General features: G+C 64.1%; 49 protein-coding genes and 1 pseudogene (2 of these 50 cut by a window edge). 32 read left to right on the top strand and 18 right to left on the bottom strand.

Going from position 1 to position 57405, the window contains the following annotated elements; all coding sequences use genetic code 11:
• Positions 1-1111: the 3' portion of an MFS transporter gene (locus BcanWU425_RS37170; protein ID WP_204513085.1), read on the top strand. It extends 302 nt beyond the left edge of the window; only the last 1111 of its 1413 coding nucleotides appear in the window; its start codon lies beyond the left edge, outside the window; the stop codon is at positions 1109-1111.
• 141 nt (positions 1112-1252) lie between these two features.
• The gene (locus BcanWU425_RS37165; RefSeq protein ID WP_204513086.1) at positions 1253-2419 is read left to right on the top strand and encodes an extracellular catalytic domain type 1 short-chain-length polyhydroxyalkanoate depolymerase; all 1167 of its coding nucleotides are present in this window, start codon (positions 1253-1255) and stop codon (positions 2417-2419) included.
• 118 nt (positions 2420-2537) lie between these two features.
• Here BcanWU425_RS37165 and BcanWU425_RS37160 read toward each other — a convergent pair whose 3' ends face one another.
• Complete coding sequence (locus tag BcanWU425_RS37160; protein ID WP_085361953.1) at positions 2538-3218, bottom strand: MBL fold metallo-hydrolase; 681 nt, start codon at positions 3216-3218, stop codon at positions 2538-2540.
• A 171-nt stretch (positions 3219-3389) separates the two neighbouring features.
• On the opposite strand from BcanWU425_RS37160, the gene BcanWU425_RS37155 reads away from it, so the two are divergent.
• Entirely contained in the window at positions 3390-4991 is a 1602-nt protein-coding gene (locus BcanWU425_RS37155) for an alpha-amylase family glycosyl hydrolase (protein ID WP_204513087.1), read from the top strand.
• Between the two features lie 157 nt (positions 4992-5148).
• Here BcanWU425_RS37155 and BcanWU425_RS37150 read toward each other — a convergent pair whose 3' ends face one another.
• Positions 5149-6846, bottom strand: coding sequence for an alpha-amylase family protein (locus tag BcanWU425_RS37150; protein ID WP_204513088.1), 1698 nt, complete (start codon positions 6844-6846; stop codon positions 5149-5151).
• Positions 6847-7103: 257 nt separating this feature from the next.
• Between BcanWU425_RS37150 and BcanWU425_RS37145 the strand changes: the two genes are divergently transcribed.
• Entirely contained in the window at positions 7104-7592 is a 489-nt protein-coding gene (locus BcanWU425_RS37145; protein ID WP_085361950.1) for an MmcB family DNA repair protein, read from the top strand.
• A 120-nt stretch (positions 7593-7712) separates the two neighbouring features.
• Here the strand turns inward: BcanWU425_RS37145 and BcanWU425_RS37140 are convergent, their stop codons facing one another.
• Positions 7713-8267, bottom strand: coding sequence for an ActR/PrrA/RegA family redox response regulator transcription factor (locus BcanWU425_RS37140; RefSeq protein ID WP_007598178.1), 555 nt, complete (start codon positions 8265-8267; stop codon positions 7713-7715).
• Between the two features lie 103 nt (positions 8268-8370).
• On the bottom strand, positions 8371-9681 hold the full coding sequence (locus BcanWU425_RS37135) for an ActS/PrrB/RegB family redox-sensitive histidine kinase (protein ID WP_204513089.1): 1311 nt from the start codon (positions 9679-9681) through the stop codon (positions 8371-8373).
• A gap of 105 nt (positions 9682-9786) precedes the next feature.
• On the opposite strand from BcanWU425_RS37135, the gene BcanWU425_RS37130 reads away from it, so the two are divergent.
• From BcanWU425_RS37130 to BcanWU425_RS37115, 4 genes are all read left to right on the top strand, one after another.
• Entirely contained in the window at positions 9787-10590 is an 804-nt protein-coding gene (locus BcanWU425_RS37130; protein WP_085349757.1) for an ABC transporter ATP-binding protein, read from the top strand.
• A 109-nt stretch (positions 10591-10699) separates the two neighbouring features.
• Complete coding sequence (locus BcanWU425_RS37125) at positions 10700-11518, top strand: ABC transporter permease (protein ID WP_204513090.1); 819 nt, start codon at positions 10700-10702, stop codon at positions 11516-11518.
• 121 nt (positions 11519-11639) lie between these two features.
• Positions 11640-12968 carry a polyhydroxyalkanoate depolymerase gene (locus tag BcanWU425_RS37120; RefSeq protein WP_018455880.1) on the top strand — a complete coding sequence of 443 codons (1329 nt, stop codon included), beginning with the start codon at positions 11640-11642 and terminating at the stop codon, positions 12966-12968.
• Between the two features lie 217 nt (positions 12969-13185).
• Positions 13186-14025, top strand: coding sequence for a M48 family metallopeptidase (locus tag BcanWU425_RS37115; RefSeq protein ID WP_026233044.1), 840 nt, complete (start codon positions 13186-13188; stop codon positions 14023-14025).
• Between the two features lie 175 nt (positions 14026-14200).
• Here the strand turns inward: BcanWU425_RS37115 and BcanWU425_RS37110 are convergent, their stop codons facing one another.
• Complete coding sequence (locus BcanWU425_RS37110; protein WP_204513091.1) at positions 14201-14860, bottom strand: hypothetical protein; 660 nt, start codon at positions 14858-14860, stop codon at positions 14201-14203.
• 355 nt (positions 14861-15215) lie between these two features.
• Positions 15216-17429 (bottom strand): transglycosylase domain-containing protein, encoded by a 2214-nt coding sequence (locus BcanWU425_RS37105; RefSeq protein WP_204513092.1) that lies wholly within the window; start codon positions 17427-17429, stop codon positions 15216-15218.
• Between the two features lie 167 nt (positions 17430-17596).
• Here BcanWU425_RS37105 and BcanWU425_RS37100 point away from each other — a divergent pair, with 167 nt between their 5' ends.
• Complete coding sequence (locus tag BcanWU425_RS37100; protein ID WP_018455884.1) at positions 17597-18022, top strand: DUF1330 domain-containing protein; 426 nt, start codon at positions 17597-17599, stop codon at positions 18020-18022.
• 84 nt (positions 18023-18106) lie between these two features.
• On the opposite strand, the gene BcanWU425_RS37095 is transcribed toward BcanWU425_RS37100, so the two are convergent.
• The 3 genes from BcanWU425_RS37095 to BcanWU425_RS37085 form a co-directional block, all read right to left on the bottom strand.
• The gene (locus BcanWU425_RS37095) at positions 18107-19333 is read right to left on the bottom strand and encodes an ABC transporter substrate-binding protein (protein WP_085385519.1); all 1227 of its coding nucleotides are present in this window, start codon (positions 19331-19333) and stop codon (positions 18107-18109) included.
• A gap of 232 nt (positions 19334-19565) precedes the next feature.
• Positions 19566-20792, bottom strand: a complete 1227-nt coding sequence (locus BcanWU425_RS37090; protein WP_026233046.1) for an ABC transporter substrate-binding protein — start codon at positions 20790-20792, stop codon at positions 19566-19568.
• A gap of 135 nt (positions 20793-20927) precedes the next feature.
• Positions 20928-21290, bottom strand: a complete 363-nt coding sequence (locus tag BcanWU425_RS37085) for a DUF1304 domain-containing protein (RefSeq protein WP_231189569.1) — start codon at positions 21288-21290, stop codon at positions 20928-20930.
• Positions 21291-21380: 90 nt separating this feature from the next.
• On the opposite strand from BcanWU425_RS37085, the gene BcanWU425_RS37080 reads away from it, so the two are divergent.
• Positions 21381-21911: a methylated-DNA--[protein]-cysteine S-methyltransferase gene (locus BcanWU425_RS37080; protein ID WP_018455889.1), complete on the top strand. Its 531-nt coding sequence runs from the start codon at positions 21381-21383 to the stop codon at positions 21909-21911.
• A gap of 94 nt (positions 21912-22005) precedes the next feature.
• Here the strand turns inward: BcanWU425_RS37080 and BcanWU425_RS37075 are convergent, their stop codons facing one another.
• Positions 22006-22374, bottom strand: a complete 369-nt coding sequence (locus tag BcanWU425_RS37075; RefSeq protein WP_085349795.1) for a nuclear transport factor 2 family protein — start codon at positions 22372-22374, stop codon at positions 22006-22008.
• 190 nt (positions 22375-22564) lie between these two features.
• On the opposite strand from BcanWU425_RS37075, the pseudogene BcanWU425_RS37640 reads away from it, so the two are divergent.
• Positions 22565-22693: pseudogene (locus BcanWU425_RS37640) on the top strand (LysR family transcriptional regulator); the annotation flags it as partial.
• A 186-nt stretch (positions 22694-22879) separates the two neighbouring features.
• On the top strand, positions 22880-23464 hold the full coding sequence (locus BcanWU425_RS37070; protein ID WP_317246493.1) for a LysR substrate-binding domain-containing protein: 585 nt from the start codon (positions 22880-22882) through the stop codon (positions 23462-23464).
• 24 nt (positions 23465-23488) lie between these two features.
• Here BcanWU425_RS37070 and BcanWU425_RS37065 read toward each other — a convergent pair whose 3' ends face one another.
• Positions 23489-26278 (bottom strand): [protein-PII] uridylyltransferase, encoded by a 2790-nt coding sequence (locus BcanWU425_RS37065; RefSeq protein ID WP_085361945.1) that lies wholly within the window; start codon positions 26276-26278, stop codon positions 23489-23491.
• 187 nt (positions 26279-26465) lie between these two features.
• On the opposite strand from BcanWU425_RS37065, the gene BcanWU425_RS37060 reads away from it, so the two are divergent.
• The 6 genes from BcanWU425_RS37060 to BcanWU425_RS37035 all read left to right on the top strand — a co-directional run bounded on the left by BcanWU425_RS37060 (position 26466) and on the right by BcanWU425_RS37035 (position 32786).
• A complete protein-coding gene (locus BcanWU425_RS37060; RefSeq protein WP_204513094.1) occupies positions 26466-27437 on the top strand; it encodes an aliphatic sulfonate ABC transporter substrate-binding protein in 972 nt (323 codons plus the stop codon).
• A gap of 231 nt (positions 27438-27668) precedes the next feature.
• Positions 27669-28511: an ABC transporter permease gene (locus BcanWU425_RS37055; RefSeq protein ID WP_204514043.1), complete on the top strand. Its 843-nt coding sequence runs from the start codon at positions 27669-27671 to the stop codon at positions 28509-28511.
• Between the two features lie 4 nt (positions 28512-28515).
• Positions 28516-29301, top strand: coding sequence for an ABC transporter ATP-binding protein (locus BcanWU425_RS37050; RefSeq protein WP_007615986.1), 786 nt, complete (start codon positions 28516-28518; stop codon positions 29299-29301).
• A 69-nt stretch (positions 29302-29370) separates the two neighbouring features.
• Positions 29371-29880 carry an OsmC family protein gene (locus BcanWU425_RS37045; protein ID WP_018455897.1) on the top strand — a complete coding sequence of 170 codons (510 nt, stop codon included), beginning with the start codon at positions 29371-29373 and terminating at the stop codon, positions 29878-29880.
• 67 nt (positions 29881-29947) lie between these two features.
• Positions 29948-30751, top strand: a complete 804-nt coding sequence (locus tag BcanWU425_RS37040; protein WP_204513095.1) for a hypothetical protein — start codon at positions 29948-29950, stop codon at positions 30749-30751.
• A 358-nt stretch (positions 30752-31109) separates the two neighbouring features.
• Positions 31110-32786: a methyl-accepting chemotaxis protein gene (locus BcanWU425_RS37035; protein WP_204514044.1), complete on the top strand. Its 1677-nt coding sequence runs from the start codon at positions 31110-31112 to the stop codon at positions 32784-32786.
• A gap of 103 nt (positions 32787-32889) precedes the next feature.
• On the opposite strand, the gene mutS is transcribed toward BcanWU425_RS37035, so the two are convergent.
• On the bottom strand, positions 32890-35628 hold the full coding sequence (gene mutS / locus BcanWU425_RS37030) for a DNA mismatch repair protein MutS (protein WP_026233049.1): 2739 nt from the start codon (positions 35626-35628) through the stop codon (positions 32890-32892).
• A gap of 216 nt (positions 35629-35844) precedes the next feature.
• On the opposite strand from mutS, the gene pcaF reads away from it, so the two are divergent.
• From pcaF to BcanWU425_RS37000, 6 genes are all read left to right on the top strand, one after another.
• Positions 35845-37053: a 3-oxoadipyl-CoA thiolase gene (gene pcaF / locus BcanWU425_RS37025; protein WP_204513096.1), complete on the top strand. Its 1209-nt coding sequence runs from the start codon at positions 35845-35847 to the stop codon at positions 37051-37053.
• 193 nt (positions 37054-37246) lie between these two features.
• Positions 37247-38140, top strand: a complete 894-nt coding sequence (locus BcanWU425_RS37020; RefSeq protein WP_085349769.1) for a dioxygenase family protein — start codon at positions 37247-37249, stop codon at positions 38138-38140.
• A gap of 91 nt (positions 38141-38231) precedes the next feature.
• On the top strand, positions 38232-38933 hold the full coding sequence (pcaH, locus tag BcanWU425_RS37015) for a protocatechuate 3,4-dioxygenase subunit beta (protein WP_085361940.1): 702 nt from the start codon (positions 38232-38234) through the stop codon (positions 38931-38933).
• On the top strand, positions 38934-39524 hold the full coding sequence (gene pcaG / locus BcanWU425_RS37010; protein WP_085349771.1) for a protocatechuate 3,4-dioxygenase subunit alpha: 591 nt from the start codon (positions 38934-38936) through the stop codon (positions 39522-39524). It begins immediately after the preceding gene.
• Between the two features lie 208 nt (positions 39525-39732).
• Positions 39733-41424, top strand: a complete 1692-nt coding sequence (locus tag BcanWU425_RS37005) for a methyl-accepting chemotaxis protein (RefSeq protein WP_204513097.1) — start codon at positions 39733-39735, stop codon at positions 41422-41424.
• A 76-nt stretch (positions 41425-41500) separates the two neighbouring features.
• Complete coding sequence (locus BcanWU425_RS37000) at positions 41501-42565, top strand: ecdysteroid 22-kinase family protein (RefSeq protein ID WP_231190987.1); 1065 nt, start codon at positions 41501-41503, stop codon at positions 42563-42565.
• 38 nt (positions 42566-42603) lie between these two features.
• Here the strand turns inward: BcanWU425_RS37000 and BcanWU425_RS36995 are convergent, their stop codons facing one another.
• From BcanWU425_RS36995 to BcanWU425_RS36985, 3 genes are read right to left on the bottom strand one after another with little or no spacing between them, the layout of a single operon-like run.
• Positions 42604-44160: an MDR family MFS transporter gene (locus BcanWU425_RS36995; protein ID WP_204513098.1), complete on the bottom strand. Its 1557-nt coding sequence runs from the start codon at positions 44158-44160 to the stop codon at positions 42604-42606.
• 4 nt (positions 44161-44164) lie between these two features.
• Positions 44165-45340: an HlyD family secretion protein gene (locus tag BcanWU425_RS36990; protein ID WP_204513099.1), complete on the bottom strand. Its 1176-nt coding sequence runs from the start codon at positions 45338-45340 to the stop codon at positions 44165-44167.
• Positions 45333-45815, bottom strand: coding sequence for a MarR family winged helix-turn-helix transcriptional regulator (locus BcanWU425_RS36985; protein ID WP_026233050.1), 483 nt, complete (start codon positions 45813-45815; stop codon positions 45333-45335). The genes BcanWU425_RS36990 and BcanWU425_RS36985 overlap by 8 nt, the downstream gene beginning before the upstream one ends.
• Positions 45816-45972: 157 nt before the next feature.
• Here BcanWU425_RS36985 and BcanWU425_RS36980 point away from each other — a divergent pair, with 157 nt between their 5' ends.
• The 6 genes from BcanWU425_RS36980 to BcanWU425_RS36955 all read left to right on the top strand — a co-directional run bounded on the left by BcanWU425_RS36980 (position 45973) and on the right by BcanWU425_RS36955 (position 52045).
• Positions 45973-46467 (top strand): Fur family transcriptional regulator, encoded by a 495-nt coding sequence (locus tag BcanWU425_RS36980; RefSeq protein ID WP_018455910.1) that lies wholly within the window; start codon positions 45973-45975, stop codon positions 46465-46467.
• A gap of 35 nt (positions 46468-46502) precedes the next feature.
• On the top strand, positions 46503-47456 hold the full coding sequence (locus BcanWU425_RS36975; protein WP_007615962.1) for a DMT family transporter: 954 nt from the start codon (positions 46503-46505) through the stop codon (positions 47454-47456).
• A 12-nt stretch (positions 47457-47468) separates the two neighbouring features.
• Positions 47469-48752: a flavodoxin-dependent (E)-4-hydroxy-3-methylbut-2-enyl-diphosphate synthase gene (gene ispG / locus BcanWU425_RS36970; RefSeq protein WP_231189567.1), complete on the top strand. Its 1284-nt coding sequence runs from the start codon at positions 47469-47471 to the stop codon at positions 48750-48752.
• Between the two features lie 147 nt (positions 48753-48899).
• Entirely contained in the window at positions 48900-49796 is an 897-nt protein-coding gene (locus tag BcanWU425_RS36965) for a TauD/TfdA dioxygenase family protein (RefSeq protein WP_204513101.1), read from the top strand.
• A gap of 86 nt (positions 49797-49882) precedes the next feature.
• A complete protein-coding gene (locus BcanWU425_RS36960; RefSeq protein ID WP_204513102.1) occupies positions 49883-51220 on the top strand; it encodes a Rieske 2Fe-2S domain-containing protein in 1338 nt (445 codons plus the stop codon).
• 3 nt (positions 51221-51223) lie between these two features.
• Positions 51224-52045 (top strand): N-acetylmuramoyl-L-alanine amidase, encoded by an 822-nt coding sequence (locus tag BcanWU425_RS36955; protein WP_204513103.1) that lies wholly within the window; start codon positions 51224-51226, stop codon positions 52043-52045.
• 26 nt (positions 52046-52071) lie between these two features.
• On the opposite strand, the gene BcanWU425_RS36950 is transcribed toward BcanWU425_RS36955, so the two are convergent.
• The 3 genes from BcanWU425_RS36950 to BcanWU425_RS36940 form a co-directional block, all read right to left on the bottom strand.
• The gene (locus BcanWU425_RS36950) at positions 52072-53679 is read right to left on the bottom strand and encodes a Na+/H+ antiporter (RefSeq protein ID WP_204513104.1); all 1608 of its coding nucleotides are present in this window, start codon (positions 53677-53679) and stop codon (positions 52072-52074) included.
• Positions 53680-53728: 49 nt separating this feature from the next.
• Positions 53729-54598: a class A beta-lactamase gene (gene bla / locus BcanWU425_RS36945; protein ID WP_026233052.1), complete on the bottom strand. Its 870-nt coding sequence runs from the start codon at positions 54596-54598 to the stop codon at positions 53729-53731.
• A gap of 182 nt (positions 54599-54780) precedes the next feature.
• The gene (locus tag BcanWU425_RS36940; RefSeq protein WP_007598116.1) at positions 54781-55155 is read right to left on the bottom strand and encodes a nuclear transport factor 2 family protein; all 375 of its coding nucleotides are present in this window, start codon (positions 55153-55155) and stop codon (positions 54781-54783) included.
• A 91-nt stretch (positions 55156-55246) separates the two neighbouring features.
• Here BcanWU425_RS36940 and BcanWU425_RS36935 point away from each other — a divergent pair, with 91 nt between their 5' ends.
• Both BcanWU425_RS36935 and BcanWU425_RS36930 read left to right on the top strand, forming a co-directional pair.
• Positions 55247-55675, top strand: coding sequence for a GFA family protein (locus tag BcanWU425_RS36935; protein ID WP_018455918.1), 429 nt, complete (start codon positions 55247-55249; stop codon positions 55673-55675).
• A 179-nt stretch (positions 55676-55854) separates the two neighbouring features.
• Positions 55855-57405: the 5' portion of a caspase family protein gene (locus tag BcanWU425_RS36930; RefSeq protein ID WP_204513105.1), read on the top strand. 282 nt of this gene lie beyond the right edge of the window; the window shows 1551 of its 1833 coding nt (coding positions 1-1551); the start codon lies at positions 55855-55857; its stop codon lies beyond the right edge, outside the window.

Below are 57405 nucleotides of genomic sequence, written 5' to 3'. Positions count from 1 at the left end.
GCGATCCGGTTCGGAGTTGATCGTCGCGCGGTTGACGCAGGGTGCCTCCGCCGCGCTGATGGTGCCGCAGGTGCTGGCGACGCTGCATCTCCTGTTCACCGACGAACAGCGCAACCGCGCCTTCGCCATCTACGGCATTGTGCTGGGGCTCGCGGGTGCCGCGGGCTTTCTGCTCGGCGGTCTCCTGGTCACGATCGATCTCGCCGGCACCGGCTGGCGCTCGGTGTTCTTCGTCAATGTGCCGTGCGGTCTCGTGATCGCGGTGGCGGCCTGGCGCATCATGCCCTCGGCACCGCATCGCGCCGACACGCGGCTTGACATCACGGGCAGCATCGTCCTGTTCGCCGGATTGCTGTGCATGATCGGTCCGCTGCTGCTGGGTCACGATGTCGGCTGGGCACCGTGGCTGTGGCTGGTGATGGCGGTCGGCGCCGCGATCCTCCTGGCGTTCCCGAAGCTGGAGCATGCGGTGGCACGCGCCGGCGGCATGCCGCTGATTGATCTCTCGCTGCTGGCGGACGCCGCTTTCCTGCGCGGCCTTGGCGCGGCGTTCTTTTTCTTCTCCGCCAATCTCTCGTTCTATCTGGTCATGACGCTGTTCATGCAGCGAGGGCTGAAAATCCCGCCGCTCGCGGCCGGCATGGCCTTCATTCCGCTCGCGCTCGCTTTCGTCGTGGCCTCGCGCCATAGTGGCGCACGGGCGCGCCATCGCGGCACCAGGGTCTTGATCGAAGGCTGCGCGCTTCAGATCGCGGGCCTCGCGGCCCTTGCGCTGGTCGCGTTCTCTGTCGACGCGCCGTCCGCGCTCCTGCTCGCGCTCACCATGATCGTGTTCGGCTACGGTCAGGGGCTGGTGATGGCGCCGCTCTCCGGCGCGGTGCTCTCGACGGTGAAGCCTGTGGCCGCCGGTTCTGCCTCCGGCATGTACGGCACCACGGCGCAAGTCGGAAATGCGGCCGGAGTGGCCGCAATCGGCGCCATGTTTTTCGCCGTCGAAGCGGTGCAATCAGCGCGCGCAGGATTTCTCGTCTCGCTCGCACTGTTCGCAACATTAATCATGATCTGCGCCGCATTCCTGGCGTGGATGCGCCGGGTATCTGCACGAAGTTGAGGCATTGCGGTTAATGCGTGCTGATTTCTGCAGGCTTTCCTGAGATTTAGCACCTCATCGACAGCACACGGTCTTTTTATTTTGCGCTGCAGCAACTATTTGGTTTGGGTGGACGTTGAACGTCGCCTGCTAGGAGCTGCCGTGTCGTTAACCAGAAATGTCGATCTCTTGAGACGTCTGCCAAAGCTGGACGGATTGCGCTTCGCCGAGTTTGGCCGGAGCGCCGATGCGTCCAGTCCGTTGCAAGAGGTCACGGGCTTCGGCGACAATCCCGGCAATCTGCGCCTGTTCGCGTTCGTGCCGCCGCAACTGCAGAAGCCGCGCGCGCTCGTCGTCGTGCTGCACGGCTGCGGCCAGACGGCGGCAAGCTACGACCTCGGTGCCGGATGGTCGACGCTCGCCGAGCACTACGGCTTCGCGCTGTTGATGCCCGAGCAGCAGCGCATCAACAACAGCAACACCTGCTTTAACTGGTTCAATCCGGAAGACACGGCGCGGGACAGTGGCGAGGCCTGTTCGATTCGCGAGATGATCGCGCATATGACGGAAACGCATCGCGTCGATCCCAAGCGCATCTTCATCACGGGCCTGTCGGCCGGCGGCGGCATGACGTCGGTGATGCTCGCGACCTACCCTGAAGTCTTCGCGGCCGGTGCGGTGATCGCGGGACTTCCCTACGGCATCGCGACCAATCTGCGCGAGGCGCTCGACGGGATGTTTCATTCCCCGGTGCGGCCGGCGCGTGAACTTGGCGATCTGGTGCGGCGGGCCTCGAATCATCGCGGGCCCTGGCCGAGGATCTCGGTGTGGCACGGCAGCGCCGATCGCACCGTCAATCCCGGCAATGCCAATGAGATCGTCAAGCAATGGCTCGACCTGCACGATCTGCCCGAGGCGCCGATGGCGGAAACTGACATCGACGGCTATCCGCGCCAGGCCTGGTGGAACAAGGACGGCGAGACGCTCGTCGAGTCCTACGCCATCACCGACATGGCCCACGGCACGCCGCTCGGCCTTGCCGACAACGACCAGCGCTATGGCGTGGAAGGCGCGTTCCTGATCGAGGCCGGCATCTCCTCGTCCTATCACATCGCCAAATTCTTCGGCCTCACCGGCTGGATTCCCGACGCTGCGAAGAAGGCGGAGGCAAAGCCGACGCCGGCCCGCTCGCCCGCGCCGCATCTGGCGCGCTCGATCCGCGCCGCGATCGCCGAAGAGCCGGCCGAACCGAAGCGCGAGGAGGCCCGCGGCTTCGATCTCGGCCAGATCATTACGCGCGCGCTCACGGCCGCGGGATTGATGAAGTAACTCAGGCCGTCGCGCCGATAAGGCAGGAGTTTTGTGCCCGTCGTCGCTGCGATCCGCGAATGGGGTGACCGCAACCTGAGCCAGCCCGCGGCGTTCGCAGACGCCGCGGAATAGGCGCTCACATCTCGCCGGTGATGAACGGATTTGTCATCCGCTCCTGGCCGATGCTCGAGCCGGCGCCATGGCCGCAGATGAAGCCGACATCGTCGCCGAGCGGCAGCAGCTTGGTCTTGATCGAGTCGATCAGCGTCGCGTGACTGCCGCCGGGCAGATCGGTGCGACCGACCGAGCCCGCGAACAGGACGTCGCCGACATGGGCGAAGCGCAAGTCCTTGTTGAAGAACACCACGCTGCCGGGCGAGTGGCCGGGGCAATGATAGATCTCGAACTGGAGATCGCCGATGGCCACGCTGTCGCCTTCGTCGAGCCAGCGGTCCGGCTCGAAATTGCGCACCCCCGTCATGCCGAAGCGCGCGCCGCTCTCGACCACGTTGTCGAGCAGGAATTTGTCCGCGACGTGCGGGCCCTCGATCGGCACCTTCAGCGCGTCGCGCAGTTCGGCCGCGCCGCCGACATGGTCGATATGGCCGTGGGTGAGCCAGATCTTCTCCACGGTGACGCCGGTCTGCTTGATGGCGTCCAGGATCTTCGGCACGTCGCCGCCGGGATCGATCACCACGGCCTTCTTGGAAGGCTCGTCCCAGATGATGGTGCAATTCTGCTCGAACAGCGTCACGGGGACGATGATCGCGCCTGCCTTCGCGCTGGCCTCAGCTTGTGTCTCGTTTTGCTCGGTCATGGCGCCACAATGCCGATTTTTGCCATGCCGCCAAGCAAAAGATTTCTCCCCGGGGCCTGGGAACAACCGCAGACATCGTCACACGGCCGTCCCAATTCGCCTGCTGGTTTGAACCGGAGCGCTCCTTCCGCGTTCTCCCGCGCAACAAGCAGTTTTGGATGGATTTCCCGCATGGCTCAGGGCGGCAGCGATTGGTGGCGCGACGGCATCTTCTATCAGGTCTATCCGCGCTCCTTTCAGGATTCAAACGGCGACGGTGTCGGCGATCTCGCCGGCATTTTGCAGCGGCTACCTTATGTGAAATCGCTCGGCGTCGACGCGATCTGGCTGTCGCCGATCTTCCCCTCGCCGATGGCCGATTTCGGCTACGACATCTCCGACTACACGGGCATCGAGCCGCTGTTCGGCACGATGGCGGATTTCGATGCGCTTCTCGCCGCCGCGCACGACAACGGCCTTAAGCTGATCCTCGACCTCGTGCCGAACCACACCTCGGACCAGCATCCCTGGTTCGTCGAGAGCCGTTCCTCGCGCGACAATCCCAAACGCGACTGGTACATCTGGCGCGACCCGGACGAGGAGGGTGGCGGCGTGCCGAATAATTGGCTGTCCGAGTTCGGCGGCAGCGCGTGGCAGTTCGACGAGACCACCGGCCAATACTACTATCACGCCTTCCTCGCCCAGCAGCCGGATCTCAACTGGCGCAATCCCGATGTCCGCGCGGCAATCTACGACGTGATGCGGTTCTGGCTGGAGAAAGGCGTCGACGGCTTTCGCGTCGACGTGATCTGGCATCTGATCAAGGACGCCGAGTTCCGCGACAACCCGCCCAATCCGCATTATGCCGAGGGCCGGCCGCCGAACGAAAAGATAATGACGCAATATTCCACCGACCAGCCGGAGGTGCACGACGTCATCGCCGAGATGCGCCGCGTCACGGATGCCTATGATGCCCGCGTCCTGATCGGCGAGATCTATCTGCCGCTGCATCGCCTCATGGCCTATTACGGCAACGATCTCACCGGCGCGCAGATGCCGTTCAACTTCGCGCTGCTCTCGACCTTCTGGAGCGCGCGCTCGATCGAGAAAATCGTCGAGGATTACGAGAAGGCGCTGCCGAAGGGCGCCTGGCCGAACTGGGTGCTCGGCAATCATGACCGTCCACGCGTCGCAAGCCGCGTCGGGCCGGAGCAGGCCCGCGTCGCCGCCATGCTGCTGCTGACGCTGCGCGGCACGCCGACGCTCTACTATGGCGACGAGATCGGCATGCATCAGCTCGCGATCGCGCCCGAGGACGTGCGCGACCCCTTCGAGAAGAACGTGCCCGGCATCGGTGTCGGCCGCGACGGCTGCCGCACACCGATGCAGTGGGATTCTTCCAACTTCGCCGGCTTCTCGGACGTCAGGCCATGGCTGCCGCTGCCGGAGGATCACATCCGCAACAACGTCGTCGATCTCGAGGCCGATTCACGTTCGATCCTGACGCTCTATAAGCGTCTGATCGCGTTGCGGCAGGGCTGTCCGCCGCTGGTCGCGGGCGACTATCATCCGCTTGCCGCGCAAGGCGATCTCCTGATCTATCGCCGCGAGGCCGAGGGCAGGGCGGTGACCGTGGTGCTCAATCTCGGCCCTGAGCCGATCGCGGTCACCACCAGCGCGATCAGGTTCGGCAGCGAGATTCTGCTGTCGACATTCCTGGATCGCGAGCGAGAGCGGATCGAAGGCGTGCTGGATCTGCGCGGCAACGAGGGCGTGATCATCACGCCACCCTGACCGTCGTCCTGGACAAGCGAAGCGCAGATCCAGGACCCATTGCCCCAGGGAGTGGTTTGACGAAGATTCGTGGTGATAGCTTCGTACAACAATCACCTATTGGGGTAATGGGTCCTGGCTTTCGCCAGGACGACAACGGAGTGCGTGGTCGCACTGACTACCCCGGATGCTTGTTCCCTCGCACCGTCCCGTCGATATCGCTCCGCTTCAACAGATAGTCCAATCCGCCGACGCGGTACCAGCGATAGCCATAGGGCTCCAGCACGACGCGGTGCTGGCCGCGCTTGTCGGCGTGGCTGTGGTCCTCCGCGAGCAGATTGATCAGGTGCGCGCCGGCCTCGCCTGGCAGCCCCGCCGAGAACGCGATCTCGCGCGGCTTCTCGTCGAGATTGTGCACGAACAGCACGGAATTGTTGCGCCAGTCATAGCGCATGATGAACACGGCGGGATCGCGCGTCGCGATGATCGAAAAATCGCCCCAGCCGATCTCCGGCACCTCCTTGCGCATGCGGACGATGCGCTCGGTCCAGTTCAGCATCGAGTTCGGATCGCGCCGCTGCTTGGCGACGTTGACGTGTGGATAGCCGTACGGTCCTTCGTCGATGACGGGCAAGGCCGGCTTGTCGCTGGTGGTGAAGCCGCCATGCGGCTCCGTCGACCATTGCATCGGCGTGCGCGCGCAATTGCGCTCGGGGAGCGAAAGATCATCGCCCATCGCGATCTCGTCGCCGTAGCGGATCACGGGCGTTCCCGGCAGCGTGCACATCAGGCTGTAGGCGAGCTCAAGCCGCCGGCGGTCGCCACCCAGCATCGGTGCCAGGCGGCGGCGAATGCCGCGGTCGTAGAGCTGCATGTCCTTGTCGGGACCTAAGCGCTTGAAAACAAGGTCGCGCTGCGCCTTGGTCAATCGCCCGAGATCGAGCTCGTCGTGATTGCGCAGGAACAGGCCCCATTGCGCCGAGGCGGGTCGCGGCTTGGTCGCCTTCAGCGCTTTCCCCAGCGGGCGGGAATCGGACGAGGCCAGCGCATAGAACAGATGCTGGTTGACCTGGAAATTGAACATCATATGCATGCGGTCGGCATCACGGCCGAAATATTCCATGTCCGTCTTCGGCAGCACGTTGGCCTCGGCGAGGATGATGGCATCGCCCTGCCGCCATTGCAGGAATTCACGGAACGTCCGCAGCATGTCGTATTGTTCGGCCGGCTTTTTCACTTTGGCGCCTTTGGTCGCGATGACGAAAGGCACGGCATCCATCCGAAAGCCTGAGACGCCGAGTTGGATCCAGAAGCCCATGATCTTCAAAATCTCGGCCTGCACGCGCGGGTTCGAGGTGTTGAGGTCGGGCTGGAAATCGTAGAAGCGGTGGAAGTACCAGGCGCCGGCTTCCTTGTCGCGCGTCCATGTCGATTTCTGAACGCCGGGAAAGACCATGCCCTGATTGGCGTTGGCCGGCTTCTTGTCGGACCAGACATACCAATCGCGGTAGGGCGAATTCCTGTCGCTCCGCGCCGCCTTGAACCAGGGATGCTGGTCGGAGGTGTGGTTGACGACGAGATCGATGATGACGCGAATGCCGCGTTGCTTGCAGCCATGAGTGAACTCGACGAAATCGCCGAGCGTGCCGTAGCGGGCATCGACGCTGTAATAATCCGCGACATCGTAGCCGTCGTCGCGGCCGGGCGAGGTCTGGAACGGCATCAGCCAGATCGTGGTGATGCCGAGGCCGTGCAGATAATCGAGCCGGCGCAACAGGCCCTTGAAATCGCCGATGCCATCGCCGTTGGCGTCCATATAGGTGCCGACGGACAGGCAATAGATGATGGCGTTCTTGTACCAGAGATCGTCGATCATGCGCGCGCAGCCTCGGTGGTTCCGCCGAGGTGCGGCGGCTGCGTGATAAGTGTTAAGAGCGAGAGCGGTTCCGTACCCCGCCGTCGTCCGGACAAGCGAAGCGCAGATCCAGGACCAATACCACAGGCCGAAATTTGACGAGGACTGGTGGTGATCCCCTCGTGCACCAACGATCCCTTGGAGTCATGGTCCTGGCTCCCGTGCGCAATTGCGCACTAGGCCAGGACGACGACGGAGGAATCGGCTATCCTCCCCCGATGGACAACACCGCCCGCATTGCCCTCGTGCCGCCGCCGGACCGCCGTCAATCCGAGACGGCGCTGGCGATCGCGCGCGGCACGGCGCGATTGTTGCGCTCGCTCGGCTTCACCTGCATCAGCGAATTACCGCTGCCCTCGGGGCGACGCGCCGATCTCGTCGCGCTGAACGAGCGGGGCGAGATCTGGATCGTCGAGATCAAATCGTCGGTGGAGGATTTGCGCGCCGATCAGAAATGGCACGAATACCGGGCGCATTGCGACCGGCTGTTCTTCGCCTTCACGCAGGACCTGCCTTGCGAGATCTTTCCGCAAGATACCGGCTTGATCATCGCGGATGCCTATGGTGCGCACCTGCAATGCGAGGCGCCCGAGCACAAGCTCGCTGCGGCCACGCGCAAGCAGATGACGGTGCGGTTCGCCATGGCGGCGGCGTTGCGGATCAACCGGCTGGTCGATCCGCAGGGGCATGCGGAGTTTTGGGAATAGCGGCGCCGCGAGCGCGATGCCGTAGGGTGGGCAAAGCGGAGCGTGCCCACCATCCAGGTCAAAGATTGAAGCAGACATGGTGGGCACGGCGCTTTGCGCCTTGCCCACCCTACGGCACCGTTATCGCGGCGCGCGCTTGGCCAAAATCCGCTGCAACGTGCGCCGATGCATGTTGAGCCTGCGTGCCGTCTCCGAGACGTTGCGGTTGCACATCTCGTAAATGCGCTGGATGTGTTCCCAGCGCACGCGGTCGGCCGACATCGGGTTCGCCGGCAACTCGGACTTGTCCGAGCCGGTCGACAGCAGCGCCGCGACGACGTCGTCGGCGTCCGCGGGTTTCGAGAGATAATCGACCGCGCCCATCTTCACCGCGGTGACGGCGGTGGCGATGTTGCCATAGCCGGTCAGCACGATCGCGCGGGCGTCGGGGCGCTTCTTCTTCAGCGCCGAGACCACGTCGAGACCGTTGCCATCACCGAGCCGCAGATCGACCACGGCGAATGCCGGCGCCGCCTTGCCGATCTGCGCCAGACCGTCCGAGACGGTGTCGCATGACGTCACCGCAAAGCCGCGCGTTTCCATGGCGCGCGACAGCCGCTCCAGAAACGGCTTGTCGTCCTCCACGATCAGCAGCGAGCGGTCGGTCTGTTCGTTCAGTTCGGCGATGGCGTTCAAGGTTTCGTCCTCTCTCCAGCGCGTCTACATATGGCGGCGCAATCGGGCGGTGCCAAGGGCGCCAATGGTCGATCGGCCCCGTTGTGCGACGCAAGGTCGCGGCCTATCCTATTGTTTCTTCGAAGGTCTCGATAGCCTCAAAACGGTCTCGCGACCACGTGATCTGGACCACTGCGCCATGGTCCGGAAAGGTCCGGTTGGTAAACGAGACCTTGGCGCCGGTGCGCTCCAGCAAGGTGCGCGCGATGAACACGCCGAGCCCGAGGCCGCCGCCTTCGTCCTTGCTGCGCCGCCGCGACAAATAGGGCTCGCCGATCCGGTTCAGGATGTCAGGCGGAATGCCGGGACCATCGTCGGAGATCACGAGCTCGATTGTGTCCTTGTTCCACCACGCATTCACCTCGACGGTGGTGCGGGCGAAATCGACCGCGTTCTCGACGATGTTGCCGACGCCGTAGAGGATCGCCGGATTGCGCGAGCCGACCGGTTCGGCCACGATGGCGACGGCGATGCGCACCTTGATATCGACGCCGAAATCGCGGTGCGGCGCCACCACCTCCTCGATCAGCTCCGACAGCTTCATGCGGTCGAACGGCGCGCCGGTGGAGGAGAGCTGGGTGATCTTGCTCAATATGTCGCGGCAACGCTGCGTCTGCTCGCGCAGGGTCTTCAGGTCGGCGGCAAAGTTCGGCTCCTTCACCGTCTTCTCCAGCTCGCGCGAGATCAGGAAGATCGTCGCGAGGGGCGTGCCGAGCTCGTGCGCTGCGGCTGCGGCCAGGCCGTCGAGCTGGGTCAGATGCTGCTCGCGCGTCAGCACCAGCTCGGTCGCGGCCAGCGCGTCGGCGAGCTTGCGCGCCTCCTCGGTGACCTGGAACGAGTAGAGGCTGGTGACGCCGATCGCGAGCGCGATCGAGAGCCAGACGCCGACGAGATAGATCGGCGGCAGCACCAGCGGATCATCAGAATCCCAGGGCAGCGGCAGATGGAAGAAGAACAGGACCGAGGCGCAGGCGACAGCCAGCACGCCGAGGCCGAAGGTGAAGCGGGCCGGCAGCGCCGTCGCGGAGATCAGCACGGGCGCGAGGAACAGGAACGAGAACGGGTTCTGGAGTCCGCCGGTGAAGAACAGGAGACCCGCCAGCTCCACGATGTTGAGCGCGAGCAGTCCGGCCGCCTGCATCGGCTCCAGCCGCTGCAGCGGATTGGACACGGTCTGGAGCGCCAGATTGAGCGCCGCCGACAGGGCGATGATGCTGACGCAGGGAACGATCTCGACATTGAATTCCAGCCCCTGCGCCACGATGAAGATCGCGGCGAGCTGGCCGAGCACCGCGAGCCAGCGCAGTCGCAGGATCGTATCCAGGCGGATATGCCGCTGCGCGGGGCGAAAGTCGGAAGCGGCAAGTTCGGTCATTTCGGCCAATGGGGCGGTGCCTTCTCGATCACAAGCGCGCGGCTCACGGAACCGCCGGATTACAAGCCTTGCGCTCTCCGCTGCAATAGCAGAAGAACGCCCAGCATGACGGAGAATGACAAGGCTTCAAGCTGGCCGACTGTCGCGGATCGCAGCCTCTCCGCGGCAATCGCGGTCGATCACCTGGTCAAGGTCTACAAGCAGACCCGCGCCGTCGACGACATCTCCTTTTCGCTTCCGCGCGGCAGCATCACGGGGCTGCTGGGCGGCAACGGCGCCGGCAAGACCACGACCATCGCGACGATCATGGGCCTCGTGCTGCCGACCTCCGGCCGCGTGCAGGTGCTCGGGCATCGGATGCCGGAGGACAGCGCGTCCGTGCTGGGTCGGATGAACTTCGAGAGCCCCTATGTCGACATGCCGATGCGGCTCACGGTGCGTCAGAACCTCACGGTGTTCGGCAAGCTCTATGCGGTGAAGAACCTCTCCGATCGCATCGCTGAGCTCGCCGACGATCTCGATCTCACCGAGTTCATCGACCGCGCCAACGGCAAGCTCTCCGCAGGACAAAAGACGCGCGTTGCGCTTGCCAAGGCGCTGATCAACCAGCCCGAGCTGCTGTTGCTGGACGAGCCGACCGCCTCGCTCGATCCCGACACCGCCGACTGGGTCCGGGGGCATCTGGAGCGTTATCGCATGGCGAACAACGCCACCATCCTCTTGGCGTCGCACAACATGCTCGAGGTCGAGCGGCTCTGCGATCGCGTCATCATCATGAAGCGCGGCCGTATCGAGGACGACGATACGCCCGAAGCCATCATGGCCCGCTACAACCGCACCACGCTGGAAGAGGTGTTTCTGGACGTCGCGCGCGGAAGGGTGAACGGCGCGCAGGAGGTGGCACGATGAGCCAGGCCGTATGTTGCGACCGTAGCCCGGGTGAGCGAAGCGATACCCGGGAACGCCGCCAGCAAGGTCCCGGATATCGCTTCGCTCATTCGGGCTACGCGGTGCCGCAATGACCGAACTCTCCCTCCACCGCGGCATCTCCGTCCACCGCATTGGCGCGATGATCCTGCGCTATTGGTACCTGTTGCTGTCGTCCTGGCCGCGGCTGCTCGAGCTGCTCTACTGGCCGGCGCTGCAGGTCATCACCTGGGGCTTTCTGCAGCTTTACATCGCGCAGAATGCCAACTTCTTCGCGCGTGCCGGCGGCACCCTGATCGGCGCCGTCATTCTCTGGGACATCCTGTTTCGCGGGCAGCTCGGCTTTTCGATCTCGTTCCTGGAAGAGATGTGGGCGCGCAACCTCGGCAATCTCATGATGAGCCCGTTGAAGCCGCTCGAATTTCTGCTGTCCCTGATGATCATGAGCCTGATCCGGCTCGCGATCGGCGTCATCCCCATGACGCTGCTCGCGTTATTCCTGTTTCACTTCAATGTTTATGCGCTCGGCGTGCCGCTGATCGCGTTCTTCTGCAATCTGATCTTCACGAGCTGGTCGGTCGGCATTTTCGTCTCCGGACTGGTGCTGCGAAACGGCCTCGGCGCCGAGAGCATCGTCTGGACCTTGATGTTCGGCATCATGCCGCTCGCCTGCGTCTACTATCCCGTCAGCGTGCTGCCGGTCTGGTTGCAATACATCGCCTGGACGCTGCCGCCGACCTACGTGTTCGAAGGGATGCGCGCGCTGCTGATCGAAAACACCTTCAGGACCGATCTGATGCTGAGCGCGTTGGCCATCAACGCGGTGCTGTTGCTTGCATCTTTTGGGGCATTCCTTGCCCTTTTGCGCAGCGCCAGGATGCAGGGCTCGCTGCTGTCAGGCGGCGAATAACGTCACTTTCTCGTGGATTCTGCCCGGTTTGGGCACCTCGGCCACGTAGATGTACGGAACCATGCATTGACGCAATATTACGCATTCGGCAGTATGCTGCGATGCGAAGAGGAATATAGCGATGCCGATTGGTGAGTTTGGCGGCGCGCCGCCCCTGGTGGCCGAAGGCAGTCCTGTCCTGACGACGCCGATGTACTGGATGTACGAGATGGGCCAAGCCTCTCTCAATCCGGCGCGTGCGATCACGGACGCGACCAAGCTCCTGTTTCAGAATCCGCTGAACCCCTGGGCACGCACCGAGGTTGGCAAGTCCGTTGCCGCGGCCTGCGAATTGTTCGAACGCACCACCCGCCGCTACGGCAAGCCGGAATGGGGCCTCAACGACACCGAGGTCAACGGCATCCGCGTTCCCGTCGAGGTCCGCTCGGTCTGGGAAAAGCCGTTCTGCCGCCTGCTCTACTTCGATCGCAAGTTCGCCCGTCCACTGCGCAGTCCGCATCCACGCGTGCTGATCGTCGCTCCGATGTCCGGCCATTACGCGACGCTCCTCCGCGGTACCGTCGAGGCTTTCCTGCCGGCGCATGAGGTCTACATCACCGATTGGGCCGATGCCCGCATGGTGCCGCTCAGCGACGGCCGCTTCGATCTTGACGACTACATCGACTACGTCATCGAGATGCTGCATGTCCTCGGCGGCAACACGCATGTGCTGGCGGTGTGCCAGCCCTCGGTTCCCGTCGTCGCTGCCGTTTCGATTATGGAAGCGCTACGCGATCCCTTTGTGCCGACCTCGATGACGCTGATGGGCGGCCCGATCGACACCCGGCGCAATCCGACTGCGGTGAACAACCTGGCCCAGGAGCGCGGCATCGACTGGTTCCGCAACCACGTCATCACCAAGGTGCCGTTCCCGCATCCGGGTATGATGCGCGACGTCTATCCGGGCTTCTTGCAGCTCAACGGCTTCATCAGCATGAATCTCGACCGGCATATGGATGCCCACAAGCAGCTATTCGCCAACCTGGTGAAGGGCGACGGCGACCTCGTCGACAAGCATCGTGACTTCTACGACGAATATCTCGCGGTGATGGATCTCTCCGCCGAGTATTACCTGCAGACCGTCGACACCGTGTTCGTGAAGCATTCGCTGCCGAAGGGCGAGATGACCCATCGTGGAACACGCGTCGATCCCTCCAAGGTCACGCGCGTCGCGTTGATGACCGTCGAAGGCGAGAACGACGACATCTCCGGCATCGGTCAGACCGAAGCAACGCACACATTGTGCAGCTCGATTCCCGATCACCGCCGCGTTCATTATGTCCAGAAGGGCGTCGGACATTACGGCGTGTTCAATGGCTCGCGCTTCAAATCGGAAATCGTGCCGCGCATCCACGACTTCATGGTCTCGGCGGCGAATCCGAGCTCATTGCAGGCTCTCGCGGCCGAATAATCGCGTTTTTCGGCTTTCCCGCTGAAAATCGACGCCCTGTCGGAGGCTCCGACAGGGGCGAGTTCCCGCTAGATTCGCGGTATTTAGGTAGCTTTCTAGGAGTGAGTCCAACCTCACCCCTTGGGGGTGCCACATGCGCCGAACGGGGGCGAAAAAAGCCGGTTCCAACCCCAGTCTGTAGGGTCTCCCGGACGCCAGACCCCTGTATATTGGGCAAATGATTTGTTTTTGCGCCGAGCGCTTTCCCTGGCGGCGGTTATGGCAGAATCCGGGCGCTCTCCTGCCCCCCGGACTGACAGACATGGCCACTCGCGCACTCCTCTATCGGCGGCCCCACGAGCCGAAGACCCTCCTGATCACCCATGGATCGCAATATTTTGCGATTCGACTGCGCCGGCATCGCCGCGCGCGCCGTTACACGCTCAGAATTCATCCGAGCGATCGCGAAGCCATCCTCACCATGCCGCCGCGCGGCACGCTCGCCGAAGCAAAAGACTTCGCGCAGCGCCACGGCGCGTGGATCGCGGCACGTCTCGGCCGTTTGCCGAAGGCCGCGCCGTTCCAGCCTGGCACAGTGATACCACTTCGCGGCACGGCCCATCGCATCGTTCATCGCGCCGGCACGCGCGGTACGGTGTGGACGGAAGTGCGCGACAGCGGGGAGCGCATTCTCTGCGTCGCCGGCGGCGTCGAGCATGCGGACCGTCGCATCAGCGACTTCCTCAAGCGCGAGGCTCGCCGCGACCTTCAGCGTGCGGCGGAATCCTATGCCGCCGAGCTCGGCGTCAAGGTCAAGCGGCTCTCGATCCGCGATCAATCCAGTCGTTGGGGCTCCTGCACCTCGGCCGGCTCGCTGTCGTTCTCCTGGCGCCTGATCCTCGCGCCGCCGTACGTGCTCGACTATCTCGCCGCCCACGAGGTCGCCCATCTCGTTGAGATGAACCACTCGGCGCGGTTCTGGCGCGTCTGCGGCAAGGTCTGCCCGTCGATGGAGCGCGCCAAGAAGTGGCTCGATACGTACGGCAACGACCTGCACCGCTACGGGGTCGAGGATTAGGCCCTCGCTGCCAACCTCCATCTGACGCTGTCATCGCCCGGCTCGACCGGGCGATCCAGTGTTCCGAGGCGGTTGTTATTGAACCGAGAGGCCGCGGCGTACTGGATTCCCGCGTTCGCGGGAATGACAGTTGAGAATGCAGCGACGTCCGCGCGTACTCAATTCATCCCTCTGCTCAGGCGCCGACATCCGCGCTTGTCCCCGGCTGCGTGCGCGAGGCGAGATAGGATGACTGCAATTGCACGCCGGCCTTCTGGCCCTCGGCCAGCATCGCCTGGAAGGCTGCGTCGAGTTGATCGCGGCTATAGGTTGCGGAGCTGCTTTCACGCGGGGTCCATTGCGATTGCGTGATCGCGGTGGAAGCTTTTTCAACGGTGCCACCGAGCCGCTCGGCGTATCTGTCGGCCCGCCACTGCGCCAGATCTGGTCCACTCAGATCGGGTGGATCCTCCAGCTTGCCGATCTTTCCAGCCGCCTCGTTGGTCATCGTTGAGGACCCGCCATTGTACAGGGTGGCGACCACCTTGCCGTCGACCTTCACCTGAGCATAGGTGTTCTCAGTGGCATCGTCCGAGACGACCGACTGAGTTGCGCTCGTGTCATGGGTCATCAGCCAGTTCGTTGCCATGAGGTCGCGCAGGTGAGGATTGTCCGCCGCCGATATCGACTTGGCGCCTGTCAGGGGCTTGACCTGCGAGACGTCAATCCGAAAGCCGTCGGTCGCAGCATCAGTCGCATCCGGTCCCGCCGGCTGAAGACTCGATGTCCTATTCGAAGCGGACGTTGATGCGGGTCGCAGATGAGGCAACGCCGCGCTGGATACACCCGACATCATGGAACGCTCTCCGATACTTGCTCAACCTGTGAGAGCAAATCCCGGGCCGCCGACCGGAGCTTGAAGAGACTGGTGTTTTTGCGTTCCGGGAGCTGCGGGGATCGGCCGATTTTGCCATGGTAGGCAGGACTTGCCGAAGACGACACCGGTGGCGAACCGGGAGAGCCGAGATAGCGGCCGCGTTCGGGATGATGGCCGAACGGTTCTGTTTTGCCCGAGGTGTCAAATGGCTTTGCTGTCAGAATCAGCCGTCTTGCGACTCACGCAAGCCGTTGATTTCGTTATCCTCGGCTACTGTGCATGGGGTTGTTTTCGCTTGTTTTTGTTTTGAGGTCACCCGGACCTCAGGTCGGCGCTAGCGATTCCCGCCGAACAGCCGGTCCATCAGCCAGCCATCGAGTCCTGCGGCTGCCTCCGGTCGCGCATTGGCGCGCGTGGGGGGTGGGCGATAGCCGCCGTTGCTGGCCGGTGCGGGTCCGGGCGCTGCCGCTGTTGGCGGCGACACCTGCGACGTCGCCTGCGCCAGGTTCGACAGGCCCCAGCCACCTGGAGAGCTCGGCAAGGCTGCTACCGGCACGCCCTCGTGCGCTGTGCGCATGAAGCGCGACCAGACTTCGACCGGCAAGCCGCCGCCGGTGGCCTTCTTGGTCGGCGAGTTGTCGTCATTGCCGAGCCACACGCCGGTGACGAGGTTGGCGGTGTAGCCGATGAACCAGGCGTCGCGGTAGTCCTGGCTGGTGCCGGTCTTGCCGGCCGCTGGCCAGCCCGGGATCTCCGCCTTCTTGGCGGTGCCGCTGATCAGCGTTTCCCGCATCATCGCGTTCATCATGCCGACATAGCGCGGGTCGACCACCTGGTTGTGCTCGTCCGCCTGGCGCATGTAGAGCAGCTTGCCACTGAGCGTCCTGATCCGCGTGACGACATGCGGCGTCGCCGTGAAGCCGCCATTGGCGAAGGGTGCATAGGCGCCGACCAGCTCGACCATCGAGACTTCGGAGGTGCCGAGCGCGATCGAGGCGTTGGGCTCGAGTTTCGAGGAGATGCCGAGCCGGTGCGCGGTGCGCACCACGTTCTTCGGCCCGACCTCGAGGCCGAGGCGAATGGCGACCGTGTTGAGCGACATCGCGAGCGCCTGGGTCAGCGTCACCGCGCCGAAATATTCGTGGGTGTAGTTCTCAGGCCTCCAGCCCTTGACCTCGATCGGCGCGTCCTGGCGGACCGTGTCGGGCGTCAGCCCCTGCTCGAGCGCGGTCAGGTACACGAACGGCTTGAACGAGGAGCCCGGCTGGCGCCTGGCGGTGACCGCGCGGTTGTACTGGCTCTCGGAATAGTTCCGCCCGCCCACCATGGCGCGAACCGCGCCGTCGGGCGTCATCGCCACCAGTGCGCCCTGGCTGACATTGAATTTCACGCTCTTGGCCGCGAGCTCGTCGATGATGGCGGCTTCCGCCACGCTCTGGAGCTTCGGATCGATCGTGGTCTCGACCTTGATGCTCTCGTCGATCTGGCCGACCAGATCGTCCAGCACCTCGCCGATCCAGTCGGCGACGTAATTGACCGTGCCGGCGCCGACCGGCTTCACATTGTAGGAGGGTTGGCCGATCGAGGCCTGCGCCTGCGCTTCGGTGATGAATTTGGCATCCGCCATCGCCGTGAGCACGATTTTCGCGCGCGCTTCTGCGCCCTCGGGGTTGCGGTTAGGCGCGAGCCGCGAGGGCGATTTGACGAGACCGGCCAGCATCGCCGCTTCCGCGACGGTGACGTTCTTGGCCGATTTGCCGAAATAGCGCTGCGCGGCGGCCTCGACGCCGTAGGCGCCGGAGCCGAAATAGACGCGGTTGAGATAGAGCTCCAAGATCTCGTTCTTGGAATGCTTGCGCTCCAGCCAGATCGCGAGCTCCGCTTCCTGCAGCTTGCGCGCCATGGTGCGCTCCTGGGTCAGGAACAGGTTTTTCGCCAATTGCTGCGTCAGCGTCGAGCCGCCCTGCGACACGCCGCGATGGAGCACGTTGGTGACGAGCGCGCGCAGGATGCCCACGGGATCGATGCCGAAATGCGAATAGAAGCGTCGATCCTCGATGGCGATGAACGCCTTGGGCAGATATTGCGGCAGATCCTTCAGCGAGACGTTGGCGCCGGCCATCTCGCCGCGTTGCGCCAGCATGCTGCCGTCCATGCCGACGATCTGGATCGTCGGCGGCCGCTTGGGGATTTCCAGCGACTGGATCGGCGGCAGATGAGCGCCGACATAGATCACGACGCCGATCACGGCGATCGCGCCCCACAGGCCCAGCACCGCGCCCCAATAGACCAGGCGGCCGAGGCTCGCGCCGATGCGTGACTTGGATCGGCGCTTGGCACTGCCGCGGCCGGCTGGCGCCTTCCGCTCGCGCGGCGGCTCGTCGCCGGCATCCTCGCTCTTGCGCTTGGCAGATGATTTCGTTGATTTCTTCGGCCTCTCATCGCCGCCAGGAATGCGGTCGGCCGCGGTCAGGCGCAGATCGGCGAGTGCCGCAGGCAAGCCGAACAACGGCTCCTTCCGCCCACCCTTTTTCTTTCCCAACCCCATACGCAAACGCCCGGTCAGCCCGCCCCGCCGCACGCTAGCGGTCGCTGTTTAAGGCCCGGTTACCCAGAGCTTAACGCGCGATTAGGAGGTGCGGCATTCGCTGGCCGCAGTTCCGCTGGGAGGTCGGCAGAGCTAGGATCGCCGGCATAAAAGAAAAGGAAACTCAGATGGGCCACATCGATCCAACCAAGGAGATTTTCGCGCAGTTCCGGGACAACGACCGTCCCGGCCCGATCCACATGCTCAACCTGGTGCGCTTACGCAAGGAGGCAGCCTATCCAGATGGCCGCAAGGCGAGCGGCGCGGAAGCCTATGCGGCCTATGGCCGCGAGAGCGGCCCGGTGTTCGAACGCCTCGGCGGCCGCATCGTCTGGCAAGGCAAATTCGAGTTGATGCTGATCGGCCCCGAGACTGAGCGCTGGGACCATTGCTTCATCGCCGAATACCCAAGCGTCGCCGCGTTCGTCGAGATGATCCGCGATCCCGTCTATCGCGAAGCGGTTAAGCACAGGCAGGCCGCCGTGGAGGATTCACGGCTCATTCGGCACGCGGTGCTGCCGGTGGGCAAGAACTTTGGCGAGGTGCCGGCCTGAGCGGCGTCGGCGGAACTCCCTCCTCAAGGTGGATGGCCGGGCTTGACTCGGCCATCCACGCCTCACCTGCTTGCTCCGAGAGAACTAACCCGCCGGACCCGCATCTTCCAGGAGCGGGCCGAACAGCTCCCAGCGTTCGCCGTTGAACTTCATCATCTGAAGCTGCTTGTTGACGCGGTAGTCGGTCGCCGAGGTGTTGGCCTTGATGCCGGGCAGGGCGATATCGCTGGTCACGTCCTTCAGCGAAGCCGCCTGCTTCATGACGTTTTCGCGCGTCAGGTTGTCGCCGCACTGCTGCAGCACGTGGGCCAAAAGCTGGGCGGTACCGTAGCCGTAGGTATTGAAGTTCGAATCCTTGTCGCCGTCCGGATAGTACTTCGCCATGAAGTCGAAATACTTCTTCAGGCCGGCATCGTCCTTCCAGGTCGGATCGAGCGGATCCTTGCCGTAATTGACGCTGATCACGCCCTTGGCGGCGTCGAGACCGGCAGGCTTCATCACCGCGCCGACCGAGGTGGCGTTGATGTCGACGATCTGCACCGGCTTCCAGCCGATCTCGCCGATCTTCTTGATCGCCTGCGCCGCTTGCTTCGGCGTGCTGGCGCTGAAGAACAGATCGGCGCCGGCATCCTTGATCTTGAGGATCTGCGAATCGACGGTCGGGTCCGAGACTTCGTAGGAGGACTCGTTGACGATCATCTTGGCGGCCTTGTCGCCGAGCCCGGCCTTGATGCCGTTCAGATAGTCCTTGCCGAGATCATCGTTCTGATAGAGCACGCCGACTTTGGCGTTTGGATATTCCTTCAGGATGTACTGGCCGTAGATGCGGCCCTCGACGAAATAGTTAGGGTTGTAGCCCATCGTCCACGGAAAGTTCTTCGGGTCCGTGAACTTCGAGGCGCCGGTGGCCGCGAACAGCTGCGGCACTTTCTTGGAGTTGAGATATTTTTGCACGGCCGCATTCGATGGCGTGCCGATGATCTGGAAGGTCAAGAGCACCTCGTCGCTCTCGACCAGCTTGCGCACCTGCTCCACTGCTTTTGGCGGCGAGTAAGCGTCGTCATACTGGATCAGATTGATCTTGCGGCCGTTGATGCCGCCCTGGTCGTTGATCATCTTGAAATAGGCGGCCTGGGTCTTGCCGATCGACGCGTAGGCCGATGCCGGTCCCGAGAACGGCACGGTCTGGCCGACTTTGATCTCGGTATCGCTCGCCCCCGGATCATATTTCTTCTGGGCATTGGCCGCCGAGACCGATAGCGCCAGGGTCAGCGCCGTTGCCGTGGCCAGATGCAGCATTCCATTCCTCATTCGCATTTCCTCAATGTTTGTTGCCGGTGATCAATCAGGTGCGCCTGTGCGCACCTGATGTCACCGCTGACGGCGATAGTGGATGAGGCGTTGTTGCAACGCAAGTTTGGGCGTGCGCCCGCAGTTCGTAGCATGCGCGGCTGCGCAGCAGGTTTGTAAGGTGGGCCAGCGCCGGCGGATGCGCGAAGTGCAGTCCGCCGGGCGTAACCCGCCCTATGAGATATCCGAGAGGCTAACCCGCTGGACCCGCATCCTCCATGATCGGGCCGAACAGCTCCCAGCGTTCGCCGTTGAACTTCATCATCTGCATCTGCTTGTTGACGCGGTAGTCGTTCGGCCCGGTGTTGATCTTGATGCCGGGTAGCGCGAAGCTCGGGGTGAAGTCCTTGATGTTAGCGACCTGCTTCATCACGTTCTCACGCGACAGGTCGTCGCCGCACTGTTTCAGCACCTGCGTCAGCAATTCGGCGACTGAATAAGCATAGGTGTTGACGGTATTGAGCTTGTCGCCTTCGGGGAAATACTTGTCCATGAAGGCAAAGAACGCTTTCACGCCCGGATCGTCCTTCCACTGCGGATCGCCGGGCTCCTTGCCGTATTGGGTGGAGATGATGCCCTTGGAGATGTCGAGACCGGCGGGCTTCAACGTCGCCGAGATCGGGCTCGCGTTGATGTCGAGGATGTGCACCGGCGTCCAGCCGAGCTCGGCGACCTTCTTGATCGCCTGCGCCGCGAATTTGGGTGTCGAGGCATCATAGAAAAGATCGGCGCCCAACGACTTCAGTTTGACCACCTGCGAGTCCACCGTCGGATCGGTGACCTCGTAGGACACCTCGCCGACGATCATGCTGGCTGCCTTGTCGCCGAGACCGCTCTTGAGGCCGGCGAGATAGTCGCGGCCCATGTCGTCGTTCTGGTAGAGCACGCCGATCTTGGCGTTCGGATGCTCCTTGAGGATGTACTTGGCGTAGATGCGTCCCTCGGACACGTAGTTGGGATTATAGGCGATGGTCCAGGGATAGTTCTGCGGATCGTTGAAGCGCGCGGCGCCGGTCGAGGCCAGCAGTTGCGGGATCTTCTTGCCGTTGAGATATTTTTGCACGGCAGCGTTCGCGGCCGTGCCGATGATCTGGAAGGTGAACAGCACCTCGTCGCCTTCGACGAGCTTGCGCACCTGCTCGACCGTCTTCGGCGGCGAATAGGCGTCGTCATACTGGATCAGATTGATCTTGCGGCCGTTGATGCCGCCCTGATCGTTGATCATCTTGAAGTAGGCGGCCTGGGTCTTGCCGATATTGGCGTAGACGGAATAGGGCCCGGAGAACGGCACGGTCTGGCCGATCTTGATCTCGGTGTCGCTCGCGCCGGTGTCGTATTTCTTCTGGGCGAGAGCTTGGTTGGCGGAGAACGCGAAGGCGAGCGCCGCCGTGGCGGTGATGAAGGCTCTGCGATTGCTCATGTGGGCTTGTTCCTCCTGACGGAATTTCCGACCGACGGTCTTGTCCCGTTGATTGCCAACGGTCGCCATCGCTGTCGGAGATTGTGGAGGAACGGCAGGCGCCGCGCAAGGATCGCGGTGCCGCGCTATGGCATCTCAGGTCAGGAACAAGGCCAACAGCGCGAGCGCCGCCGGCAGCGCCTGCACGATCAGGATCCGCGTGCTGACGGTCGCCGCGCCATAAGCGCCGGCCACGATCACGCAGAGCAGGAAGAACGCCTTGATCTGGAACGCGAAGGCCGGATTGCCGTGCACCAGCCCCCAGACCAGGCCGGCGGCCAGGAAACCGTTATAGAGTCCCTGGTTCGCGGCCAGCACCTTGGTGATCGCTGCCTTCTCCGGCGTGTTGCGGAAAACCTTCAAGCCCTGCGGCTTGTCCCAGAGCAACATCTCCAGGATCAGGAAGTAAGCGTGCAGTGCGGCGACCAGCGCCACCAGGATATTCGCGATCCAGATCAAGTTGAGCTCCCCCAGCGTCAGCTTTCGGGTGGACGCTAGCACGGCTGGCGTGGCAAGTGCGATGGCGTGTTTCGATGCAATGGTGCCGCAATGCCCGCGCGACCGACCAAACCGCCTGTAAGCTTCGGCCTCGATCGGCTGGCGACGCCGATCGGGATCGCGCTGCTGATCACCGACGCTGAGGGCGCCTTGCGCGCGCTCGACTGGGAGGATTACGAGCACCGCATGCGCGAGCTCTTGCGCCTGCATTACGGTCTGGTGGACCTGAGTGACCAGCCCGCGCCCGCGGCCATGCGGACTGCGCTGTCGGACTATTTCGACGGCGATCTCGGCCAGCTCTCAGACATCGCCTGGCGCATCGCCGGCACGCCGTTCCAGCAGAAGGTCTGGAATGCATTGGCGCAAATCCCTGCCGGCACCACAATGAGTTACGGCGCGCTCGCCGCAAGGATCGACACGCCCAAAGCCATTCGCGCCGTCGGCCATGCCAACGGCTCCAATCCGATCAGCGTGGTGCTGCCGTGCCACCGCCTGATCGGCGCCGATGGTTCTCTGGTGAAGTATGGCGGCGGCCTCGAGCGCAAGCGCTGGCTGCTGCGGCATGAAGGCGTGGCGGTCTAAGCGCCTGTTTGACAACGGTTGAGCGATTGGCGGCGGCCGGCGATGGGCCGTCGAGCGAGCCTTCGGCCGCTCTCCCCCGCCGTGACCGAATCCATCAGACGTTCGACGTCATTACTTTCTGCACGATCTTCCAAGTCCCGTTCACCTTCAAGCACGACAACAGGTCTGTGAAGTAACGCGGCGGGATGCGCAATTTCACCTTCAAAAGCGCGAGCTCTCCTTCAACATCCGTCGACAGGATCTGATCGTCTCGCTCGAAGCCCTGTTGCTTTGGAGCTTTCATGTCGCGGACCGCTGCCAGCCAGGTCGCAATCGGCGTCACGCCCACGTTGCCGTCCTCGGCGACCTTCGTCACGGAACTCAAGGGGTGAAATATGGATGCAAATTTCTCGGCATCCATTTCATAGGCAGCATCGAAATAGGTTTGCGCAAGGGAGTGCAAGGCGGGAACGTCCGTATTCATTGTCATCCTCAAAGCCGTTACACCGGGCATTCATGCGGCCCGGCCCGGCCAGCCGTGCCGAGCGTCAGCCTGGCGCCCCGTGCAGAAAAGCACCGTAAGTCGTCGAATTGCGGGTGGGAGCCTACGGCATAGTTGTTTATGAAGCCAGCCGACTTGCACGGCATGGGCTTATGATCGATATTCATAGACGATGACAAACGAATTGAACGAGCTCGCGACGTTCGCAATCGTGGCTAGTGAACGAAGCTTTACGCGCGCTGCGATAAAGCTGGGTGTGTCTCAGTCTGCCTTGAGTCACACAATCCGGAGGCTTGAGCAACGGCTTGAGCTGCAGCTGCTCGCTCGAACAACCAAGAGCGTTGCGCCAACCGCTGCGGGGGCAGCTCTTTTGGAAGACTTGTCTCCGGCGCTTGAGCAAATTCGTCACGCCCTCGACAAGGCCCGAAGTGTTCGGCAGCGACCCGAAGGTCGTCTCCGAATCGTAATGTCACGATCAGCTGCCGTGATGGTGTTGTTGCCGCGGTTGAGAGCTTTCGCTGAGTCCTACCCGGACATCGTTCTGGACGTTGTTACCGTCACTGGCCCCGTGGACCTTGTTGCAGGCGAGTTCGATGCCGGTATCCAGCTTGGCGAGTACATTCAAAAGGATATGATCGCGGTTCGCCTCACGCCCGAACTGCGATTGGCGGTAGTGGGCTCGCCAAGCTATTTCGCTTCACGAAGCATCCCCAAGAAACCAAAGGATCTGAACGATCATCGGTGCATTACGCTGCGTCTTGCGGGTGGACCATATCGGTGGGAGTTTCAGCAGGGACGAAAGTCGGTCACGATCAACGTGAACGGCCCACTCATCATTGACGATACCCACTTGGTGATCCAGGCGGCGCTCGCCGGGGTTGGTGTGGGACTCGCTTATGAAGAGCAGGTCGCCGAATATGTTGCGAAGCGCCGCCTTGTCCGGGTGCTGGAGGATTGGACTCCGCCAATTCCGGGCTTCTTCATGTATTATCCCAGTCGTCGGCATCAACCGGCGACGCTGTCTGCGCTGGTGAACGCGCTGCGATTCTCCGAACAAAAGTCGGCGCGATGATTCAGCGGGGAATGACGAGAGAAGTCAGGCCGCTGGCTGAACCGCCTTGTCGCCGGCCATCACGTGGGTCAGCGCGCTCTTGATCGCGGCCTGACGTGTCGGCGCGCTGATCTGTGCGCCCAGGAGATCGGTGACGTAGAACACGTCGCGCGCGCGCTCGCCGAAGGTCGCGACATGGGCCGAGGCGATGTTGAGGTTGAGCTTCGAGATCGCGGTGGTCAGCTCGTAGAGCAGCCCGGGGCGGTCGAGGCCGGACATTTCGATCACTGTGTAGCGGTCGGACCATTGGTTGTTGATGGTCACTTCCGGCTCGATCACGAACGGCCGCGCCTTGCCGCGCACGGTGCGCCGGGCCACCACTTCGGGCAGACGCAGCTTGCCTTCCAGCACGTCCTCGATCATCTCGCCGATGCGTGTGGCGCGCCGTCCCTCGTCCTCGTCGCGGTCGTATTCCCTGGAAATCGAGATGGTGTCGAGCGCGCGACCGTCGGTCGTGGTGTAGATCTGGGCATCGACGATGTTGGCACCGGCCGAGGCACAGGCGCCTGCGATGATCGACAGCAGCCAGGGATGGTCGGCGGCGAAGATGGTCAGCTCGGTGACGCCACGCACCTCGTCGAAGCCGACATTGATCGCGAGCTTGTGGCCCGCCTGCTCGCTGGCACGGACGAAGCGCGCGTGGCGGATCTTGCGCGGCAGCTCGACCTTGAGCCAATAGGCCGGATAGTGCCGGGCGATATAGGCGTCGAGCTCTTCCGCCGGCCATTCCGCGAAGGCGTTACGGAATTCGGCATACGCGGCCGTGAGCCGCTTGCCGCGGTCTACCTCCGAGAAGCCACCCGTCAGCACCGGTTCGGTCTCGTAGTACAGCGAGCGCAAGAGCTGCGCCTTCCAGCCGTTCCACACGCCTGGGCCGACGCCGCGGATGTCGGCGGTGGTCAGGATCGTCAAGAGCTTCATCTGCTCGACCGACTGCACCACGGCGGCGAAATTCTCGATGGTCTTGCGGTCGGAGAGATCGCGCGACTGTGCGACCGTGGACATCGTCAGATGCTCCTCGATCAGCCAGGCCACGAGCTCGGTGTCGGCCGGACTGAAGCCGAGCCGCGGGCAGAGCCGTCGCGCCACCTTGGCGCCGGCGATCGAGTGATCCTCGGGCCGGCCCTTGGCGACGTCGTGCAGCAGCGTCGCAATGTAGATCACGGAGCGATGCTCCGGCCGGATCTTGCGCATCAGGTCGCTCGCCACCGCGAATTCCTCGATGCCGCCGCGTTCGATGTCCTGGAGGAACCCGACGCAGCGGATCAAATGCTCGTCGACGGTGTAGTGATGATACATGTTGAACTGCATCATCGAGACGATCTTGCCGAAGGCACGGATGAAATGGCCGAGCACGCCGGTCTCGTTCATCCGCCGCAGCACGATTTCCGCGTTGTCGGATGTCAGGATCTCCATCAACAGCCGGTTGGCTTCGGGATTCTCGCGCATCTGCGCGTTGATCAGGCCGAGCGAACGCGTCACGTCGCGCATCGCGTCCGGGTGGAAGGCGAGATTGTTCTTCTGCGCCAGACGGAAGATGCGGATCAAATTGACCGGATCATGCTTGAACACGTCGGGCGCGGCGACGTTGATGCGGTTGTTGTCGACGATGAAGTCGTCGCTGTCGGGCACTCGCCGCTTCACCGCGGTGGGGCGCAGCCGCGCCATCATCCGGCTCAGCACCGGCGCGGGCTTGGCCTGCTGGTCCTCGAGCTTGGCGCAGAGGATGGCGGTGAGGTTGCCGACTTCCTTGGCGACCAGGAAGTAGTGCTTCATGAAGCGTTCGACGTCCTGCATGCCGGGATGCGAGGTGTAGCCGAGCCGGACGGCGATCTCGCGCTGGAGGTCGAAGGAGAGGCGCTCTTCAGGGCGACCGGAGTAAAAGTGAAGATTGCAGCGCACCGACCAGAGGAAGTCGGCGCAGCGGCGGAAGGTGCGGTATTCCTGCGCGTCGAACACGCCGCGGTCGACCAGTTCGTCGGTGTCGCTCACGCGGTAGACGTACTTCGCGATCCAGAACAGCGTGTGCAGGTCGCGGAGCGCACCCTTGCCGTCCTTGACGTTGGGTTCGACCAGATAACGCGATTGGCCGCCGCGGCGATGCCGCTCCTCACGCTCGGCGAGTTTCGCGGTGACGAACTCGGACGCGGTGCCTTGCACGACCTCCTTGTCGAAGCGGGCAACCAGCTCGTCATAGAGCGGCCGGTCTCCGGTAAGGAAGCGCGTCTCCAGGATCGCGGTGCGGATGGTCATGTCGCCGCGCGCCTGCCGGATCGACTCGTCGACCGAGCGCGTGGCGTGACCGACCTTCAGCCCCATGTCCCAGAGGCAATAGAGAATGGCCTCGGCGACCTGCTCGCCCCAGGCGGTCTGCTTGTAGGGCAGGATGAAGAGCAGATCGATGTCGGACTCGGGGGCCATCAGGCCGCGGCCATAGCCGCCGGTCGCCACCACTGCCATGCGCTCGGCACCGCTCGGAATCGGCGAGCGGTAGAGATGGCGGGTCGCGGCCGAATACAGGATGCGGATGATCTCGTCCTGCACGTGGCACAGCCGCTCGGCGCAGCGCCGGCCGTGACGGTCCTTCAGCAGGATCGTCTGTGCCGCAGCGCGCGAGGCAATCAGCTCGGCCTTGAGCAGTTGCGCCATGGCCGTGCGGAACGCGTCCTCGCGTCCCTGGTGCTTCTCGGCAAGCGCATCGACCGCGGCGGTGATCCGCGCGGTGTCGAAGCGATCGTCCACCTCGGCCTTGTGTTCAGTCGCGACGCTGTCCATGTCTCACCGGATATAAGAGGCGGCCGGCGCTGTCACCCGCCATTCTCTCGCAATAGTCGTTCCATGCTGGAAAGGTGCGGCTTTGGGCAAAGCTGTTCTCAGCCGGCGCGCTTTCGAGGGATGGATTTTCTCGTTGATTTCTAGATCTAACTCATTGAAAAACAATGAAGTTTTGAGGAGGTCGGGCATGACCAGGATTACACGACGCATACTGTTGGCGGGAGCGGTCGCTCTTGCCATGTCCCCCGCGGCGCGGGCGGCGGATCCGCTCAAGGAAATCCGTATCGACTGGGCGACCTATAATCCGGTGTCGATGGTCCTGAAGCAGAAGGGGCTCCTGGAAAAGGAGTTCGCCAAGGACGGCATCACCGTCACCTGGGTGCAGTCGGCCGGCTCCAACAAGGCGCTCGAATTCCTCAATGCGGGCTCGATCGACTTCGGCTCGACCGCGGGCTCGGCGGCGCTGGTCGCGCGTATCAACGGCAACCCGATCAAGTCGATCTACGTCTATTCGCGTCCCGAATGGACGGCGTTGGTGACATCAAAGGATTCCAAGATTGCTAGTGTCGCCGATCTCAAGGGCAAGCGGGTCGCGGTGACGCGCGGCACCGATCCGCACATCTTCCTGGTGCGCGCATTGCTTGGCGCAGGTCTCACCGAAAAGGACATCACGCCGGTGCTGCTCCAGCACGCCGACGGCAAGACCGCGCTGATCCGCGGCGACGTCGATGCGTGGGCCGGGCTCGATCCGATGATGGCGCAGGCCGAGGTCGAGGACGGCGCGAAACTGTTCTATCGCAAGGCCGACGCCAACACTTGGGGCATCCTCAATGTGCGCGAGCAGTTTTTGAAAGACTATCCGGACGCCGCCCGCCGCGTGCTCGCGGTGTACGAAGAAGCGCGCAAATATTCGCTCGCGAATTACGACGAGCTCAAGAAGACCTTCATCGCCGTGACCAAGCTGCCGGAGCCTGTCGTCGATAAGCAACTCAAGGAGCGCACCGAGCTGACCCACAGCCGCATCGGCGCGCCCCAGCGCGAATCGATCCTCGCCGCGGGCCTCGCCCTGCAACAGGCCGGCGTCGTCGACGCCAAGGTCGACGTGAAGGCGACGCTGGATGGGCTGATCGACGATCAGGTGCCGCTGCCGACGAATTAAAGGCAGGCGGGCGGCAAACTCGGTCGTCGTCCCGGGGCGCGAAGCGAGCCCGGGACCCATAACCACAGGAAGTGGTTTGGCGCCAAAGGGGCAACTCCAAGCCCCCGTAGCCACGCCTTCCCGTGGTTATGGGTCCCGGATCTGCGCTCGGCTTCGCTGCGCTTGTCCGGGACGACGCCGAGAATGCCGCGCGCCCTTGCAATCCCGCACAAGACGCGCTTCCTACCGGCCATGATCTCTGACGCGCCAGTGCTGCAACAGACTACGGAACCGGCCGAGAGCGCCGCGCCCTCGCGGCTGTCGCGCTATGCGGGGCCGACGCTGGGATTGCTGTTGCCACTGACCCTCGCGCTTGGCTGGGAACTCGTGGTCTGGTCCGGCTGGTCCAACGGCCGGCTGGTGCCGCCGCCCTCGCGCGTGTTCGCCACCGTCGTTGATCTTGCACGCTCCGGCGAACTGTTCCGTCACATCGCCGCAACGCTGTGGCGTGTCGGCCTCGGCTTCGCGTTCGGGGTGGTCGCGGGCACCTTGCTCGGCGCCATATCCGGCTATTGGTCGCTGGCGCGGCGGCTGCTCGACCCGACCGTGCAAGCGCTGCGCGCGATCCCGTCGCTGGCCTGGGTGCCGCTGTTCATCCTCTGGCTCGGCATTTTCGAGACCTCGAAGATCGCGCTGATCGCGGTCGGCGTGTTCTTTCCGGTCTATCTCGGCGTGATGGGCGCGATCCTCATCGTCGATCGCAAGATCGTCGAGGTCGGTCGCACATTCCGTCTCTCCGGGCCTGCCATGATCCGCCGTATCCTGCTGCCCGCGGTGCTGCCGGCCTATGTCGTGTCCTTGCGCGTCGGTCTTGGTCTGGGCTGGATGTTCGTGGTGGCGGCCGAGCTGATCGGCGCGTCCGAAGGCCTCGGCTATCTCCTGCTCGACGGCCAGCAGCTCGGCAAGCCCGCGCAGATCCTCGCCGCCATCGTGATCTTCGCGATCCTCGGCAAGCTCACGGATTGGCTGATCGAGATCGCGGCTGCGCCCTTCCTGCGCTGGCAGGACGCCTTCGGGCGTACGACGGGAGCATAAGGCGATGCTGGCGCTCGACCGGGTCAGCAAGACCTATCCCAACGGCGTGCAGGCGCTGGCGCGCTTTTCGGCCGAGATCAGGCAAGGCGAGATCGTCGCCATCATTGGCGGCTCGGGCTGCGGCAAGTCCACGCTGCTGCGCGCCATCGCGGGCCTCGACCGCGCAAGCTCGGGCACGGTGACGCTCGACAACGAGGCGATCGCCTCGCCGCATGCCAAGATCGGCATCATCTTCCAGGAGCCGCGGCTGCTGCCCTGGCTCAGCGTCGCCGACAATATCGGCTTTGGTCTTGCCGATGGGCCCGCCACCGAGCGGCGTGAAAAGGTGGCGCGTGCGCTCGAGCGTGTCGGGCTCGCCGAGAAAGCGCAGGCCTGGCCGCGCGAGCTCTCGGGCGGGCAGGCACAGCGCGTCGCGATTGCCCGCGCACTGGTGCCGCAGCCCGAGGTGCTCTTGCTCGACGAACCGTTCTCGGCGCTCGATGCCTTCACCCGCAGGGACCTCCAGGATCATCTGCTCGATCTCTGGGCCGACACGCGGCCGACGCTCATCCTCGTCACCCATGACGTCGACGAGGCCGTGGTGCTGGCTGACCGCGTGCTGGTGATGCGGCCGCGGCCGGGCCGGCTGTTCGACCAGATCGAGATCAACCTGGGCAGGCCACGCGACCGCAATTCGCCGCTGTTCGAGAATTTCAAGCGAAGTGTGCTGACGTCACTCGATCGTTCGCTCGACCGCAGCGTGCCCGACCGTGACGCAACCCAGGGTCCCGGTCAGGCCATGTGGTGGTGACAATTTCGCTCCGAGCCGGTACATCGCAAGCCGGTACTTCGTAGAGACGATTTTCCCGGGAGAGACAAAATGGACGCCGCAGCACTGCGCCAGATGCAGGCCCCGATCAAGGAGCGCTACAAGACCGACCCCAAGACCGCGATGATCACGTTGAGGGCCAAGGGCTCGACCGACAGCGAGGGCATCGCCTGCAAGGTCGAGACCGGCCGCGCCATCGCAATGGCCGGCCTGCATCCCGCAACCGGCGGCTCCGGCCTCGAGCTCTGCTCGGGCGACATGCTACTCGAAGCGCTGGTCGCCTGCGCCGGCGTCACGCTGAAATCGGTCGCGACCGCGATCGAGGTACCCTTGAAGACCGGCAACGTCTACGCCGAGGGCGATCTCGATTTCCGCGGCACGCTCGGCGTCGACAAGGAGACGCCGGTCGGCTTCGCCGAGATACGTCTGCGCTTCGACGTCGATACTGATGCGCCGCAAGACAAGCTCGACCTGCTGCTCAAGCTCACCGAGCGCTACTGCGTGGTCTATCAGACCATCAAGAACGGCCCGAAGGTCTCGGTGTCGATGCAGCGGATGTAGCGAGCGAAGGCCGCTCGCCCAACAATTCGTGTCGTCTCGGCGAAGCCCGGGACGACAAAAGAAAAAAATGTCCCCCGAGCTCCACCTCATCCTCGTTCTGCGCATGATGGTCGCGGCGGCGTTCGTCGTGACGGCGTCGATCATCACCGAGCGTTCAGGGCCGGTGATCGGCGCGCTGGTCGCGACCTTGCCGGTTTCGGCCGGACCATCCTACGTCTTCCTCGCGCTCGACCACGATGCCGCCTTCATCGCGCAGGGCGCGCTGTCGAGCTTGCCGGTCAATGCCGCGACGATCTTCATGTGTCTCACCTATGTGGTGCTGGCGCAGCGGCGCAGCCTTCTGGTGAGTTGCGGAAGCGCGGTCGCGGTCTGGATCGTGTTCGCCTCGATCATCAAGCAGTTCGACTGGCCGCTCACCGCCGGGCTCGCCGCCAATCTGATCGCGTTCGGCATCTGCATTCCGCTGCTCGCGGGCTATCGCCATGTAAAGATGCCGCTGGTGACGCGGCGCTGGTATGACGTGCCGATGCGGGCCGCGCTGGTCGCGACCCTCGTCGCAATCGTCGTCTCGACCTCGGGCTGGGTCGGTCCCCGGATCAGCGGCATCATCGCGCTGTATCCGGTGGTGTTTTCCAGCATCATGGTGATCCTGCATCCGCGAATCGGCGGTCCGCCGACCGCCGCGGTGCTGGCCAATTCGGCTTGGGGGCTGCTCGGATTCGGAATGGCGATCGCGGTGTTGCACGTGGCGGTGGCGTGGTTCGGCTCCGCCGTCGGTCTTGGGCTTGCACTCGCCACCTGCATTGTTTGGAATCTGACGCTGTGGGGGATCGGGCGGCGTACGCAGCACAAGGCGCGGCAAGCGCCGTGACACTACGGACATGCGGCGCGGCGTCGCCGGATACTTCCGTAGCAAAACTCGCCATGACCGATCGCGAGACGCTTTCCTTCAAACTCCTGAAGGACCAAGCATTCAAGTGACAGCGCCGACCGAGCAGCGTGTAAGGCCTACCGTCGTGCAGCTTTAGGCTGCTCTGTCGGCGATCGCTTTTCCCAGAATTCGTTAGCACTTTATTCGAATCTTATGGGTACTGAATCATCTTGCGTATCCGCCTTGGTCTTCGCAACGCGAGTTTTACCGGCGGAATTCGATTGGAATTCAGCGCGTGTGCCGCGCCGTCACGTCACCTGATCCCGTCTCGCAATTTAATGATTTTGGAGATTCAATGATGTTTGGCCGCAAGTCCCGCAACGACGCGGATGCTAAGCTCGCCGCCATCGGCCGCTCGCAGGCCATGATCGAGTTTGCCATGGACGGCACGATCCTGAGCGCCAACCAGAATTTCTTGAACGCCCTCGGCTATTCCCTCGACGAAATCAAGGGAAAGAAGCACGCCATGTTCATGCCCGCCGACCAGCGCGACGGCGCCGAGTACAAGGCGTTCTGGGCTGCATTGAACCGCGGCGAGTATCAGGCAAGCGAGTTCAAGCGGATCGCGAAGGGCGGCCGTGAGATCTGGATCGAAGCATCCTACAATCCGGTGCTCGACGGCAACGGCAAGACGGTGATGGTCGCCAAGATTGCGACCGAAATCACCGAGAAGAAGATCCGGAGCATGACGGAGTCTTCGAAGATCGCCGCTATCGGCCGCGCCCAGGCCGTGATCGAGTTCAAGCTCGACGGCACCATCGTCACGGCCAACGAGAATTTCTGCAACGCGCTTGGCTATTCGCTGACCGAGATCCAGGGCAAGCATCACAGCCTCTTCATGCCCCAGGCCGAGCGCGACGGCGCGGCCTATCGCGAGTTCTGGGCCAAGCTCAACCGCGGCGAATACCAGGCTGGCGAGTTCAAGCGCATCGGCAAGGGCGGCCGCGAGGTCTGGATTCTCGCCTCCTACAATCCGCTACTCGATGAGAACGGCAAGCCCTTCGGCGTCGCCAAGTTCGCGACCGACGTCACGGCGGAGAAGCTGAAGAATGCCGTCCTTGCGGGCCAGATCACGGCGATCGAGAAGGCGCAGGCGGTGATCGAGTTCAACATGGACGGCACGATCATCACCGCCAACGCCAATTTCCTCGGCGCCCTCGGCTATTCGCTGGCTGAGATCAAGGGCAAGCACCACAGCATGTTTGTCGAGCCCTCGGAGCGCGATGGCAATGGCTATCGCGAGTTCTGGGCGGCGCTCAACCGCGGCCAGTATCAGGCGGCCGAATACAAGCGCATCGGCAAGGGCGGCAGGGAGGTCTATATCCAGGCCTCCTACAATCCGATCATGGATCTCAACGGCAAGCCGTTCAAGGTCGTGAAATATGCGACCGACGTCACGAAACAGGTGCTGGTCCGCATGGGCAACGAGCGCGTCCGCGGCATGATGGAATCGGTCGCCGCCGGATCGGAAGAGCTGAACGCCTCGGTGCGGGAGATTTCCGAGGCCATGACCAAATCGCGCGAGACGGCGATGAGCGCGGTGGAGCAGGTCGCGTCCGCTGATGCCCAGGCCCAGCGCCTCACTGAAGCGGCGCTGGCGATGAGCGGGATCGTCGAGCTCATCAACAACATCACCGGGCAGATCAACCTCCTGGCACTCAACGCCACCATCGAATCCGCCCGCGCCGGTGAAGCCGGTCGGGGTTTTGCGGTGGTGGCCTCGGAGGTCAAGAGCCTCGCCAACCAAGCCAAGCAGGCCACTGACAAGATCGGCGCTGAGATCGGTAGCCTCAACGGCATCTCTGGAGACGTCGTCACCGCCCTGGCTTCGATCAAGACGGCCATCAGCAACGTCAGCGAATATGTGACGTCGACGGCCGCGGCAATCGAAGAGCAGAGCACGGTGACCAACGAGATGTCGACCAGCATGCAGCGCGCCGCAGCGGAAGTGGCGGCGATCGCGGCGAGGGCGTAGCGTTCAGAAGCATAGGGTGGGTTAGCGAAGCGTAACCCACCACTTCTCGCTCGCTGACAAAGGTGGTGGGTTACGCCTTCGGCTCACCCACCCTGCGGCACCGTCACTGCTTCGGCAGCTTGGCCTTCAACGCATACAGCGCATCGAGCGCTTCGCGTGGCGACATCTCGTCCGGATGCAGCGCCTTCACCGCGTCCATCAGCAGTTCGGCCTCGCTCGGCGGTGTGACTTCTGCGGCGGCGCGCGAGGGCACTGCGAACAGCGGCAGATCGTCAGCAAGCGCGCGCGCGGTCTGGCCGCGGTCCTGGGCTTCCAGCTTCGCCAGTACCGATTTGGCGCGCGTGATCACGGCCGGCGGCAGGCCCGCGAGCTTGGCGACCTGGATTCCGTAAGAGCGATCGGCCGAACCCGGCAACACCTCGTGCAGGAACACGACATTGCCCTGCCATTCCTTCACCCGCACGGTCGCGTTGAACATCCGCGGCAGCTTGGCGGAGAGCGCCGTCAGCTCGTGGTAATGCGTCGCGAACAGCGTGCGGCAGCGGTTGCTCTCGTGCAGGTGCTCGATTGCGGCCCAGGCGATCGAGAGGCCGTCGAAGGTCGCGGTGCCGCGGCCGATTTCATCAAGGATCACGAGCGCGCGCTCGCCGGCCTGGTTGAGGATGGCAGCGGTCTCGACCATCTCGACCATGAAGGTGGAACGGCCGCGGGCGAGATCGTCGGCGGCGCCGACACGCGAGAACAGGCGGTCGATGATGCCGATCCGCGCGCGTGTCGCCGGCACGAAACTTCCGATCTGGGCGAGCAACGCAATCAGCGCGTTCTGGCGCAGGAAGGTCGACTTACCCGCCATGTTCGGACCGGTCAGCAACCAGAGCTGGCCGGATTTTTGCGCAGGGCCCGGCGAGAGATCGCAGGCATTGGCGATGAACGGCTGGCCATTGCGCTTCAAGGCCTGCTCGACCACGGGATGGCGGCCCGCCTCGATCGCAAAGCCGAGAGACGAGTCCACCTCGGGCCGCACATAGTTCTGGTCGATCGCCAGCTTGGCAAGCGACGTCGCGACGTCGAGCAGCGCAAAGGCGTGAGCGGCGGCGCGCAGTTCCTCGCTGATGGCCAAAGCCTTGGCGCAGAGCCGCTCGAAAATCTCGAGCTCGAGCCCGAGTGCGCGGTCGCCGGCATTGGCGATCTTGGCTTCGATCTCCCCGAGCTCGGAGGTGGTGAAGCGGACCTGGCCGGCCAGCGTCTGGCGGTGGATGAAGGTTGCGTTTAGCGGCGCCGACATCAGCTTGTCGCCGTGCTGCGCGGTGACCTCGACGAAATAGCCGAGCACGTTGTTGTGCCGGATCTTGAGCCCCTTCACACCCGTGTTGTCGGCGTAGCGCGCCTGCATCGAGGCCACCACCAGGCGCGAGGCGTCGCGCAGATTTCGCGTTTCGTCCAGCGCAGGCTCATAGCCCTGGCGAACGAACCCGCCGTCGCGCTTGATCAGCGGCAGTTGATCGTCGAGCGCCCTGGCGAATTCCGCCGCGAGCTCGCGCGATGGCTTTTGCAGCGCCGCCATCACGACGGCGATCTCCTGCGGCGGCTGGTCGAGTTCGTCAAGCCGCGTCAGCACCTGGTCGGCGGCGATGATGCCATCGCGCAGGCCGGCGAGGTCACGCGGACCGCCGCGGCCGACGGATATACGGGCCAGCGCCCGCGACATGTCCGGGGCGCCGCGCAGGATGCTGCGGATGTCCTCGCGCGCGGCCGAGTCGGCAACGAAGCTGCCGACGGCATCGAGCCGCCGCGCAATCGCCGCCGCATCGGTCAGCGGCGCGGCAAGCCGCTGCGCCAGCAGGCGCGAGCCGGCCGAGGTCACCGTGCAGTCGATCGCGTCGAGCAGCGAGCCGCGGCGTTCTCCGGCGAGTGTCCGCGTCAGTTCGAGATTGGCGCGGGTGGCGGGATCGATCGCCATGGTCGCGCCCGAGGCTTCGCGCGCGGGCGGCGACAGCGGCGGATGTTTGCCGACCTGGGTGCGGTCAACATAGGTGACGGCGGCGGCGGCGGCAGTGGCTTCCAGCCGCGTGAGCTGGGACAGTCCGTCCATGGTCGCGACGGCAAAATAGTCGCACAGCCGCTTCTCGGCAGTGGCGCCGTCGAAGACGTCGCGGGTCAGCGGCGTCACCGCCGGCAGCTCGCGCAGGGTCTGTCCGAGCTCGCTGTCGTTATAGAGCGCGTCGGTGACGATCACCTCGTTCGGATTGATCCGCGCCAGCGTGGCGGCGAGTTCGCCGCCCGAACATTCCGTCACCGTGAATTCGGCGGTCGAGATGTCGATCCAGGCGAGGCCAAAGCGGTCACCGCCCGCCGATGAGCGCGCGCGCGCGAGCGCCAGCAGGTAATTGTTGGCGCGCGCGTCGAGCAGCGTGTCCTCGGTCAGCGTGCCCGGCGTGACCAGGCGCACCACGCCGCGGCGCACGACGCTCTTGTTGCCGCGTGCTTTCGCCGCCGCGGGATCCTCGGTCTGCTCGCACACCGCGACCCGGTGCCCGGCGGTGATCAGCCGGTGCAAATAGTCCTCGGAGCGCTCGACTGGCACGCCGCACATCGGGATATCGGCGCCTTGATGCTTGCCGCGCTTGGTCAGGACGATGCCGAGTGTCCTGGAGGCGATCTCGGCGTCCTCAAAGAACAGCTCGTAAAAGTCGCCCATCCGGTAGAACAGCAGAAGGCCCTGATGTGCCGCCTTGATTTCAAGGTACTGTTCCATCATCGGCGTGACGCGCGCGGCAGCTTCCGCCTGCGGCGCGGGCGTATCGTCGGGAGGCGGTGCAGGGATCGGTTGTTGCATTGTCATGGGCGGCGCAACCTACAAAATTTCGCCCCGCGCTCCTATCGCTTTGGGCGGAGAGGGGAGGTTTTCCACGTTGTCCGCACCGCGGCATGCGCAACTCGCGTGCACACCCGTCGGAACACGCGCGTATCGGTCAATTGACCTGCCGCGGGCGCCCTCCTAAAACTCCGTCGACATTGAAGAATTTAGGCCGGATCGCGGCATTCAGGGAGAACAACCATGCGTGACGTCTTTATCTGCGATGCCGTGCGGACCCCGATCGGCCGTTTTGGCGGGTCGCTCGCCAAGGTGCGTGCCGACGACCTGGCGGCGGCCCCGATCAAGGCGCTGATGGCCAAGCACCCCAATCTCGATTGGGCACAGGTTGACGAGGTCTTCTTCGGCTGTGCCAACCAGGCCGGCGAGGACAACCGCAACGTGGCACGCATGGCGCTCCTGCTTGCGGGCCTGCCGGATTCCGTTCCAGGCCAGACCCTGAACCGGCTCTGTGCCTCCGGTCTCGATGCGGTCGGTGCGGCCGGCCGCGCTATCCGTTCCGGCGAGATCGAGCTTGCGATTGCCGGCGGCGTCGAATCCATGACGCGCGCGCCCTTCGTGATGGGCAAGGCGCAGGAAGCGTTCTCGCGCTCGGCTGAGATCTTCGACACCACGATCGGCTGGCGCTTCATCAATCCGCTGCTGAAGGCGCAGTATGGCGTCGACGCGATGCCCGAGACCGGCGAGAACGTCGCCGAGGAATTCCAGGTCTCGCGCGCGGATCAGGACGCCTTCGCGATCCGCTCGCAGCAGCGCGCGGGCGCCGCGATTGCGGCCGGCTATTTCGCCGAAGAAATCACCCCGATCACCATTCCCGGCGGCAAGGCCGGCCCTGTCACCGTCGACAAGGACGAGCATCCGCGTCCCGAGACCACGCTGGAAGCCCTGACGAAGCTCAGGCCGATCGTGCGCAATCCCGGCACGGTGACCGCGGGCAACGCCTCCGGCGTCAATGACGGCGCCGCCGCGATGATCCTGGCGTCCGAGGCTGCCGTGAAGAAGCACGGCCTGACGCCGCGCGCGCGCATCCTCGGCCTCGCCTCGGCCGGCGTGCCGCCGCGCATCATGGGCATTGGACCTGTGCCGGCCACCCGCAAGCTGATGGAACGTCTCGGCAAGAAAATCAGCGATTTCGACCTGATCGAGCTCAACGAAGCCTTTGCCTCGCAGGGTATCGCCTGCATACGCCAACTCGGCGTTGCCGACGATGCCGACTTCGTCAATCCGCATGGCGGTGCGATCGCACTCGGTCATCCCCTCGGCATGAGCGGCGCGCGCCTTGCGCTCACCGCGGTGCACGGCATGGAGAAGCGCGGCGGCAAGCTCGCGCTCGCCACCATGTGCGTCGGCGTCGGTCAAGGCGTCGCGGTCGCGATCGAGAAGCTGAACTGACGGGACGCGCAGCGTGCCGTCATCCCGGAGCCGGGTGCCCCAGACTCGTCATGCCCGGGCTTGTCCCGCCTGCGAGGCCGAAGCCTCTTCGGCGAGGCGAAGGCCCGGGCATCCACGGTTCTTGGTGCCGCGAGAAGAAGGTCGTGGATGGCCGGGACAAGCCCGGCCATGACGCAAGGTGAGGGAGCATCCCATGATCATCGGGCGCGAGCAGGACGTCACGGCCGCGGCCTTGGCGGTGATGGAGCAGACATCCGATCCACGGCTACGCCAGATCATGGTCTCCCTGGTCAAGCATCTGCACGGTTTTGTTCGCGACGTTCGCCTGACCGAGAAGGAATTCCGCGACGCCACGGCTGTTATCGCCGAACTCGGCAAGCTCTCGACCGACACGCATAATGAGGTCGTGCTGATGGCAGGCTCGCTCGGCGTCTCGCCGCTGGTGTGCCTGCTGAATAATGGCGATGAGGGCAACACGGAGACCGACCAGTCGCTGCTCGGACCATTCTGGCGGCTGAACTCGCCGCGGGTGGAAAATGGCGGATCGATCGTCCGCTCCGAGACCCCAGGCGCGCCGCTGTTCGTCAACGGCCGCGTCGTGGACAAGGACGGCCGTCCCGTCGCCGGCGCCGAGGTCGACGTCTGGCACGCGTCGCCGGTTGGTCTTTATGAAAACCAGGACCCCGAGCAGGCCGACATGAACCTGCGCGGCAAGTTTACGACCGACCAGGACGGAGCCTTCTCGTTCCGCTCCGTGATGATGGTCGGCTATCCCATTCCGACCGACGGCGTGGTCGGCCGCCTCCTGGAGGCGCAGAACCGGCATCCCTATCGTCCCGCGCACCTGCACGCGTTGGTCTTCAAGCCCGGATTCAAGGTGCTGATCTCGCAGGTCTACGACCCCGCCGACCCGCATATCGATAGTGACGTGCAGTTCGGCGTGACCAAAGCGCTGATCGGCAAGTTCCTGCGCCATGACACGCCACATCCGACCGAGCGCGACGTCGCGACGCCCTGGTATTCGCTGGACCATGTCTATCGGCTCGAAGCCGGCGAGGCCGTCCTGCCGCGTCCGCCGATCAAATAGGGCTCAAAGCCGCTTCCCCCAATTAGTTATATCCTATAATGATTGGCGGAAGCGTTGACCGGTCGGAAAAGGGCCGGGGAGGAGTTCGCCAATGACATTCATCTATCCCGTCGACAGCAACACGGCGCATCCGCTGCCGCTGTCGCCCGAGTACAAAAGCTCGATCAAGCGGGCGCCGAACAAGCCCTTGATCCCGATGCGCCATACACTGTCGGAGCTGACCGGCCCGGTCTACGGCCACGAGACCGTTCGCGAGGGCGACAATGATCTCACCACCCAACACACCGGCGAGCCGCTCGGGGAACGCATTATTGTGCACGGCCATGTGTGCGACGAGGACGGCCGCGGCGTGCCGAACTCGCTGGTCGAGATCTGGCAGGCCAATTCCTGCGGCCGTTACGTTCACGTCCGCGACCAGCATCCGGCGCCGCTCGATCCGAACTTTACGGGCGCCGGCCGCACCGTGAGCGACGTCTCCGGTTACTACCGCTTTGTCACCATCAAGCCTGGCGCCTATCCCTGGGGCAACCATCATAACGCCTGGCGTCCCGCACACATCCATCTCTCTGTGTTCGGCCATTCCTTCGTCACGCGTCTCGTGACGCAGATGTACTTCCCGGCCGATCCGCTGTTCCCGTTCGATCCGATCTTCAATTCGGTGCCGGACGAGAAGGCGCGGGCGCGGATGGTGTCATCGTTTGATCTCGAGAACACCCAGCCCGAATGGGCGCTGTGTTACCGCTTTGACATCGTGCTGCGCGGCAAGAACGCCACGCCTATGGAGAACCATTAAGTGCAGGACAATGGGATCACGCCGTCGCAGACCGTCGGCCCGTTCTTCAAATACGGCCTGACGCCGACCGGTGAGTACGCCTGGAACGATGCGTTCACCAACTCGACCCTGACGCCCGACGTCACCGGCGACCGCGTCCGGATCGAGGGCCGCGTGTTCGACGGCGATGGCGTCGCCGTGCCCGATGTCATGCTGGAGATATGGCAGGCCGATGGGCAGGGGCGCTTCGCGGATCCGCAGGACAAGCGCGGGCTGTCGAATGCGAGCTTCCGTGGCTTTGCCCGTTGCGGCACCGACAAGGACGGCAATTATTCCTTTGAAACCATCAAGCCGGGCGTGGTGCCCGATCCCGACGGCAAGCCGCAGGCACCGCATGTCCTGCTTGCGGTGTTTGGTCGCGGCATGCTGCGGCATCTCTATACCCGCATCTATTTCAGTGACGAGGCCGGCAATGCCGCCGATCCCGTGCTGGCGGTGGTGCCTGCCGACCGTCGCGCCACGCTGACGGCCGTGCGCGAGGCCGGCAAGCCGGTGTACCGGCTCGACCTGCGGCTCCAGGGCGACAACGAAACGGTATTTTTCGACGTGTGACCCCCAGCGCCGTCCCGGACAGGCGGAGCCCCGATCCGGGACGACAGCGGAGGACGGGCCCAAGCTTCGCTGCCCGAAACCGTTGACCTGACGCCATTTCCCGTATTTTTCCGGAGTTCGCGCGATGCAATTTCCGCGCGATGCAATCCCGTGTTTACCGTAATCCTTTAGGGTCCGTGGGATTCAGCGCGGCCCATTGGATTTTTCCATGAAAATTCGTCTTTCGCTTTCTTCCGCAATCATTGCTTTCGGCATCGTTCTGGCCATCGGCTTTACCGCCGTGGTCTCGACCAGCCTCTACGCCTTGAAAGAGCTCAAGGTCGGCGGTCCGCTCTATTCTGATATCAAGCTCGGAAACGATCTCATCGCCGACATCCTGCCGCCGCCGGAATATGTGATCGAGGCCTACCTCGAGGCCACGCTCGCCATGCGCGAGCCCGACCAGCTGGCGGCCCATGCCGAACGCCTGGCCCAGCTCCGCAAGGATTACGACGAGCGCAAGGCATTCTGGGTCACCTCCAGCCTCTCGGCCGACCTGAAGACGACCCTGGTATCGAAATCCGACGCCGAGGTGCAGAAGTTCTGGAAGCTGTTGTCCGACCAGCTCCTCCCCGCCCTCAAGGCCAAGGATACGGCCGTCTCCGAGCGGGCCTACGCGCAGCTCAGGGAGGCCTATACCGCGCATCGCGCCGTCATCGACAGCATCGTCGAGAGCGCCAACAAGCAGAATGCCGACATGGAGAAGCTGGCCGCGGACCGCGACAGCTCGATGCTTTACATCCTCCTCGGCGTCTCCGCCGCCGTCCTCGCCTTCATTGCGGCGGGCCTGCTCGGCGTCGCCTTCGGCGTGATGCGCCCGATCGTGCGCATGACCAGCGCGATGCAAAAGCTCGCGACCGGCGATCTCGCCGCCGATATTCCTTTCGCGCACCGGCAGGACGAGGTCGGCTCGATGGCGGGTGCGCTCTTGGTGTTCAAGCAGTCCGCGGTCGAGAATTTCCGCCTGCGCGAGGAGCAGTTGCAGAAGGAGCAGGAGGCGGCGCTCGCCAAGCGTGAGGCCCTGCATCACATGGCCGAAACCGTCGAGCGCGAGACCGGCCGCTCGGTCGACACCGCGAGCGCGGCGACGCAAGGCGTGGAGCGTGCCGCCTCCAGTCTGTCCGAGATCGCAAGGTCGCTCTCGACACAATCGCAGGCGGTCGCAGCCGCCTCCACCCAGGCCCTCGGCAGCTCGCAGACCGTCTCGGCCGCAGCTGAAGAACTCAGTGCTTCGATCCGCGAGATCGCAATCCAGGTCGCGCGGACCAGCACGGTTACAAAATCGGCGGTCGCCGGTCGGGAACAGGCGCGCTCGACCATCCAGACGCTGGCTGGATCGGTGAAGAAGATCGCCGAGGTCTCCGACCTCATCGGCGGCATCGCCGGCCAGACCAATCTGCTGGCACTCAACGCCACGATTGAGGCGGCGCGCGCCGGGGAGGCCGGCCGTGGCTTCGCGGTGGTCGCCGCCGAAGTGAAATCCCTCTCCGACCAGACCGCCAAATCCACCGAGGAGATCGCGCGGCTGATCGCCGAGATCCAGGCCTCGACGCAAGCCGCCGTCGACGCCGTCGAAACCATGGGAGGCCACATCGTCGAGATCGACGGCGTCGCCACCTCGGTTGCCGCCGCGATGGAAGAGCAGGACGCCGCGACCCGCGAGATCACGCGGTCGATTTCCGAATCGACTTCCGCGGCGAAGGAGGTCTCGGCCAAGATCGGTGATGTCAGCCGCGACGCCGCCTCCGTGAACGAGCGCGCCGCGGAGGTCAGGCAGGCGATCGCCGGCATGGCGGCCAATCTCGAGCAGCTCCGGTCGGTTGTCGTCAGGACCGTGCGTGACTCGACCGCTGCGGCTTGAGCCGGGCGGCTGATGCCGCTGGCGCCCGGCAGCGCGGTTGTACAGAATGGAGCAACGCGACGGGGGTCGGGCGCGCATGAAAGATACACGCTTGCCGGCGGTGGCGGACGCGGCAAATCTAACCGCGGCGCTGCGCAAGGCTGGCGCACTGGACGCCGGTGCCGTGCGCGAGGTCAAGGTCCTGCATGAGCGCGATACGGTCGTGTCGCATATCACCCGACTCGGCCTGCGCTATGTCGGGGAATCCGCCGGCTCGCCGCAGTCACTGATTCTCAAGACGCCCCATGCCGCGTTTGCCAAACCGCTGGCGAATGCCGGTCGCCATGAGGTGGCCTACTACACACAGCTTGCACCCAGAACGCCCGCGCTGCTGGTGCCGCGCTGCTTTGACGGGAATTTCGACGAGGAGAGCCTCGCCTGGCATCTCCTGCTTGAGGATCTCACTGATAGTCACGAGATAGCGACCCAATGGCCGCTGCCGCCATCGCGCGCTCAGGCGATGGCCATCGTCGCCGCGCTCGCGCGCTGGCACGCGGCGTGGTGGGACCATGCTGGTCTCGGCGAGACCGTCGGGGTCTGGGCGAGCACCGACGATACGGCGGGGCATATGGAAACGTTCGCATCCCATTACGACCGATTCGCTGATCAGCTCGGCGATCGTCTCAGTGAAGAGCGCCGCACGCTCTACCGCCGCTTCATCGATCGGTCCGACAGGATGTCACTGCGCTACCATTCGCATCGCCACCTCACCATCACCCATGGCGATGCCCACATCTGGAATTTTCTGCTGCCGCGCGCCGGCGTGTCCGACACTGTCCGCATCTTCGACTTCGACTTGTGGGACATCAACGTGTCGACTCACGACCTCGCCTACATGATGGCGCTGCACTGGTATCCGGAACGCCGGCAGGCGTTCGAACGCCTTCTGCTCAATCATTACCACGACACGCTGATGGCGCACGGTATCAGCGGCTATACGCGCGGCGCGCTCGACCAGGACTATCGGCGGTCGGTGCTGTGGCACATCACCAAGCCAGTCTGGCAGTGGAGCATCAACATCCCACCGGTGATCTGGTGGAATAATCTGGAGCGGGTGATGATGGCGGTCGAGGATCTGGGCTGCGAGGAGATTTTGGGGTAGAGGCGCGCAACATCATCGGTGTCGTCCCGGCGAAGGCATCACTCCATCACCGCATGTTCCGGCCCCGCCGCCTGCTTGCGCAGGGTGGCCTTGGTCGAGCCGATCAGCAGGGCGAGCGGGATGGTGCAGAGGATGAAGAACATCACCAGCTCGTAGTCGTGCGCGAAGGCGATGATCTGCGCCTGCACGCTGACCATGCGATCGGCCATGGCGCGACCGGCGTCGGTGGAGAGATTGATCATGCCGCTGACGCTGGGCATCTGGAGCGCATGGTTGAACGGGTTGATGTGTTCGGACAGGATCGCGTAGGTCCGCCGCGTGCCTTGTGTCAGCTGGGCGATGACGACGGAAATGCCCACCGAGCTCGCGACGTTGCGCATCAAGGTCAGCATCGCGGTGCCGTCGGTGCGCAGCTCATTCGACAAGGTCAGGAACGCCACCGTCGATAGCGGCACGAAGACGAGGCCGAAGCCGAAGCCCTGGATGACGCTGACGGTCACGATCTCCGGCACCTGGGTCAAATCGGTCCAGCCGGTCATCTGGAACAGCGAGCCCGCGGTCAGCGTCAGGCCGGTGATGATCAGTGTGCGGGCTTCGATGTAACGCATCATGCGGCCGACCAGCATCATGGCGAAGAAGGTGCCGAAGCCGCGGCTCGCCAGCAGCAGGCCCGCGGTGATGATGGGATAGCCGATCACGTTCTGCATATAGGGGGAGGCCAGCGCCATGGTCGAGAACAGCACGAGGCCCATCACGACCATGAACACGCAGCCGGTGACGAAATTGCGGTCCTTGAAGAGCCCGAAGCGGATGAACGGTGTCGAGGTCGTGAAGGAATGCGCGATGAAGAAGTAGAAGGCGACGGCCGAGACGATGAACTCCGCAAGGATCTCACCCGATTCGAGCCAGCCCAATTGCTCGCCGCGGTCGAGCGCGAGCTGAAGCGACCCGATCGCGACCGCCAGCGCCGCGAAGCCGAACCAGTCGAACTTGAGACTGAGATCCTTCCGGGTCTCGTCCATGAAGATGATCAGCCCGATCACGGTGATGGCGCCGAACGGCAAATTGACGAAGAACACCCAATGCCAGGAATAAGTCTCGGTGAGCCAGGCGCCGAGCGAGGGGCCCATGATCGGCCCCATCATCACGCCCATGCCCCAGATCGACATCGCCTTGGCGCGTTCCTGGAGCGTGTAATAGTCGAGCATCACCGATTGCGACAACGGCACCAGCGCCGCGCCGAACACGCCCTGCAGCAGGCGGAATAACACCATCTGGTTGATGTCCTGCGCAAGCCCGCACAGCACCGATGCCATGGTGAAGCCGGCCGAGCAGATGATGAAGATGCGCTTGCGGCCGAAGCGGTTGGCGATCCAGCCCACCGGTGCCGTCATGATCGCGGCGGCGACGATGTAGGAGGTCAGCACCCAGTTGATCTGGTCCTGCGAAGCCGACAGCGTACCCTGCATGTAGGGCAGGGCGACGTTGGCGATGGTGGTGTCCAGCGCCTGCATGATGGTTGCCGTCATGGCGCAGATTGTCACCATGTTCCGGCGCAGGCCGGGGACCATAAGGGCGGGATTGGACTCCGCCATAGGATTAGTCCTTGTCCTGATCTTTGTCTTGGCTCGCGGTCGCCGACAGGCCGAGCAGACCGGCGAGCGAGCGCTGGTGGCCGGTGTCGATGGTGGCGTAAACGCTCATGCCGGCCTTCAGCTTGCGCACGTATTTGTCGGTCTCGTCGAAATAGATGCGGATCGGCACGCGCTGCACCACCTTGACGAAATTGCCGCTGGCGTTCTGCGGCGGCAGGATCGCGAATTGCGCGCCAGTGCCGGGCGAGAGCGAGCCGATCTTGCCCTTGAAAATATGGTTCGGGAACGCGTCTACCTCCAGCGTGACCGGCTGTCCTTCGGTGACGTAGGTGAGGTCGCTCTCCTTCGGATTGGCGTCGACCCAGGGATGGGCGACGTCGATGATGGAGAACACCGGCGTGCCGGCCGTGACGTAGCGGCCGAGCTGGATCTGTTCGACCTGTGTTGCCACGCCATCCATCGGCGCGCGCAGCACGGTGTGGTCGAGGTTGCGCTGGGCATCGTCCAGCTTGGCTTTCGCTTGCGCGTAGGCGGGGAATTGCTCCAGCGGCAACTCGGGATTCCCCAGCAATTGGGTCTTGGCATTGGAGAGTTGCTGCTTGATGTATTGCGCCTGCGCGCCGGCGGTAACCAGTGCATTGGACGCGTTGTCGAGATCGAGCTGCGAGCCGTAATTGTTCTTCACCAGCGACTGCTTGCGTTCGACGTCGCGCTGCTTCAGGTCCATGCCCTGCTGGGCAAGATTGAGCATGTCACCGTAGATCTTGATGTTGGCAACAAGATTGTCATAGGTGATGCGGGCTTGGGCGAGTTGCGCTTTGGCTTCTTCCAACGCATGACGGAACGGAGCGGGGTCGATCTCGAACAACTCGTCGCCGTGCTTGACGACCTGACCTTCCTTGACGACGACCTTCTGGATTTTGCCGGAGATATCAGGGGTCACCAGCACTTTCTGCGCGCCGACATAGGCGTCATCAGTGCCGACGTAACGGCCGCCATTGAGATAGAAGGTGAAGCCGGCAACCGCGACGACGAGCGGCAGCACAACCAGGAGCAGCACGCGGCGATAGCGGCGCAGGCCCGCCACCAGGCGGCGGCGCGGATCGGTGCCGGCTTTCTTGGTGGGCTTGCCGCCGTCGATTTTCTGCTCGGGCTGGAACTTGAGAACCTGATCAGCCATAGCGTTGCTCCTTACGCGCTTGTTCCGCTCCGCTGCTCTGGATCGCGGACCGCACGTTTTCCTTGATTGTTTCGAGTTGGGTGAGGAGGCGATGGGCGTCCGCCGGAGTGATGCCGTCGAGCGCGTTGGCCGTGAGCTCGGACTTCAGCCCGCTCATCCGCCCGAGCAACTGCCGCCCGGCCTTCTTCAGGTACAGCCGCTTGACGCGGCGATCCGAAGGATCGTTGCGTCGCTCGATCCAGTCGCTGTCACAGAGTTTGTCGATCAGGCGCGTCAGCGTGATCGGCTGCACCTCGAGAAGCTCGGCGAGTTCCGACTGCTTCATGCCTTCGCTGCGCTCGACCTTGGCCAGCACCGCCCATTGCGCGCGGGTGATGCCGAAGCGCGAGGCTTCCTTGTCGGCATAGACCCGGAGCAGGCGATAGAGCTCGGCGAGCGTAAACAGGAAGTTCTGGTCCACGGGCCCTGGGCTCATGAGCTTGGTCTCCAATAAGCTTGCAATATAATAAGCAAGCTTATGATTATTTCATGGCGGGTTTGCGGGACGCTGTCCCGCAGGCCGAGCATGGCTGCTGGCCGCATCGCCGGTCCTGCTTTGGGTTCCCCTTTCGAAATGCTAGAACGCCGGTCGCATGACCCTCGCAAAACCGGCATTTCCCGCGCCCGATCACGATCACGGCCGCTGCACCGCGGATGCGCTGGCGCATGCCGAGGCCGTTTGCGGAGAGCGCGCGCAGAAATTCACGCCTATACGCCGCCATGTATTGGGGGCGCTGCTCTCGAGCCACCGGCCGCTCGGCGCCTATGAGGTCATCGACGAACTGGCGAAGTCGATGTCGCGGCCGGCGCCGATCACGGTCTATCGTGCTCTCGATTTCCTGATGGCCAACGGCCTCGTGCACCGGATCGAAAGCCGCAACGCCTATCTCGCCTGCGCCGCTCACGACCACGACGCGATCTCGGCGGTGACGTTCCTGATCTGCGAGCGCTGCGGCCTGGTCGGTGAGATTCCGTCGGCATCCTTCGCCAAGGACCTCAACGCCGCCGCGCGCAGCTCAGGCTTCGCTCCCAAATTGTCGGTGGTGGAAATCACGGGCGTTTGTGCGCATTGTCAGAAAGCCGCATAGAGCAACAACGGCGCAAAGCCGGTTTTTAGGAAGAAATGTCCTCACCTCAAGCCATACCGTCCGCCGGTCGTCCCCTCAGTGCCGGCGCCATCGCCCTGATGCTCATGCTGTGCCTGACCTGGGGGTTCAACCAGATCGCCGTGAAGCTGGTGCTGCCGGACATTCCGCCGATGCTTCAGGCCACGTTCCGCTCGATGGGCGCGCTGCCGGTGCTGTTCATCATCGGCAGCTTGCGCGGCGTTAAATTCTTCGAGCGCGACGGCACCTGGAAGCCCGGCGTGATCGCCGGACTGATGTTCGGCATCGAGTTCGTGCTGATCTTCCAGGGCCTGCGCTTCACGCCGGCGTCGCGGGCGGTCGTGTTCCTCTACACCGCGCCGTTCTTCGTCGCGCTCGGCTCCTACCAAGTGCTCGGCGAGCGACTTGGTGGGACGCAATGGCTGGGGCTCGCCATCAGCTTTGCTGGTGTCGCGCTCGCGATCGGCGTGCCGCAGCCCAACGTCGATTCGCATGTTCTGCTCGGCGATCTCATGATCGTCGGCGGCGCGGCGCTGTGGGCGGCGACCACGCTGGTTGCCAAGGGCACGCGGCTGCGCTTCGCGGCGCCCGAGAAGGCGCTGGGCTATCAGGTCGCGACCTCGATCCCGATCCTGGGGCTGGCCGCCTGGCTGTTCGGGGAGACCATCCCCCACACCCCGTCGCCGCTGTCGCTGGGCCTGATGGCCTTCCAGGCGATCTGGGTCGTGGGAACCACGTTCACGCTTTGGTTCGCGCTGGTGAAGACCTATTCGGCCAGCAAATTGTCGGCTTTTACCTTCATCACCCCTTTGTTTGGCGTGGTGGGTAGCTATTTCATCATGCACGACACGCTGAACCTGACATTCGGGGCTGCCGCCGTCCTTGTCATTGCTGGGCTTTTTCTGGTTAACCGTCCCAGTCAATCCGCTGCGGCGCCGCGCGATGCATTGCTGAACGTCACCAAAACCTGATATTTGGACGCCATGAACAAGCTCGAAAAAACCATCGATTCCGACGTCGCGGGCCCCGCGCCCCGGCACAAGACCACCCAGGTCAAGGTCGGCGACGTTGCCGTCGGCGGCGGCGCGCCGATCGTCGTGCAGTCGATGACCAACACCGACACCGCCGATATCGACGGCACCATTGCCCAGGTCGCAGCGCTCGCCCGCGCCGGCTCCGAAATGGTCCGCATCACCGTGGACCGTGAGGAGGCCGCCGCCGCCGTCCCGCACATCCGCGACGGCCTGCTCAAGCGCGGCATCACCACGCCGCTGATCGGCGACTTTCACTATATCGGCCACAAGCTGCTCGCGGCCTATCCGGCCTGCGCCGAGGCGCTCGCCAAATATCGCATCAATCCCGGCAATGTCGGCTTCAAGGACAAGCGCGACACCCAGTTCGCCGACATCATCGAGATTGCCAACAAGAACAACAAGCCGGTGCGCATCGGCGCCAATTGGGGCTCGCTCGACCAGGAGCTGCTGACCAAGCTGATGGACGAGAACGCCGCGTCCGCCGATCCGCGCGACGTGCGCGCGGTGACGCGCGAGGCCATGGTGCAGTCCGCACTGCTCTCGGCCGCGCGCGCCGAAGAGCTCGGCATGCCGAAGAATCGCATCATCCTCTCGGCCAAAGTCTCGGCCGTGCAGGATCTGATCGCGGTCTATCAGGATCTCGCCAGCCGTTCCGATTACGCGATCCATCTCGGCCTGACCGAGGCCGGCATGGGCACCAAGGGCATCGTGGCGTCCTCGGCCGCGCTCGGCATCCTGTTGCAGCAGGGCATCGGCGACACCATCCGCATCTCGCTGACGCCGGAGCCCGGCGGCGACCGCACCCGCGAAGTGCAGGTCGGCCAGGAGCTCTTGCAGACCATGGGCTTCCGCACCTTCGTGCCGCTGGTTGCGGCGTGCCCCGGCTGCGGCCGCACCACCTCGACCACCTTCCAGGAGCTGGCCAGCTCGATCCAGGGGTTCATCCGCGACGAGATGCCGACCTGGAAGACGAAATATCCCGGCGTGGAAGAACTCAACGTCGCGGTGATGGGCTGCATCGTCAACGGCCCCGGCGAATCCAAGCACGCCAATATCGGCATCTCGCTGCCGGGCACGGGCGAGGCGCCGGCTGCCCCGGTGTTCGTCGACGGCAAGAAGTTCCGCACCCTGCGCGGCCCGACCATCTCCGCCGACTTCAAAGCACTCGTGATCGACTACATCGAGCAGCGCTACGGCCAGGGCGCCAAGGTGCCGGTGACCGCGGCGGAATAGTTCTGCTCCAGATCAGGAATCGTAGGGCGGGTTAGCGAAAGCGTAACCCGCCTTATTTTTGCGGGCGCGAAGTGGCGGGTTACGCTTCGCTAAGCCGTCCTACATTGCTACGATGCTCCCAAGCAAGAATGCATCGGGAGACACGCCATGAGCTCACTCGCCGGCAAGCAGGGCCCGCGCTATCGCCACGCGACGGACGACGGCGCGCCTTACGAGACCATCGCGGTCGAAAAGCTGACCCCGATCATCGGCGCGGAAATCTCGGGCGTCGACATCGGCAAGCTCGTCTCCGACGATGCGCGCTCCAACCGGCAGATGGACGAGGTCCACCGCGCGCTTGCCGAAAACCTCGTCATCTTCTTCCGCGACCAGCACATCACGCCTCAACAGCATCTCGCCTTCGGCCGCAAGTTCGGTGAGCTGCATTTCCATCCCGCCGCGCCGCATGAGGATGAAGACCCGGCCCTGATGAAGATCTATGCGGATGCGAATTCGCCGCGGGCCAATGGCGAGGGCTGGCATTCCGACGTGTCCTGCGATCACGAGCCGCCGATGGGCTCGATCCTCTACATCAAGCAGTGCCCGCCGCGCGGCGGCGACACGCTGTTCGCCAACATGTATGCGGCCTACGAGGCGCTGTCGGACCGGATGAAGGCCTATCTCGACGGGCTGACTGCGTTGCATGACGGCGAGCCGATCTATCGCGGGCTCTACGCCAATTACGGCGTCGCCGACCGCCCGTCCTATCCGAGTGCCGAGCATCCCGTGGTGCGCACGCATCCGGTCACCGGCAAGAAGGCGCTCTATGTCAACCGCGGCTTCACCCGGCACATCAACGGCATCCCGCGCGACGAGAGCGAGGCGATGCTTGCCTATCTCTACCAGCACGCCGAGAATCCGCTGTTCCAGTGCCGCTTTCGCTGGACAGAGAATGCCATCGCCTTCTGGGACAACCGCTGCACCCAGCACCGCGCGATGTGGGATTACTGGCCGCACACGCGCTCCGGCACGCGCGTGACGGTGAAGGGGGAGCGGCCGGTTTAACCGGCCTGCGCGCCGCGTTCCGCGTTGACGTCTTCCCGCGTCCGCGCCAATCTTGCCGGCAACAACGACCGTCGGGAGGATTTTCCATGCTCCGCGCCGAGGACAACAAATTCCTGACCGAGTCGGGCTCTGGTACGGGCATGGGCGAATTGTTGCGCCGGTTCTGGATTCCTGTGCTGCTGTCCGAAGAACTCCCTGAACCCGACGGCGAGCCGAAGAAGATCATCGTTCTCAGCGAGGAGCTGCTCGCCTTCCGCGATACGCGCGGCGTTGTCGGAATCATCGATCAGTACTGCCCGCATCGCGGCGCCAATCTCTGGCTCGGGCGCAACGAGGAATGCGGCATCCGCTGCGTCTATCACGGCTGGAAGTTCGACACCGACGGCCGCTGCGTCGACATGCCGACGTCCTATCCCGACCTCAATGCCAAAGACCTCATCCGTATCAAATCCTATCCGGCGCGCGAATGGGGCGAGATGATCTGGGCCTATATGGGTCCCGCGGATGCGATGCCCGAGCTGCCCGATCTCGAAATGGCACTGCTGCCGGCCTCGCACCGCTATGTCAGCAAGAAATGGCAGGACTGCAACTGGGTGCAGGCGCTGGAAGGCTCGATCGACACCGCGCATTTCACCTTCGCCCATCTCTCCTTCGACAAGGAGGAGAACGAGATCCTGGACATCAAGAAGCATTTCGTGAATCCGATCGCGCGGATGTCGAGCGATCACATGCGCTGGATCGCGGAGGATCCGCGTCCCGTGATCAAGATCGCCGCGCACGCGGCGGGCCTCACCATCGCCGGCGGGCGGCTCACCGGCGGCGACAACATCTACTGGCGCATTGCGCAATTTCTGATGCCGTTCCACGCCTATGCCCCGAGCGCGATGCCGGGTGAGAACATCTTTGGCCAGACTTTCGTGCCCGTCACCGACACCAATTGCTGGATCTACACCTATGCCTGGAATCCGGAGCGGCCGCTGACGCAAGCCGAGCGCGACGTCTTTGACCGCGGCAACGGCGTGATCGCGGAGGTTGGCGACAATTACGTGCCGCTGCGCCACAAGGGCAACGACTATCTGATCGACCGCAAGCTGCAGAAGACCAGGAGCTACACCGGCATCAAGGGCGTCTCCGAACAGGATGCGGCCGTGCAGGACAGCCAGGGCCCGATCGCCGACCGCACCCGCGAGCATCTCGGTCCGACCGATCTCGGTATCATGCATTTCCGGAAAGTCGTGATGGAGCTGGCGCGGGCGCTTCAGCAGGGCGAGCCGCCGCCGCACGCCGCGCATCAGGATCGCTACGCCGTGCGCTCGGGCGCCTGCGTCACCAGTAAGGCCAAGGACCTTTCCGCGGTGATGCTGGAGCGATTCGGTGACGTCACGGGCTTTGTCGGCCGACCGCGAATCGCGGCAGCGGAGTAGCGCTTGCGGCAGCCGCGCAGCATCATCGCAAGTCTCGTCTCGACGCTGGTCGCGTCGATCTTGCTATGGTCGCTGGCGCCTGCAGGCTCTGGTCATGCTGCTATCGCGCGGAAAATCGCGAAACCCAAGCCGCAGCACGCGCCGGTCAAGTGTGAGATGTCGAAATTCCGGATCGTCGTGGATGTCGGGCACACCGCGGACTCCTACGGCGCGTTGAGCGCGCGCAACGACACGGAGTTCGGCTTCAACTTCCGGCTTGCAAGTCTGATTGCGGCGAGGCTCAGGGCCGAAGGCTTTGCCGCGACCCGGCTGCTCGTCACCGACGGCAAGGCGCGACCGAGCCTGTTCAAGCGCGTCAGCACCGCGAACGATGCCCGGGCCGATCTCTTCCTGTCGATCCATCACGATTCTGTGCCGGACAAGCTGCTCGGGAATTGGGAGTTCGACGGCGCGAACAGCTATTTCAGCGACCGCTTTTCGGGCCACTCTCTGTTCGTGTCGCAGCGGAATCCGCACTTCGCCGCCAGCCTGATGCTGGCCCGGATGATCGGCAGGCAGCTGAAGGAGCAGGACCTGCACTATGCCAGCCAATACACCCTGCCGGTGATGGGCCGCTACCGGCGCCAATTGCTCGACAAGGATGTCGGCGTCTATCGCTATGACGGGCTCGTTGTGCTCTCGCAAACCCGCAGCGCCGCAGTGCTGCTCGAAGCGGGCTCCATCATCAACCGCGACGAGGAGATGGCGATGAACTCCCCGGAGCGGCAGGAGATCATTGCGGGCGCCGTGGCGGTGGCGATGAGGGAATTTTGCGAGAGGCGGTAGTTCGCGCCCCTAGCAATGACGGGAATCTATAGCGGCCCTCCCCGGTACTCCCGGTTTGCCAAGCTTGCCTCCTCCAGGTCCAGATCGCGCTCGATCCGCCGCCGCGTCTCGTCGGTGATCTGGCCCTCGCGCAGCAGCTCGTGGATGAACTTGCGCTCGGCGGCGATCAGACCGCGGGTCAGTGCGGTGCCGGCGGCGGAGACGTCGTGGTGGGTGGGATCGAGCGAGTCCGGCAGCTGGTTGACCCGGATCTCGTGGCGGGCGCGCAGGAGCCGCATCACCTCGTCGGACACGTCCTTTTCCTCGGTCAGCGCGTCGAGCGACTTTAGCGCCGCGTCGAGGGCCTGGCGCCGCGCCGCGATCTCGGCCTCGTGCTCGGCGGCATGCTCGTTGCGACCGGCTTCCGCGACACCGAGCCAACGAACCACGGGGGGCAGCGTGAGGCCGACGCCGATCAGTGTGATGAAGATGACGCCGAACGCGACGAACAGGATCAGGTCGCGAAACGGAAAGGCCTCGCCGCCCGGCAGCGTGAACGGCAGCGCCAGTGCTGCCGCCAGCGACACCGCGCCGCGCACGCCGGTGAACGCAAGCACGAACGGCCATTGCCATGGTGGTGACGGATCGCGCGCACGCAGCGACTTGCTGAGCATTCGTGGCAGATAGGTCGCGGGATAGAGCCAGGCGAAGCGCGCGATCACGACCACCGCCAGCACCACGGCAGTCGCAATCATGATGTCGTCGAGCGGGAACGCCTTCGATTTCTCGTAGAGTGCGCGCATCTGGAATCCGGTGAGCAGGAACAGCAAGCCCTCGATCAGATAAATCACGAGGTCCCAGAAGAAGATGCCTTGCAGGCGCGTCGATGCCGAGATCAGCAGCGGGCCATTCCAGCTCACATAGAGGCCACAGGCGACGGTGGCGATCACGCCGGAGCCGCCGAGATGCTCGGGCAGCCAGTAGGACACGTAGGGCGTGATCAGCGACAGTGTCAGCTCGACCTGCGGGTCTCCCGACCATTTGCGGAACCGCAGGGAGAGCCAACCGACGCCGATGCCGAAGGCGATCTCGCCGGCGACGATGAGCAAGAACTCGCCGCCTGCCAGAGGCAGCGAGAATTGCCCGACCATGATTGCGGCGAGCGCGAAGCGGTAGAGGATCAGAGCGGTGGCATCATTCGCGAGCCCTTCGCCTTCGAGGATGACCATCAGCCTGCGCGGCAGATGCAGCCGGCGCGCGATCGCGAGCGGCGCCACCACGTCGGGCGGCGCGACGATGGCGCCGAGCAGGAAGCCGATCGTCCAGGGCAGGCCGATGAAATAATGCGTGGCGGTTGCGACCAACGCCGCGGTGAAGATCACCGCACCGACCGCCAGCAGCACGATCGGGCGAAGATTCTTTTTGAACTCGCGCCAGCTCATCGCGACGCTCGCCGAGTAGATCAGCGGCGGCAGCACCATCAGCAGCACCAGTTCCGGCGGCAGTTCGACCGCTGGCATGCCCGGCACGAAGGCAAGGCCGACACCTGAGAGCATCAGCAGAATGGCGGGCGCGATGTTGAAGCGGCGCGCGACAAGCGCGGTGCCCGCCAGCACGGCGAGCAGGATGAGAAAGGTCTGAAATTTCGCTTCCATGATGGTCTGTCTTCACCCGGAAGCGGTCGCAAGGTCAATGCGTGCGGCTTTACGCCAGCCGTTCGGCCACCATGCGGCCGATGCGTGCGAACACGGTTTCGATCTGCGCCGCGCTCGGCGTGCCGCCCTGGGTATAGGCCGCGATCAGGATCGGTGCATCGGGCTTCGTATCGGGCTTGGGCCAGGCCACCGCGATGTCGCCGGATGCGTCCTTGCCGTTGTTGCCGGTCTTGTCGCCGATCTTCCAGCTTGCGGGGAGCCCGCCACGCAGCCGGTTCGCACCGGTCTTGCAGCCCACTAGCCACTCCGTGAGCTGCGCGCGCGAGGTGGCCGACAGCGCCTCGCCCGTGAGCAGCCGGCGCAGATTGCCTGCCATCGCCGCCGGCGTCGTGGTGTCGCGGGGATCGCCGGGCGGTGAGCGGTTGAGCTCGGGCTCGTTGTGGTCGAGCCGCGAGGCGGTGTCGCCGAGCGACCGCCAGAACGCGGTGAGTGCGGCGGGACCGCCGATCCGCGCCAGCAATAAATTGGCGCAGGTGTTGTCGCTGAGCTCGACGATCGCCTTGCACATCTCGGTGACCGACATTGCGCCGGCGGCAATGTTCTGCTTGGCGACCGGTGCGTACTCCAGCAGGTCGGCCTTGCCGTACGGGATCATGGCCGCAAGCTGATCCTCGCCACGATCGACCCGCGCCAGGACGCATGCCGCCAGCGAAGCCTTGAATGTCGAGCACATGACGAACCGTTCGTCGGCGCGCCAGGCGAGCCTTGCGCCGGTCGCGAGGTTCTCGGCATAGACCCCGATCCGGCCGCCACTCTCGCGCTCATAGGTTTCGAGCTCAGGCTGCGCGTCTGCGGCGAGCGCGGGGGAGGCGGCGATCCAGTACAGCGAGGCGAGCAGCGAACGGCGGTCGAGAAGCATGGGGGACCTTTTGAGCGAGACGGGGCGGGGAGAGATGCGGCATGCACTCCATCCGCATCGTCATTGCGAGCGCAGCGAAGCAATCCAGTCTTCCTCCGCGGAAAGACTCTGGATTACTTTGCTTCGCTCGCAATGACGGAGGATGTGGGACGAGTGTGCCCGATTTCGGGCAGCGGAAGCCCTCACTCTCGCAGATCATACCGGTAAGACTTCGATACGATCTGCCAGCCGTCGGCGAGCTTCATAGCCACCAGATAGTCCGTGAAAAAACGCGGCGGCAGTTGGCATCGGACCTTGATGAAGGCGGTCTTGTCGTCCGAACGGTCAATCGTGACGATGAAATCCTCGCGCGGCTTGCCTTCGGCCTTGCCGGAGGGGCGCTTGCGCACGCGGTCGAGCCAGTCCGGCACGGTCAGCACCTGCAGCTCGCCCTTCTCGACCCAGCGCAAATCGGCGGAGGGATGGAAGATGGCGCCGAGCTTTTCGGCATCACCCTCGTAAAGTCCGTCGAAGTAAGATTGCACGACGGCTTCGACGCTCGAACGGTTCTGGCTCATGGGTCATCCCTTTGAATGATGGCTCAGGGCGAACTTAGTCGTACACGTCAAAATGCGCTATGGTGTCCGTACCATTTGCTGGGACGCTGTGATGACCGGATCAGAGAATTCGAACGCTCCCTTCCTGATCGGCGAATGCTGCTGCCGCGCCGTGCGCTACGAGGTAGCGGACGCGTTCTCCTATGCGATGAACTGCCATTGCTCGAATTGCCGCCGCACCACCGGCGCTGCCTTCAAGCCGTTCGCCGGCATCGAGCAGGGCAAGCTCCGCATCGTCAGAGGCGAGAACCAGCTCACCATCTACGGTGACGAAACCACCCACGACGCCCACTGCGCCCGCTGCGGCTCGTTGCTTTATTCCCGGGTGCGCGACGGAAAATGGGTCCACGTCGCCATGGGAACCCTGGTCGATGCCCCCTCGATCCGACCGAGCGCCCACATTTTCGTGGGGTCGAAGGCGCCCTGGCACGAGATTACGGATAATCTGCCGCAATATCGGGGCCACATCGGGGATGTCTGAGGGAACCTGCTGCGCACCTGTTTGGCGGCGAACCGCGGCCGGACTGGCGCGACGAACAAAGGGGACCTTTCGGCTTGCCGCCGGCGCCATCTTCGTGACCTCCGTTACAAGCGTCCGCGACGGACCCTGCTAAAGCCGTCCCAAAGGGCGCGAACCGCCCCGAAATCGGAAGTCGTGTCATGCGCAAATTGCTCAGACTTTGCCCAGTCCTCCTCGCCGTCGCGCTGCTATTCGGCGCCGGGCCTGCTTTCGCCGGAAAGCGCGTCGCGCTCGTGATCGCCAACTCCGCCTATCAGCATGCGCCGTCGCTGACGAACCCCGTCAATGACGGTTCGGTGATGGCCCGGACGCTGAAGGAGGCCGGGTTCGACATCGTCGATTCCCGGCACGACCTGACGGCGCAGGAAACCCGGCGTGTGCTGCGCGAATTCGCCGACCGGACCCGCGATGCCGATATCGCCGTGGTCTATTATGCCGGCCACGGCCTCGAGGTCGAAGGCTCGAACTATCTGATCCCTGTCGACGCCAAGCTGGAGCGTGACACCGACGTCTTTGACGAGGCGCTCTCCCTCGACCGCGTCCTGGTCGCGGTCGAACCGGCTAAGCAGCTTCGCCTGGTGATCCTGGATGCCTGCCGTGACAATCCGTTCGGCAAGACCATGAAGCGCACGATCGCCTCGCGCGGCGTCGGCCGCGGCCTCGCCCAGGTCGAGCCGACCAGCTCGAACACGCTGATCGCCTATTCGGCCAAGGCCGGTTTCACGGCGCAGGATGGCGACGGTGCGAACAGCCCCTTTACGGTGGCGCTGTCGAAGCATCTGACGAGGCCCGGCCTCGACGTCCGCCGTGCCATCGGCTTCGTGCGCGACGACGTGCTCAAGTCGACAGGTAATAAGCAGGAGCCGTTCGTCTATGGCTCGCTCGGCGGCGAGGACGTGCCGCTGGTGCCGGTCAAGGTGACCGCTGCGGCTGCCGCTGCGCCCGCGCCCAACCCTCAGGCCGACATCCGCCGCGATTACGAGCTCGCGCTCCAGGTCGGCAACCGGCCGGCGTGGGAGGCCTTTCTCGCCCAACATCCCGACGGCTTCTATGCGAGCCTTGCCAAGCTGCAACTCGAGAAAATCGGCGCCGAGCAGGCTCATGCGGCGGCCACCGAGAAGGCGAAACAGGCCGAGGCCGAGCGCGATCGTCTTGCCGCACTTGGCGCGCAGAAGGATACGCAGGCCAAGGCAGCCGCCGATGCGGAGGCCGCCGAGCAGATACAGCTTGCGGCGCAAAAGGCCAAGGAGCAGGCGCAGCAGCAGGCGGCCGCTGCCGAGCAGCAGCGCGTCAATCTCGCCGCCGCGGCGCCGAGTGCAGCGCCCGCCAGCACGGCGGGCCCCGCCGGCACCAACGTCGCCTCGCTGACGCCGGCCATCGCGCCGGCCGATCTCAGCCGCTCGGTACAGACCGAGCTCGGCCGCGTCGGCTGCTTCTCCGGCGCCGCCGACGGCAACTGGACGACATCCGCGCAGCGGTCGTTATCGCAGTTCAACCGTTATGCCGGCACCAAGCTCGACGTGAAGGTGGCGAGCACCGATGCACTCGACACGGTCAAGTCGAAACAGTCGCGCGTCTGTCCGCTGGTTTGCGAGCACGGCTTCAAGACCGACGGCGACAAATGCACCAAGATCGTCTGCCGTGATGGCTATGCGCTCAACGACGACAACGAGTGCGAGAAGCAGCGCGCC

This window comes from Bradyrhizobium sp. WU425, from assembly GCF_021052305.1.
Classification (GTDB): Bacteria; Pseudomonadota; Alphaproteobacteria; order Rhizobiales; family Xanthobacteraceae; genus Bradyrhizobium; species Bradyrhizobium canariense_D.
The sequence above is the reverse complement of the archived record's forward strand: the minus strand, read 5'-3'. Positions and strand labels throughout refer to the sequence as shown.

Bases quoted from the DNA above. Each gene is read 5' to 3' on its own strand.
- BcanWU425_RS37080 (WP_018455889.1), top strand. From the start codon at position 21,381: ATGCCCGCGCGACCGACCAAACCGCCTGTAAGCTTCGGCCTCGATCGG.
- BcanWU425_RS36965 (WP_204513101.1), top strand. From the start codon at position 48,900: ATGAGCTCACTCGCCGGCAAGCAGGGCCCGCGCTATCGCCACGCGACG.
- BcanWU425_RS37040 (WP_204513095.1), top strand. From the start codon at position 29,948: ATGTCCCCCGAGCTCCACCTCATCCTCGTTCTGCGCATGATGGTCGCG.
- BcanWU425_RS36980 (WP_018455910.1), top strand. From the start codon at position 45,973: ATGACCCTCGCAAAACCGGCATTTCCCGCGCCCGATCACGATCACGGC.
- BcanWU425_RS36950 (WP_204513104.1), bottom strand. From the start codon at position 53,679: ATGGAAGCGAAATTTCAGACCTTTCTCATCCTGCTCGCCGTGCTGGCG.
- mutS (WP_026233049.1), bottom strand. From the start codon at position 35,628: ATGACAATGCAACAACCGATCCCTGCACCGCCTCCCGACGATACGCCC.
- BcanWU425_RS37135 (WP_204513089.1), bottom strand. From the start codon at position 9,681: ATGACCGAACTTGCCGCTTCCGACTTTCGCCCCGCGCAGCGGCATATC.
- BcanWU425_RS37045 (WP_018455897.1), top strand. From the start codon at position 29,371: ATGGACGCCGCAGCACTGCGCCAGATGCAGGCCCCGATCAAGGAGCGC.
- BcanWU425_RS36985 (WP_026233050.1), bottom strand. From the start codon at position 45,815: ATGAGCCCAGGGCCCGTGGACCAGAACTTCCTGTTTACGCTCGCCGAG.
- BcanWU425_RS37060 (WP_204513094.1), top strand. From the start codon at position 26,466: ATGACCAGGATTACACGACGCATACTGTTGGCGGGAGCGGTCGCTCTT.
- BcanWU425_RS36935 (WP_018455918.1), top strand. From the start codon at position 55,247: ATGACCGGATCAGAGAATTCGAACGCTCCCTTCCTGATCGGCGAATGC.
- BcanWU425_RS36990 (WP_204513099.1), bottom strand. From the start codon at position 45,340: ATGGCTGATCAGGTTCTCAAGTTCCAGCCCGAGCAGAAAATCGACGGC.
- BcanWU425_RS37005 (WP_204513097.1), top strand. From the start codon at position 39,733: ATGAAAATTCGTCTTTCGCTTTCTTCCGCAATCATTGCTTTCGGCATC.
- pcaH (WP_085361940.1), top strand. From the start codon at position 38,232: ATGACATTCATCTATCCCGTCGACAGCAACACGGCGCATCCGCTGCCG.
- ispG (WP_231189567.1), top strand. From the start codon at position 47,469: ATGAACAAGCTCGAAAAAACCATCGATTCCGACGTCGCGGGCCCCGCG.
- BcanWU425_RS37125 (WP_204513090.1), top strand. From the start codon at position 10,700: ATGACCGAACTCTCCCTCCACCGCGGCATCTCCGTCCACCGCATTGGC.
- BcanWU425_RS37065 (WP_085361945.1), bottom strand. From the start codon at position 26,278: ATGGACAGCGTCGCGACTGAACACAAGGCCGAGGTGGACGATCGCTTC.
- BcanWU425_RS37150 (WP_204513088.1), bottom strand. From the start codon at position 6,846: ATGATCGACGATCTCTGGTACAAGAACGCCATCATCTATTGCCTGTCC.
- bla (WP_026233052.1), bottom strand. From the start codon at position 54,598: ATGCTTCTCGACCGCCGTTCGCTGCTCGCCTCGCTGTACTGGATCGCC.
- BcanWU425_RS37020 (WP_085349769.1), top strand. From the start codon at position 37,247: ATGATCATCGGGCGCGAGCAGGACGTCACGGCCGCGGCCTTGGCGGTG.
- BcanWU425_RS37120 (WP_018455880.1), top strand. From the start codon at position 11,640: ATGCCGATTGGTGAGTTTGGCGGCGCGCCGCCCCTGGTGGCCGAAGGC.
- BcanWU425_RS37145 (WP_085361950.1), top strand. From the start codon at position 7,104: ATGGACAACACCGCCCGCATTGCCCTCGTGCCGCCGCCGGACCGCCGT.
- pcaF (WP_204513096.1), top strand. From the start codon at position 35,845: ATGCGTGACGTCTTTATCTGCGATGCCGTGCGGACCCCGATCGGCCGT.
- BcanWU425_RS37130 (WP_085349757.1), top strand. From the start codon at position 9,787: ATGACGGAGAATGACAAGGCTTCAAGCTGGCCGACTGTCGCGGATCGC.
- BcanWU425_RS37105 (WP_204513092.1), bottom strand. From the start codon at position 17,429: ATGGGGTTGGGAAAGAAAAAGGGTGGGCGGAAGGAGCCGTTGTTCGGC.
- BcanWU425_RS36960 (WP_204513102.1), top strand. From the start codon at position 49,883: ATGCTCCGCGCCGAGGACAACAAATTCCTGACCGAGTCGGGCTCTGGT.
- BcanWU425_RS37055 (WP_204514043.1), top strand. From the start codon at position 27,669: ATGATCTCTGACGCGCCAGTGCTGCAACAGACTACGGAACCGGCCGAG.
- BcanWU425_RS37160 (WP_085361953.1), bottom strand. From the start codon at position 3,218: ATGACCGAGCAAAACGAGACACAAGCTGAGGCCAGCGCGAAGGCAGGC.
- BcanWU425_RS36940 (WP_007598116.1), bottom strand. From the start codon at position 55,155: ATGAGCCAGAACCGTTCGAGCGTCGAAGCCGTCGTGCAATCTTACTTC.
- BcanWU425_RS37155 (WP_204513087.1), top strand. From the start codon at position 3,390: ATGGCTCAGGGCGGCAGCGATTGGTGGCGCGACGGCATCTTCTATCAG.
- BcanWU425_RS36995 (WP_204513098.1), bottom strand. From the start codon at position 44,160: ATGGCGGAGTCCAATCCCGCCCTTATGGTCCCCGGCCTGCGCCGGAAC.
- BcanWU425_RS37100 (WP_018455884.1), top strand. From the start codon at position 17,597: ATGGGCCACATCGATCCAACCAAGGAGATTTTCGCGCAGTTCCGGGAC.
- BcanWU425_RS37035 (WP_204514044.1), top strand. From the start codon at position 31,110: ATGTTTGGCCGCAAGTCCCGCAACGACGCGGATGCTAAGCTCGCCGCC.
- BcanWU425_RS37050 (WP_007615986.1), top strand. From the start codon at position 28,516: ATGCTGGCGCTCGACCGGGTCAGCAAGACCTATCCCAACGGCGTGCAG.
- BcanWU425_RS37110 (WP_204513091.1), bottom strand. From the start codon at position 14,860: ATGATGTCGGGTGTATCCAGCGCGGCGTTGCCTCATCTGCGACCCGCA.
- BcanWU425_RS36975 (WP_007615962.1), top strand. From the start codon at position 46,503: ATGTCCTCACCTCAAGCCATACCGTCCGCCGGTCGTCCCCTCAGTGCC.
- BcanWU425_RS37090 (WP_026233046.1), bottom strand. From the start codon at position 20,792: ATGAGCAATCGCAGAGCCTTCATCACCGCCACGGCGGCGCTCGCCTTC.
- BcanWU425_RS37095 (WP_085385519.1), bottom strand. From the start codon at position 19,333: ATGAGGAATGGAATGCTGCATCTGGCCACGGCAACGGCGCTGACCCTG.
- BcanWU425_RS37070 (WP_317246493.1), top strand. From the start codon at position 22,880: ATGGTGTTGTTGCCGCGGTTGAGAGCTTTCGCTGAGTCCTACCCGGAC.
- BcanWU425_RS37115 (WP_026233044.1), top strand. From the start codon at position 13,186: ATGATTTGTTTTTGCGCCGAGCGCTTTCCCTGGCGGCGGTTATGGCAG.
- BcanWU425_RS37075 (WP_085349795.1), bottom strand. From the start codon at position 22,374: ATGAATACGGACGTTCCCGCCTTGCACTCCCTTGCGCAAACCTATTTC.
- BcanWU425_RS37000 (WP_231190987.1), top strand. From the start codon at position 41,501: ATGAAAGATACACGCTTGCCGGCGGTGGCGGACGCGGCAAATCTAACC.